Annotated in this window: 47 protein-coding genes and 2 tRNA genes (2 of these 49 cut by a window edge); 27 read left to right on the top strand and 22 right to left on the bottom strand. The window is 50.6% G+C overall.

The genetic code is table 11. The annotated features are described in order from the left end of the window. Positions 1-1028, bottom strand: partial view of an oligosaccharide flippase family protein gene (locus tag ACYVC2_RS27765; RefSeq protein WP_461108095.1) — the 5' portion only. Its footprint begins 532 nt before the window's first position; 1028 of the gene's 1560 nt are visible here — the first part of the coding sequence; its start codon is at positions 1026-1028; the stop codon falls past the left edge of the window. A 209-nt stretch (positions 1029-1237) separates the two neighbouring features. On the opposite strand from ACYVC2_RS27765, the gene purH reads away from it, so the two are divergent. From purH to gatC, 3 genes are all read left to right on the top strand, one after another. After that, positions 1238-2791 (top strand): bifunctional phosphoribosylaminoimidazolecarboxamide formyltransferase/IMP cyclohydrolase, encoded by a 1554-nt coding sequence (gene purH, locus ACYVC2_RS27760; protein WP_461108093.1) that lies wholly within the window; start codon positions 1238-1240, stop codon positions 2789-2791. A 117-nt stretch (positions 2792-2908) separates the two neighbouring features. Next, complete coding sequence (locus ACYVC2_RS27755; protein ID WP_461108091.1) at positions 2909-3634, top strand: lysophospholipid acyltransferase family protein; 726 nt, start codon at positions 2909-2911, stop codon at positions 3632-3634. Positions 3635-3655: 21 nt separating this feature from the next. Further along, positions 3656-3943: an Asp-tRNA(Asn)/Glu-tRNA(Gln) amidotransferase subunit GatC gene (gene gatC / locus ACYVC2_RS27750; RefSeq protein WP_461108089.1), complete on the top strand. Its 288-nt coding sequence runs from the start codon at positions 3656-3658 to the stop codon at positions 3941-3943. A 19-nt stretch (positions 3944-3962) separates the two neighbouring features. Here the strand turns inward: gatC and ACYVC2_RS27745 are convergent, their stop codons facing one another. The 7 genes from ACYVC2_RS27745 to uvrA all read right to left on the bottom strand — a co-directional run bounded on the left by ACYVC2_RS27745 (position 3963) and on the right by uvrA (position 15002). Then, a complete protein-coding gene (locus tag ACYVC2_RS27745; protein ID WP_461108086.1) occupies positions 3963-4355 on the bottom strand; it encodes a DMT family transporter in 393 nt (130 codons plus the stop codon). A gap of 113 nt (positions 4356-4468) precedes the next feature. Next, positions 4469-5965 carry a DUF1501 domain-containing protein gene (locus ACYVC2_RS27740; RefSeq protein ID WP_461108084.1) on the bottom strand — a complete coding sequence of 499 codons (1497 nt, stop codon included), beginning with the start codon at positions 5963-5965 and terminating at the stop codon, positions 4469-4471. 58 nt (positions 5966-6023) lie between these two features. Next, the gene (locus ACYVC2_RS27735; protein WP_461108082.1) at positions 6024-8798 is read right to left on the bottom strand and encodes a DUF1553 domain-containing protein; all 2775 of its coding nucleotides are present in this window, start codon (positions 8796-8798) and stop codon (positions 6024-6026) included. A gap of 137 nt (positions 8799-8935) precedes the next feature. Further along, a complete protein-coding gene (locus tag ACYVC2_RS27730) occupies positions 8936-11323 on the bottom strand; it encodes a sialate O-acetylesterase (RefSeq protein ID WP_461108080.1) in 2388 nt (795 codons plus the stop codon). A gap of 57 nt (positions 11324-11380) precedes the next feature. Further along, positions 11381-11578 (bottom strand): type II toxin-antitoxin system PemK/MazF family toxin, encoded by a 198-nt coding sequence (locus tag ACYVC2_RS27725; protein WP_461108078.1) that lies wholly within the window; start codon positions 11576-11578, stop codon positions 11381-11383. 209 nt (positions 11579-11787) lie between these two features. After that, positions 11788-11934 carry an AbrB/MazE/SpoVT family DNA-binding domain-containing protein gene (locus ACYVC2_RS27720; protein ID WP_461108126.1) on the bottom strand — a complete coding sequence of 49 codons (147 nt, stop codon included), beginning with the start codon at positions 11932-11934 and terminating at the stop codon, positions 11788-11790. A 113-nt stretch (positions 11935-12047) separates the two neighbouring features. Beyond that, entirely contained in the window at positions 12048-15002 is a 2955-nt protein-coding gene (gene uvrA, locus ACYVC2_RS27715) for an excinuclease ABC subunit UvrA (protein ID WP_461108076.1), read from the bottom strand. Positions 15003-15132: 130 nt separating this feature from the next. On the opposite strand from uvrA, the gene ACYVC2_RS27710 reads away from it, so the two are divergent. From ACYVC2_RS27710 to ACYVC2_RS27690, 5 genes are all read left to right on the top strand, one after another. Then, positions 15133-15762: an MgtC/SapB family protein gene (locus ACYVC2_RS27710; protein WP_461108074.1), complete on the top strand. Its 630-nt coding sequence runs from the start codon at positions 15133-15135 to the stop codon at positions 15760-15762. A gap of 38 nt (positions 15763-15800) precedes the next feature. Beyond that, positions 15801-16433, top strand: a complete 633-nt coding sequence (locus ACYVC2_RS27705; protein WP_461108072.1) for a hypothetical protein — start codon at positions 15801-15803, stop codon at positions 16431-16433. 160 nt (positions 16434-16593) lie between these two features. Beyond that, the gene (locus tag ACYVC2_RS27700) at positions 16594-18282 is read left to right on the top strand and encodes an OmpA family protein (RefSeq protein WP_461108070.1); all 1689 of its coding nucleotides are present in this window, start codon (positions 16594-16596) and stop codon (positions 18280-18282) included. Between the two features lie 105 nt (positions 18283-18387). Beyond that, the gene (locus tag ACYVC2_RS27695; protein ID WP_461108069.1) at positions 18388-19260 is read left to right on the top strand and encodes a transglutaminase domain-containing protein; all 873 of its coding nucleotides are present in this window, start codon (positions 18388-18390) and stop codon (positions 19258-19260) included. Then, on the top strand, positions 19257-19694 hold the full coding sequence (locus ACYVC2_RS27690) for a hypothetical protein (RefSeq protein ID WP_461108067.1): 438 nt from the start codon (positions 19257-19259) through the stop codon (positions 19692-19694). Before ACYVC2_RS27695 ends, ACYVC2_RS27690 begins: the two co-directional genes overlap by 4 nt. An 82-nt stretch (positions 19695-19776) precedes the next feature. Here ACYVC2_RS27690 and ACYVC2_RS27685 read toward each other — a convergent pair whose 3' ends face one another. Beyond that, positions 19777-20724 (bottom strand): hypothetical protein, encoded by a 948-nt coding sequence (locus tag ACYVC2_RS27685; protein ID WP_461108065.1) that lies wholly within the window; start codon positions 20722-20724, stop codon positions 19777-19779. A gap of 510 nt (positions 20725-21234) precedes the next feature. Here ACYVC2_RS27685 and ACYVC2_RS27680 point away from each other — a divergent pair. Together ACYVC2_RS27680 and ACYVC2_RS27675 are read left to right on the top strand one after the other, a co-directional pair. Beyond that, entirely contained in the window at positions 21235-21681 is a 447-nt protein-coding gene (locus ACYVC2_RS27680; protein ID WP_461108063.1) for a DinB family protein, read from the top strand. 82 nt (positions 21682-21763) lie between these two features. Beyond that, a complete protein-coding gene (locus ACYVC2_RS27675) occupies positions 21764-22216 on the top strand; it encodes an NUDIX hydrolase (protein WP_461108061.1) in 453 nt (150 codons plus the stop codon). A 10-nt stretch (positions 22217-22226) separates the two neighbouring features. On the opposite strand, the gene ACYVC2_RS27670 is transcribed toward ACYVC2_RS27675, so the two are convergent. Then, positions 22227-23258 (bottom strand): PorP/SprF family type IX secretion system membrane protein, encoded by a 1032-nt coding sequence (locus ACYVC2_RS27670; RefSeq protein WP_461108059.1) that lies wholly within the window; start codon positions 23256-23258, stop codon positions 22227-22229. 230 nt (positions 23259-23488) lie between these two features. On the opposite strand from ACYVC2_RS27670, the gene ACYVC2_RS27665 reads away from it, so the two are divergent. Next, a complete protein-coding gene (locus ACYVC2_RS27665; protein WP_461108057.1) occupies positions 23489-27148 on the top strand; it encodes a PKD domain-containing protein in 3660 nt (1219 codons plus the stop codon). Between the two features lie 99 nt (positions 27149-27247). After that, the gene (gene ruvB / locus ACYVC2_RS27660; protein ID WP_461108056.1) at positions 27248-28276 is read left to right on the top strand and encodes a Holliday junction branch migration DNA helicase RuvB; all 1029 of its coding nucleotides are present in this window, start codon (positions 27248-27250) and stop codon (positions 28274-28276) included. 66 nt (positions 28277-28342) lie between these two features. Here ruvB and ACYVC2_RS27655 read toward each other — a convergent pair whose 3' ends face one another. The 4 genes from ACYVC2_RS27655 to era all read right to left on the bottom strand — a co-directional run bounded on the left by ACYVC2_RS27655 (position 28343) and on the right by era (position 32357). Then, positions 28343-28633 (bottom strand): ArsR/SmtB family transcription factor, encoded by a 291-nt coding sequence (locus ACYVC2_RS27655; protein ID WP_461108054.1) that lies wholly within the window; start codon positions 28631-28633, stop codon positions 28343-28345. A 416-nt stretch (positions 28634-29049) separates the two neighbouring features. Next, entirely contained in the window at positions 29050-29979 is a 930-nt protein-coding gene (locus tag ACYVC2_RS27650) for a DMT family transporter (RefSeq protein ID WP_461108052.1), read from the bottom strand. Between the two features lie 58 nt (positions 29980-30037). Further along, entirely contained in the window at positions 30038-31345 is a 1308-nt protein-coding gene (der, locus tag ACYVC2_RS27645) for a ribosome biogenesis GTPase Der (protein ID WP_461108050.1), read from the bottom strand. Between the two features lie 91 nt (positions 31346-31436). Next, positions 31437-32357, bottom strand: a complete 921-nt coding sequence (era, locus tag ACYVC2_RS27640; RefSeq protein WP_461108048.1) for a GTPase Era — start codon at positions 32355-32357, stop codon at positions 31437-31439. A gap of 143 nt (positions 32358-32500) precedes the next feature. Here era and ACYVC2_RS27635 point away from each other — a divergent pair. Both ACYVC2_RS27635 and ACYVC2_RS27630 read left to right on the top strand, forming a co-directional pair. Next, positions 32501-32573, top strand: a tRNA-Met gene (locus tag ACYVC2_RS27635). Between the two features lie 257 nt (positions 32574-32830). Next, complete coding sequence (locus ACYVC2_RS27630) at positions 32831-33148, top strand: hypothetical protein (RefSeq protein ID WP_461108046.1); 318 nt, start codon at positions 32831-32833, stop codon at positions 33146-33148. A gap of 744 nt (positions 33149-33892) precedes the next feature. On the opposite strand, the gene ACYVC2_RS27625 is transcribed toward ACYVC2_RS27630, so the two are convergent. Both ACYVC2_RS27625 and ACYVC2_RS27620 read right to left on the bottom strand, forming a co-directional pair. Continuing rightward, a tRNA-Arg gene (locus ACYVC2_RS27625) sits at positions 33893-33964 on the bottom strand. A gap of 194 nt (positions 33965-34158) precedes the next feature. Beyond that, positions 34159-34599, bottom strand: coding sequence for a hypothetical protein (locus ACYVC2_RS27620; RefSeq protein WP_461108044.1), 441 nt, complete (start codon positions 34597-34599; stop codon positions 34159-34161). Between the two features lie 414 nt (positions 34600-35013). On the opposite strand from ACYVC2_RS27620, the gene ACYVC2_RS27615 reads away from it, so the two are divergent. From ACYVC2_RS27615 to ACYVC2_RS27595, 5 genes are all read left to right on the top strand, one after another. Continuing rightward, positions 35014-35445 carry an RNA polymerase sigma factor gene (locus ACYVC2_RS27615; protein ID WP_461108042.1) on the top strand — a complete coding sequence of 144 codons (432 nt, stop codon included), beginning with the start codon at positions 35014-35016 and terminating at the stop codon, positions 35443-35445. A 281-nt stretch (positions 35446-35726) separates the two neighbouring features. Then, on the top strand, positions 35727-36524 hold the full coding sequence (locus ACYVC2_RS27610; protein ID WP_461108040.1) for a hypothetical protein: 798 nt from the start codon (positions 35727-35729) through the stop codon (positions 36522-36524). Next, positions 36521-37786 carry a glycerophosphodiester phosphodiesterase gene (locus ACYVC2_RS27605; RefSeq protein ID WP_461108038.1) on the top strand — a complete coding sequence of 422 codons (1266 nt, stop codon included), beginning with the start codon at positions 36521-36523 and terminating at the stop codon, positions 37784-37786. The genes ACYVC2_RS27610 and ACYVC2_RS27605 overlap by 4 nt, the downstream gene beginning before the upstream one ends. Positions 37787-37790: 4 nt before the next feature. Continuing rightward, on the top strand, positions 37791-38444 hold the full coding sequence (locus ACYVC2_RS27600; protein ID WP_461108036.1) for a hypothetical protein: 654 nt from the start codon (positions 37791-37793) through the stop codon (positions 38442-38444). 48 nt (positions 38445-38492) lie between these two features. Next, complete coding sequence (locus tag ACYVC2_RS27595) at positions 38493-39374, top strand: metallophosphoesterase family protein (protein WP_461108034.1); 882 nt, start codon at positions 38493-38495, stop codon at positions 39372-39374. A 5-nt stretch (positions 39375-39379) separates the two neighbouring features. Here ACYVC2_RS27595 and ACYVC2_RS27590 read toward each other — a convergent pair whose 3' ends face one another. Next, positions 39380-40144 carry a hypothetical protein gene (locus tag ACYVC2_RS27590; RefSeq protein ID WP_461108032.1) on the bottom strand — a complete coding sequence of 255 codons (765 nt, stop codon included), beginning with the start codon at positions 40142-40144 and terminating at the stop codon, positions 39380-39382. 111 nt (positions 40145-40255) lie between these two features. Here ACYVC2_RS27590 and ACYVC2_RS27585 point away from each other — a divergent pair, with 111 nt between their 5' ends. Continuing rightward, entirely contained in the window at positions 40256-41884 is a 1629-nt protein-coding gene (locus tag ACYVC2_RS27585) for an amidohydrolase family protein (RefSeq protein WP_461108030.1), read from the top strand. Between the two features lie 183 nt (positions 41885-42067). On the opposite strand, the gene ACYVC2_RS27580 is transcribed toward ACYVC2_RS27585, so the two are convergent. Both ACYVC2_RS27580 and ACYVC2_RS27575 read right to left on the bottom strand, forming a co-directional pair. After that, a complete protein-coding gene (locus ACYVC2_RS27580) occupies positions 42068-43660 on the bottom strand; it encodes a M28 family peptidase (protein ID WP_461108028.1) in 1593 nt (530 codons plus the stop codon). Between the two features lie 94 nt (positions 43661-43754). Continuing rightward, positions 43755-44780: a lysylphosphatidylglycerol synthase transmembrane domain-containing protein gene (locus ACYVC2_RS27575; protein WP_461108026.1), complete on the bottom strand. Its 1026-nt coding sequence runs from the start codon at positions 44778-44780 to the stop codon at positions 43755-43757. 121 nt (positions 44781-44901) lie between these two features. Between ACYVC2_RS27575 and ACYVC2_RS27570 the strand changes: the two genes are divergently transcribed. From ACYVC2_RS27570 to ACYVC2_RS27555, 4 genes are read left to right on the top strand one after another with little or no spacing between them, the layout of a single operon-like run. Next, positions 44902-46989: a DUF7657 domain-containing protein gene (locus tag ACYVC2_RS27570; protein WP_461108024.1), complete on the top strand. Its 2088-nt coding sequence runs from the start codon at positions 44902-44904 to the stop codon at positions 46987-46989. Then, a complete protein-coding gene (locus tag ACYVC2_RS27565) occupies positions 46982-47665 on the top strand; it encodes a glycosyltransferase family 2 protein (RefSeq protein WP_461108023.1) in 684 nt (227 codons plus the stop codon). Before ACYVC2_RS27570 ends, ACYVC2_RS27565 begins: the two co-directional genes overlap by 8 nt. Then, a complete protein-coding gene (locus ACYVC2_RS27560; protein WP_461108020.1) occupies positions 47662-48006 on the top strand; it encodes a DUF2304 family protein in 345 nt (114 codons plus the stop codon). Before ACYVC2_RS27565 ends, ACYVC2_RS27560 begins: the two co-directional genes overlap by 4 nt. Before the next feature lie 3 nt (positions 48007-48009). Further along, complete coding sequence (locus ACYVC2_RS27555) at positions 48010-49176, top strand: glycosyltransferase family 4 protein (protein WP_461108018.1); 1167 nt, start codon at positions 48010-48012, stop codon at positions 49174-49176. Here ACYVC2_RS27555 and ACYVC2_RS27550 read toward each other — a convergent pair. From ACYVC2_RS27550 to ACYVC2_RS27540, 3 genes are all read right to left on the bottom strand, one after another. Beyond that, a complete protein-coding gene (locus ACYVC2_RS27550) occupies positions 49173-50006 on the bottom strand; it encodes an FkbM family methyltransferase (RefSeq protein WP_461108016.1) in 834 nt (277 codons plus the stop codon). The genes ACYVC2_RS27555 and ACYVC2_RS27550 overlap by 4 nt on opposite strands. A gap of 113 nt (positions 50007-50119) precedes the next feature. Beyond that, positions 50120-50950, bottom strand: coding sequence for a glycosyltransferase family 2 protein (locus ACYVC2_RS27545; RefSeq protein WP_461108014.1), 831 nt, complete (start codon positions 50948-50950; stop codon positions 50120-50122). Positions 50951-50989: 39 nt separating this feature from the next. Next, a complete protein-coding gene (locus ACYVC2_RS27540) occupies positions 50990-51886 on the bottom strand; it encodes an alpha-1,2-fucosyltransferase (protein WP_461108012.1) in 897 nt (298 codons plus the stop codon). Between the two features lie 249 nt (positions 51887-52135). On the opposite strand from ACYVC2_RS27540, the gene gcvP reads away from it, so the two are divergent. The 3 genes from gcvP to ACYVC2_RS27525 form a co-directional block, all read left to right on the top strand. Then, positions 52136-55036: an aminomethyl-transferring glycine dehydrogenase gene (gcvP, locus tag ACYVC2_RS27535; protein WP_461108010.1), complete on the top strand. Its 2901-nt coding sequence runs from the start codon at positions 52136-52138 to the stop codon at positions 55034-55036. 178 nt (positions 55037-55214) lie between these two features. Beyond that, complete coding sequence (locus tag ACYVC2_RS27530) at positions 55215-57215, top strand: OmpA family protein (RefSeq protein WP_461108007.1); 2001 nt, start codon at positions 55215-55217, stop codon at positions 57213-57215. Positions 57216-57281: 66 nt separating this feature from the next. Beyond that, on the top strand, positions 57282-57671 hold the start of the coding sequence (locus ACYVC2_RS27525; protein ID WP_461108005.1) for a tryptophan-rich sensory protein. The gene runs 420 nt beyond the window's last position; the window shows 390 of its 810 coding nt (coding positions 1-390); it begins with the start codon at positions 57282-57284; the stop codon falls past the right edge of the window.

Raw genomic sequence — 57671 nt, 5'->3', positions numbered from 1 at the left:
TTCAGGCTCACGCCCACCCAGATCAGCACACAAACGATGATAAACCATTTCGTTACGGTAGCCAGCAGGGTAGGGGCATTTTTGTCTTCGGCCTGGGAGAAAAAAAACGGGTCGGCCGCAAATTTGAACGACTGAATGGCCAATGCCATGAAAACCGATAGCTTCAGGCAACTGCCATAAATGCCTAGTACGGCTTCGGGTGATAGGCCCGGATAAAAACCAGGCGGCAGAAAATGGCGCAGAAACAGCCGGTCTGTCAACGCATTCAGCACGGCTGCCAGATTCGTCAGCATGATAGGAAAGGCGTAGGCAATCAGCGCCCGGCTTTGGGTGTTGTTTAACTCAAACCGAAATCCGGCGAAAGCTTTCCGGATGATGACAAAATACAGCGCATTCCCGATCAGGTTGGCCAGAAAAATATATCCCGGACCGATCGCTGGCTTATAAATCAGACCAGCTACCGGTTGCAGGGCCGTCAGGTATTTTCCCTCATAAATGTCTTTTGCCAGCACGATGAACAGCACATTCAGAGCAACGACAATCAGAATGTTGGTGATCTTAGCCCATACGAATTCGCGTGCGCGGTTCTCGACCCGCAAGCGCGCAAACGGAATAGCAACGATGGCATCGATGGCTACCAGCAGGGCCGACCATTGCACAAACCGCTCCTGTCCGGGGTAATTCAGCCATTGGGTTATGGGCGTGGCCAGACTGAATAATAAGATCGTCGAGAGAACACTGATCACAACGACAATACTGAGCGACTGACTGAAAATACGGCTCTTTTCCTCGGCAGATTCGCCTTTTGACCGGGCCATAAAACGAAAGAAAGCGGTTTCCAGCCCCAGCGTGTAAACAACCAGCAACACCCCAATCCAACTGTAGAACTCCACGTTGGAAGCCATCGCAGCTGGCCGGACAAAGGCGTAGGTCTGGATCGGCAGCAGCGCATAATTCAGCAGCCGCCCCAGAATCGTGCTGATGCCGTATAAAGCCGTGTCGCTGGCTAATTTTTTGAATGTACTCATCGATAATAAGTAAGCCTGACTTTATCCGGACTTAAGCACCGAAGGGCCAAGTCGAATGCCGCGCTTCGGGCTGACAAAGTTAAGACCTTTGCGTATCTTTGTCCCTCGTCTGATAGAAACAGTAACTCGTCTATTTAACGTAACTTGTCATTCATTTTTTAGAGTCGGTCGGAAAATTAGTACTAAACGACCCGACGCGTTTCCAACTCATGTCTCTGAAAATCTCCTCCGCGCTGATTTCCGTTTTTTACAAAGACGGTCTCGAACCTTTAGTCCGGCTACTGCATGAACAGCAGGTCAAGCTCTACTCAACCGGCGGTACGCAGGCTTTTATCGAACAGCTGGGTATTCCAGTCACTGCCGTTGAAGACCTGACGGGCTATCCGTCTATTTTTGGTGGAAGGGTCAAAACCCTGCATCCGGCGGTGATGGGTGGAATTTTGTACCGGCGCGAACTGCCCGAAGATCTGGCACAGGCAGAACGCCACCGTATTCCGCCGATCGATCTGGTAGTGGTCGATCTGTATCCGTTCGAAGAAACGGTTGCCTCCGGAGCGTCGGATGAGGATATTATTGAAAAAATCGATATCGGTGGAATTTCGCTGATCCGGGCGGCTGCCAAAAATTACAACGATGTGCTGATCGTTTCGTCGCGGAGCCAGTACGCGGGCGTGGTCGATTTGCTGGCCGAAAAAGCCGGTGCGACCGATCTGGCCGACCGACGGCGGTATGCAGGCGAAGCCTTTGCGGTTACGTCGCATTACGACACAGCGATCCAGGCGTATTTTTCCGGAGAAGGGGCGCAGGGGACCGATTATGAAGGACCCATCTACGATTTTAAATCCCTGCCTGCCAACCATCTTCGGTATGGCGAGAATCCGCACCAGCAGGCTAGTTTCTACGGTGATCTGAACGCGATGTTCGAGAAGCTGCACGGGAAAGAGCTGTCATATAATAACTTAGTCGATGTGGACGCCTGTGTAAGCCTGATCGACGAGTTTCCGGCAACGGAAGGTTCTCCAGCAGCTTTTGCCATTATCAAGCATACGAATGCCTGCGGAATTGCCACCGCGCCAACGGCTAAAGAAGCGTATTTACAGGCGCTGGCCTGCGACCCGGTGTCGGCCTTCGGGGGCGTTGTGATCACGAATAGACCCGTCGATCTGGAAACGGCCCAGGAACTGAACAAACTGTTCATGGAAATTCTGATTGCCCCGGCTTTCGCTCCTGAAGCGTTGACGTTGCTGCAATCGAAGAAAAACCGGATCTTATTGCAACGGAAACCGGTCGAACTGCCAACCGTCATGTTTAAAACCATTCTGAATGGCGTGCTGGAGCAGGACAAAGACAATCAGACCGAGACCGCCGACCAGTTTAAGATAGTAACCGAAAAAGCACCAACGGAAAGCGAACGGCGGGCGCTGGAATTTGCGCTGAAGGTATGTAAGCACACTAAGTCCAATACGATCGTGCTGGCCAAAGAGGGGCAACTACTAGCCAGTGGTGTCGGGCAAACCTCTCGTGTGGATGCCCTGCGGCAGGCGATTGAAAAAGCCCACACCTTCGGCTTCGATCTAACAGGATCGGTCATGGCCTCGGATGCGTTCTTCCCCTTCCCCGACTGCGTTGAGATTGCGGGCAAAGCGGGCATTACGGCTGTGGTACAACCCGGCGGCTCGATCCGTGATCAGGATTCCATCGACTATTGCAACGAGCACGGGTTAGCGATGGTGACAACAGGCGTGCGGCATTTTAAACACTAATCAGAACCGGGATTTTTATGATTTGATTGACTGACTTTGATTTTTGCTTTCAAGGAAAGCTTGATCAAGTAATCAAAGTCAGTCAATCAAATCATAAAAATCCTGGTTCAGACAGTCATGCTCTACACGATCTGGTGCGCTTTTTGGTTCGTATCGCTCTATCTGGTCTTATTCCCGATCCAGTTCGTGTTTTTGCAGCGAGACGACTGGAAGCCGCTGGCACATAAAGTCAATGCTATCTGGGGACGCCTATTTTTTGCCGGAATCGGTATTCCTATCCGGGTCGAATACCGGTTCGGGCCTGATCCCAAAGGCGTTTATGTGTTTTGCGCGAACCACTTTTCTTACCTGGACATTGCGGCCATGGGCGTGATTCTGGATAACTACTATGCTTTTGTTGGGAAAAGCGAAGTAAAACACATTCCTCTGCTGGGGTATATGTTTGCTAAGTTACACGTTCAGGTAGATCGGGAAGCAGCCAACAGCCGGGCTTATTCGCTGGCCAAATCCATCCGAACGCTGGCCGCTGGGCGTAGTATCATGATCTTTCCGGAGGGCGGCATTCGGGCGCCCGAACCACCGCAGATGGTATCGTTTAAGGATGGAGCTTTCCTGATGGCCATTCAGCAGCAGGTGCCGATTGTCCCGATTAGTCTGCTGAATAATTATCAGATTTTACCCGATAAGAGTCCGGTTCGATTTCATCGGCATACCTTGCGAGCGGTCGTTCACCCGCCCATCGAAACAGCAGGCATGACGCAAAGTGATCTCGACCAATTGAAAAAAGAAACCTATCGAATTATTGATTCTGAATTGATGAGCGAGAAGAAAGCAATGGCTTAACCGTTCGTTCTGGCACCCTGTATGAAAGTCGATCACGAAACCTTACAAAAAATTGCGCACCTGGCGCGGCTGGAAGTCCGGCCCGAAGAAGAAGCCGATCTGCTCAACAGCCTGAATGGGGTGCTGACCTGGATGGAGCAGCTTAATGAGGTCGACACCACCGGTGTCGAACCGCTGACGCACATCTCGGCCGAAACGAACGTGTTACGCGAAGATGTAGTCGGAAACCATCTGCCCCGTGAGCAGGCGCTGGCCAACGCCCCTCAACACGATGACCGTTTCTTTGAAGTGCCTAAAGTGCTGGAATAGAGTAGCGTACTTTTCAGAATCAATTAGTTGGACCGGCTGCTTTCAAGCCGACGATACCGACGGCTATCAACAGAATAAAAAAAAGTTCGGGCCAGGACCAGCTCATTTTCAGCCAGAAAACGTCCGTTGCTTTTAAGAACGCCAGGGTCAGGGCCATCCAGACGGCAAAAGCCGTGGTAGTCGGAATCGTTCGCATGGCGGCTGCCAGCAAAATGGTGTTGACGATGCCAAAAACCACATAAGCCACTAAAGCGATCAAGGTGAAACGGTCGGTATTGGCCTGATAGAAAGTAGACCAGCGCATTGTTTTGAGCGTATTCCAACGGATGTACTTGAGTGAGTACATCCAGGCCATTTCACAAAAGCCGGCACCGACTAAGTAAACCCATCCGAAAGCTCCTGACGACAGCATATAATTCAGGATTGGTTTCAAATACAAAGAAAATCCTGAAGCTGACGGTTTTGCCCGGAGTCTGATTAAGAAATTGTTGCTATTTTAATTTAGACAATAAAGCCCACGGCGGATCAGGCCAGCACCGGTCTGACAATCTTACCGGCCACGTCCGTCAGGCGGAACGGGCGGCCCTGAAACTGATAGGTCAGTTTCGTATGGTCGAAGCCTAGCAGATGCAGAATCGTGGCCTGAAGATCATGCACGTGTACCTTGTCTTTGACGCCGTAGTACCCGATATCGTCGGTTTCGCCGTAAGAAAAACCTTTCTTTACCCCACCACCGGCCATCCAGACCGTAAACGCTTCCAGATGGTGATCGCGGCCCATAAACGGCAGGGTTTGCCCGTCGCGATTTTCCTGCATAGGCGTGCGACCGAACTCTCCACCCCAGACAACCAGCGTATCGTCCAGTAAGCCCCGTTGCTTCAGATCGTTCAGCAGGGCCGTAACGGCCTGATCCGACTCCCGGCATTTTTCGCGCAGGCCATACTCCAGCGACCCATCCTTACCCGTGCCGTGCGAATCCCATCCCCAGTCGAACAGTTGCACGAATCGTACACCCCGCTCAACCAGCCGACGGGCCAGCAGGCAGTTTCGGGCAAAGGAGCCTTTGTTGGGATCGGCTCCATAGCTGTCCAGAATATACTGGGGTTCACTCTTGATGTCCATCGCGTCCGGCACCGACATTTGCATCCGGAAGGCTAGTTCATACTGCGCAATGCGGGTCAGAATTTCAGGGTCTTTAACGTCTTCGTACTCCTGCTGATTAATTTGGGTAATCGCATCGATGGTCTGCTTCCGAATGTCGCGGCTGATGCCTGAGGGGTCCGATGCGTAGAGAACCGGGTCACCATCCGTGCGGCACTGGACACCCTGATAAACCGTCGGCAAAAATCCACTCCCCCAAACCGATTTTCCGGCATCGGGTTGCTTGCCGCCCGATGCCAGTACGATGTACCCTGGCAGGTTATCGTTTTCCGTACCTAGTCCATACGTCACCCACGAACCCATACTTGGGCGGCCCAGCCGGGCGCTGCCAGTATGCATGAGTAGCTGCGCCGGGGCATGATTGAACTGGTCGGTATGCATGGCTTTGATGAACGAAATGTCATCTACCATAGTCTGTAAATGAGGCAGATAATCCGATACCCAGGCTCCCGATTGGCCGTGCTGTTTAAATTTACCCTGTGGGCCGAGCATCTTGGGCACCCCCCGGATAAACGCAAATTTCTTACCCGTCAGTAATTCCTGCGGACAATCTTTTCCATGGTATTTGGCCAGTTCCGGCTTGTAGTCGAACAGTTCGAGCTGGCTGGGTGCGCCGGCCATGTGGATGTAAATTACCCGTTGTGCTTTAGGCAGGTACTGCGATGCATGGGGAGCTGTTGGCTCACCCGACACCGTCCCAGCGAGATTCGTAGCCTTTTCGTCTTTGGTCGAGAAACCACAACTTCCCAGAACGGAGCTGAGGGCCATGGCTCCTAAGCCTGTTGTGCAGGTATGCAGGAAGTGCCGTCGGGTTTCCTGAGCGGCAGTCGCCTGCTGGAGTTCCTGAAGGAGTTTGTTCATGGTACCATGGGCTTTAGCCCGTGTTTTATCATTAGAAACGGGCTAAAGCCCAGGATACCTATTCTTTCGTAATCACTTCGTCCAGATTGAGCATGGTATTCGCTGTTACCGTTAGGGCCGCAAACTGGGGCGTAACGGTAGCACAGTCGAGACCCGGCTGGGCCAACAGATTTCCCACCTCGTTGGGTTTCTGCCGGTAATGAGCTTCGGTTGATCGATAAAGACGAGCCAGGATAGCCAGCTTTCCGGGCGATAACTCCCGTAGCATTACCCGTCGGAAGCCCGCCCGAATTTGTGCTTCGGGTGTACGACCGTGTACCCGCATATAATCGGCTAACTGCTGGGCCGCTTCTACATACACCGGATCATTGAGCGTCACCAGCGCCTGTAAAGGCGTGTTCGTTCGGATGCGTCGCGACTGGCAGAACTCCCGACTCGGGCTGTCGAAGGTAACCATCGATGGATAGGGAGCCGTACGTTTCCAGTATGTATATAAAGCCCGCCGATGAAGGTCCTCGCCTGTGCTCTGTTTCCAGGTTTCGCCGTCGTAGGGCGACTGCCAGATCCCATCGGGTTGTAGCGGCATCACACTAGGACCGTACATTTTATGGCTCAATAAACCACTAACCGCCAGCGCCTGATCATGTACGGCTTCGGCCGACAAACGAACCCGTGGGCCGCGTGCCAGCCATTTGTTGAACGGATCTTTGGCCAGTAGTTCGGGAGATGTCTTGGCCTGTTGCCGATATGTGGCCGACATGACCATCCGCTTCAGTAGTTTTTTCACGCTCCAATGGTCGGTTTCCATGAACTCGACCGCCAGGTAATCCAGTAACTCACGGTGCGTAGGAGAAATCCCCTGCGTACCCATGTCTTCAACCGTCTCCACAATGCCTGCCCCGAATAATTGCTCCCAAAAGCGGTTAACCGCAACCCGGGCTGTCAGGGGATGTTCCCGGCTGACCATCCAGCGCGCCAGTCCCAGCCGGTTTTTGGGTAGCTTCGGGTCCATAGCGGGGAAAGATTTTGGCACGTCGGGGGTTACCCGCTTCCCCCTGACGGTCCAGTTACCGCGTTCGAAAACGTGGGTCTCGCGTGCCAGATCGCCCGAGCCATCCAGCAAAACCGGTGTTTGTTCCGCGTCGGCCAGCAGCAAATGGGTCAATATCTTATCTTGTTCGCCAATGGCGTCGGTCGGCTGACCCGGTAAAATCGGTTGGAACGATACCCACTTGATTTGTACCCATTCTTTCGGCTTTTTCGGGCTGGTTAGTGACAGATACAAATCATGCCGGCCCTGCACCGCTGGAAGCGGAATCATCTGCACGGTATCTTTTCCCGGTTTAGGAGTCGGAAACTGGGCTAGAATCGGCCCATTCAGAGCATCCTGCCGCAATGTAACGGTTGCATCGACGGCCTTTGTACCCCAGCGGATCAGCAAACGCGGGCGACCGGTCAGAGTGACATTTCTGATGCGGGCCGACCCTTTATCCTGAAAGCCAAAATATTTCGCGTCCAGCAACGAGGCATTTACGTACTGGTCGAAATCATGCGAGTTGATTTTGGGTTCGATGGTACGAACAAAATCGGTGATCGACTTTATGCTGGACTGAGCCTGCTTTGGATTGACAACGGTCGACTGAATATACTGTTGCAAACCAACAACTTTGAGCGAATCCTCCGGCTTGAGGAACCGCAGGGTAGGGGTGTCGCTCGTGACGTCTTCATCACGGGTATTGTTGAAGAAGGCAAGGTATTTGTAGTATTCGTCGTGGACAAACGGATCGTAGGGATGACTATGGCATTGCACGCAGGCGAACGTCGTTCCCTGCCAGACATCCCAGGTTGTATTGACCCGATCGAGAACGGCGGCCGTCCGGAACTCCTCATCCTGGGTGCCCCCTTCGTCGTTGGTCATGGTGTTCCGGTGAAAACCCGTTGCCACGAGTTGATCCTCCGTCCGGTTCGGCAATAAATCGCCCGCCAACTGCTCAACGGTGAACTGGTCGAAGGGTTTGTCAGTGTTGAACGCGTTGATGAGCCAGTCGCGGTAGCGCCAGATCTTGCGGCCCGGATCGCGCTCATAGCCTTTTGTATCGGCATAACGAGCCAGATCGAGCCACATACCCGTCCAGCGTTCGCCGTAAGCCGGAGATTTCAGGAACTGGTCTACAACCCGCTCATAGGCATTTGGGGACTTATCGGCCAGAAACGTCGCGACTTCCCGTTCGGTAGGTGGTAATCCCGTCAAGTCGAGCGAAACCCGGCGGATCAGCGTCGCCCGATCGGCCTCGGGCGATGGGTGGAGTTGCTCTTGCCTGAGCTTATCCAGCACGAAGTGGTCGATATCGTTTTTAGCCCACTTCAGTTCATCATTGTCGGCTATACCAAGTCGGCTCCAGAAGGTGCCAATTTTAGGAACCTCAGGCTTCTGCACAGATTGATAGGCCCAGTGGTCGCCCCATTGGGCACCCTGATCGATCCAGTTGCGAAGTAATTCAATTTCATCGGGTTTCAGCGGAGGATGATCGAGCGGCATCCGTTCATCGGCATCGGGCAAGGTTAGCCGCCGAATCATTTCGCTCGCGTCGGCATCTCCCGGAACAATAGCTGGCTTGCCCGATTTAGCGGGAGCCAGGGCTTCCTGTTTGAAAAGCAGGGAGAAACCCGATGCTTTTTTGACGCCCCCGTGGCAGACAATGCAGTTTTTGTTCAGTAAAGGCTTGATCTGGGTGTTATAATCTACCCGGCTTTCAAAGAAGCCGAGAAACGAGGAGAGCATCAGCACTACCGCGATCGATACAGCACCCAATAGAATCCATCCAGTTTTCATACAGCGAACCCCGAAAATCAACACATACTTCTGAAAGCAGAGAAACTGATTTTTGTACTATGTTAATCACCGATTGATTCAATTTTAACGGATAAATTCTCTAAACGGTTCAGTTTGAGTTCATAACCGAAGTGAGGTTATTGTACGCGGACATCGACCCTTGCGGTATCGTCTTCGCCGTTGGTCATACCATTCCCCGGCGTGGAATCCGGATCAGCTACCCCAGACGACGCCACTTCAGCCGTGCAACTAGCATTGCCCGAAGCGGTAACACTAACCTGGAACTGCAGAGTGACACTGGCACCCGCAGCCAGACTACCTACTGTGCCTGCCACGGTGCCACCAGACGGAGTCAAACCGTTTCCTGACACAAAAGACTGGCCAGCCGGTAAATAAGCAGCCACACCAATGTTCGTAGCGGTCAGGCCGCCCTGGTTGCTGATTGTCAGCGAGTAGGTAACAACGTCGCCTACTTTAAGAACGCGGCTACTGACCGACAGACTCAGGCTAACGTCCGCCTTGTTGGGGTCAGGCGCAGGCTGATTGCTGGCAACCGCCGGTAGCGGAACCTGGTTCGGATTAGGAGAAACATACAGAGAGCTGTTTCCCTGCAGCGTTTGAAACTCGACCTGCGTAGCGTCGTCCTGACCATCGCCCGTACCCGAGTTAGGCTGACTATCGGGATCATTTACCGATGATTGCGCAATTTCAGCCGCATTGCGGTAAGCGCCCACGGCTGTCGGTTTCGCTGTAAAGCTGAGGGCTGTCGATGCACCGACGTTCAGGCTGGCAATGGTACCGGTCAGTACGTTTCCGCTGGCGGTTATGCCCGAGCCCGAAACATACGCCAGGTTATCGGGCAGACGGTTTCGCACGACAACATTGGTGGCCGGGCCAGGACCGTCGTTTTTGACGGCCAGGGTAATCGTGACCGGATCATTCACATTGAGTGTCCGCTGGCTGCTGCTCATGCTCAAGCTCAGGTCGGCCAGTGGCGGCTGGGTCGTAATCCGGAATAAATTAGAGGGAACGGCAGGCATGGCGGGGGAGGTCGACACGACCCGTACCTGATAACGCCCGCTCTGGTAATCGTTCGGCAGGGTTACCTGGATGGGGCTGGTCGAACCGCTTCCCAGAATCGCCTTATACTGGCCCAGCGAATCGAGCAACTGGACCTGCCACTGGTTGCCAGCATTGAAGGAACCGAGCGTACTAAAAGATACACTCAAGCTGGAGCCAGGCACTGCGTAATCGGCAAGATTGCCGGTGACCGCAAATTGCGCAGGTGTGATCGGTACCGCGTTCTGAAAGAAGGTATTGTTCAGACTGTTGTTCCAGTTGCGGGCAAAACGCGACAGCCCCATATTTTGCGGAATCGCCGTCTGATTCAGATAATAATTGGGTAGGGGAGAGGGGCGCGAGATATTACGGAAATGCACATCGGTGGATCCTGCATTCCGAAGCGTGATGGTGTCGTTGTAAGGCCCCTGAAATACGTTCAGACCGGGCGTGTCGATGACCCGCTGTTGCTCCGTGATGAGTTCGGGACGAGTTACCTGCCCGTCGAACGAAGCACGGGCCACCATCCAGGGTACGTTTCGCCCGCCGAAATCCTGCCTCGATTTCTGAATAACGGCCGTCAACCGATTATAGTAATACGGAATGCTGGTGTTGTTGCTATCGTAGTTGTATTCGGCTTCACCCTGATGCCACAGTACCGCCCGCACGCCCGACATCGATCCATAATACGTCAGTACGTTTCTGAGGTTGGTATACGGCTGAAGGTTAGGCCAGTTCTCGACGCAGTAATAGCGGTTGCAGGTCGGAATGCCATTGGCGGTATTATACCAGTTTTCAACCGTAGAGCCATCCCAGCCCGTCACGTAGAAAGCGACAGGTACGTTATACCGGTTAACGACATAGTCGCCCAGTTCGCCCCAGCCCCACGAACTTTCGGCCATCGGGAAAACCCGCCGGCCCGCCGTCAGGGCTTTATAAACCGGTACCGGCGACGGGTCGCCGGACGATACAAGCGCCTGCGCACCTGGTGGATACGAGTGATTGATAGAGTCGATGGCATTAACCCGGTCGGTGGCCGTACCCAGGTCGTTATCACCAACGCCGAGACCACGGGCGTTCGACTGCCCGGCGGTAATAAAAACCTCGCCAATGCCTATTGGCTGAACTGCCGCCTGGGCGGTCACCGTCGTACCGACGATCGTGCGTACGGTCAGCACATACCAGCCACCTGCCCCTGTGATGTATCCGAGAAAAAGGTTATTGGTGGGCGTCGTCTGAACGATTTGCCAGTCAGTGGCCGTACCCTGGCCCCCCGCAACGGGCGTTAACTGCGCTTCTACGCGATCGACGCTGCCTGTAAGTCGGCCAGATAGGTATACCCGGCCGTTGCCATCGGCCGCACGCTGAACGACCAGCCGAGGCATAGGGTGCGAAATCTGGAGCTGTGCGGTGGCAAAAAAAGGCCAGAGGATGAGCCAAAAAGCCCACTTTACCGATGAAGACATACGTAGGTGGATAGAAGAAATCCACCACGAAAATAAGAAAAAGTTTTGAAGCGCTTGTTAATACGTAAATAAGGCTACCAGCCTAGCACAAACCTGATGACAAACCGCGTCATCCAGTTGCTCAATTTGCTTCATCAACCGTACTTTGTCGACGCTTCGAGCCTGATCAGGCGTAATCTGGCTTTCACTTCCTTCAAACTGACAATTGACTCGAGTCGGGTATGATTTACGAGTACTGATTAAAAGGGCAGCCATACCTGTATTAAGAGAGCGATTGACCGGATCAGGAGAAATAATAACGCAGGGGGCATTTGGGCAATTTCACTGCCTCGGGTCGGATCTAATGAAACCTGCCAGACGTCGAAGCGAGTTATTACCATTCTGTCTCGTCAAACGAATTAGAAGCGTTTTCAAACAAATCATCGTCTGGAATATAGCCTGTCTCGGACGCCTTTTCGAAGGCTTCATCCCAACCCGCTCGTGGATGCTGGATGCGTGTTTGTGGGCCGAAGGATGATGGCCCCGTCTTTTATCACCAACTCAATGTCAGTTTCGATACCGACTTGCTTAAGCACTGGGCGAGGAATAATAATCCTCTGTGAGTTGCTGATTCATCTAAGCTGCAAATGCATGGATGCCATTGAAATGCCATAACGAAGATGTAACAAATGTCCTACACTTCACCAGAATGTAGGACATTTTATGTCAGTGCTTTAGCCAATTTCTACACTTTACCGCGCAAATAATCGGCGGTATAGTTTTCGCCTTCGGGAAGTTTCACCATCTCCTCAGGGGTACCTGTAAATGTAACATAGCCGCCAGTTTCGCCACCTTCCGGGCCGAGGTCGATGACATGGTCAGCGCTTTTGATCACTTCCATGTTATGTTCGATGATGATGACCGAATCGCCCTGATCGACCAGCGCATTGATTGCCGAAAGCAGTTTGCGGATATCGTGGAAATGAAGTCCCGTTGTTGGTTCGTCGAAAATAAACAGCGTACTGCCTTTGTTCGGATTTCCTTTTCCCAGAAACGAAGCCAGCTTAACCCGCTGAGCCTCACCACCTGAAAGCGTGTTGGCTGATTGGCCAAGGCCGATATAACCCAGGCCTACGTCCTGCAGGGGCTGTAGTTTGTCGGCCATTTTATTGTCGAACTTACGGAAAAACTCAATGGCTTCATCGACGGTCAACTCCAGAATGTCCGACACGTTTTTATCGTGCAGGGTTACCTCCAGCACCTCCTGTTTGAAGCGTTTGCCTCCGCAGCCTTCGCACTTGAGGTAGATATCGGCCATGAACTGCATTTCGATCTTAACCTCGCCCTCTCCCTGACATACTTCACACCGACCACCGTCGACATTAAACGAAAAATGACTGGGTTTATATCCCCGCGATTTAGCCACGGGCTGATCGGCCATTACCTGCCGCAGATAATCATAGGCTTTAATGTACGTGACTGGATTCGACCTGCTGGACTTACCGATCGGGTTCTGGTCAATCATTTCGATGGCTGAAACGCGATCCAGTGAGCCGCTGAGCGAATCGTATCTACCCGCTTCTTCGGCTGCATCGCCTTTCTGCCGCATCAGAGCCGGAAACAATACCTTCCGGATCAGCGTGCTCTTTCCCGAGCCCGATACACCCGTTACTACTGTCAGCGTATTGAGCGGAAAGCGTACGTCTACCCCTTTCAGATTGTTTTCCCGGGCGCCTTTCAGCTCAATGAAGTTCGTTGCCTTACGTCGGAACGTCGGCACCGGTACCGTCTCACGGCCCGTCAGAAAGTCGAGGGTGTGGGAGGGCAGTGGGGTAAGGGCATGGGGCGTAGAGGTTTCCTGGCCATTTGCATCCTCTGCCCTCTGCCCTTTGCCCTCTGCAATGTCCGCCCAGGTGCCCTGGAAGACCAACTGACCGCCCAATGAACCCGCATCAGGACCAATGTCGATGAGTTGATCAGCCGATCGCATGACTTCTTCTTCGTGTTCGACTACGATGACCGTATTACCCATGTCGCGCAGGGATTCCAGCACGCTAACGAGCCGTTGCGTATCCCGCGGATGCAGACCGATACTCGGTTCGTCCAGAATATACATCGACCCTACCAGTGCTGAGCCCAGCGAGGTAGCTAGTTTAATTCGTTGATATTCACCGCCAGACAGTGTGTTTGTAAGCCGGTTGAGTGTCAGATATCCTAGGCCGACTCGCTCCATATAATCCAGTCGATTTCGAATTTCGACCAGAATTCGGTTAGCTACCTGTTGCTGATGTTCCGGCAATTCGAGTTGCTGGAAGAAGACGGTCACCTGCATAATGGGCATCAGCACCAGATCCGTAATGGACTTTCCCGCGACTTTCACGTAGCTGGCATCCTTACGCAGTCGCGAACCCCGGCATTCCGGGCAGGTGGTTTTACCCCGGTAGCGCGACAGCATCACCCGGTACTGTACCTTGAAGGTCTGGCTTTCGACGAAGTTGAAAAATGCGTTCAGTCCGTCGAAATATTTATTACCCGTCCAGAGCAGTTCCTGCTCGGCCGGTGTCAGGTCTTTATAAGGCCGATGGATCGGGAAATCGAAACGAATACCATTTTTGAGCAGAGGCCGTAGAAACTCCTCGCTCATTTTCTCGCTTCGCCAGGGAGCAATGGCTCCTTCGAAAACCGACAGATTTTTGTCCGGAATCACCAGATCGGGGTCGATACCCAGCACTTTCCCAAATCCATCGCACCGACGGCAGGCGCCGTAGGGATTATTGAAAGTGAACAGGTTTACGCTTGGCTCTTCAAATACTATACCGTCCAGCTCGAACTTATCCGAGAAAATGCGCGACTCCTTACCGACGATATCAACCCGGCAGGTGCCTTCGCCTTCGTTGAATGCGGTCTGGACCGAGTCGGAGAACCGGTATTGATTGTCTTCGTCCGGTTTACCATCCACATCGTACAGCACCGTTCCCCGGTCGACCAGAATTTCCAGTTCGTTGGCCGCTAATTCCTGATCGACGGCCTCGGAAACAATCTGCCCGTCGGTTGTAGCCCCCAGCACATCTTCAATCTGGATGACTTTCCCATCGGCCACGATCCGGGTGTATCCTTTCTGAAGCAGGATATTCAGCTCATACGCCAGGGTTCGGCCTTCGCGCACCCGCAACGGGGCCATCACCATAACCCGCTGCCCGGCTTCGAATTCGTACATAAAATTGACGACATCCGTAACCGTATCTTTGCGAACTTCATGGCCTGATACGGGCGAATACGTAATTCCTGCCCGGGCGAAGAGTAGCTTCAGATAATCATAAATTTCCGTAGACGTTCCAACCGTTGAGCGCGGATTTCGGGTCGATACTTTCTGTTCGATGGCGATGGCGGGCGAAACTCCTTTGATGTATTCGACCTCCGGCTTTTCCATGCGTCCCAGAAACTGGCGGGCGTAGCTGCTAAGGCTTTCGACATACATGCGCTGGCCTTCGGCAAACAAGGTATCAAAGGCGAGCGAGGACTTGCCCGACCCCGACAGGCCGGTCAGAACAACGAGCTTGTTGCGCGGTATGGCAACATCAATTCCTTTTAAATTATGTACTTTCGCCCCTTTAATAATAATGAACTGTTTGGGGTCGAGATGGTCAACGGAACGCAGCGGGCTGGCCGTGGAGCGTTCGGTTTCCGTAGTCTGAGTCATTCGGCGTCAATGAGGGTAAACTCTATCTGAATTTTAACGGTTTATTTCGGAATATGGTTTCTCGAAATTGCTTTTCTTGAGGGGTATGTGCAACGAGATTCGATAAGTCGCCGTACTGGTGAATGAAACAATGGATTTTGAAACAGAAGACATTGTCCGGTTGATTGCAGCACTGATCATAGGTGGATTGATCGGAGCCGAACGCGAATTTCATGGCAAATCGGCGGGGCTGCGTACCATGATCATGATTTGTGTCGGCTCGGCTCTGTTTACGATGATATCGGGTCGGTTTGGCACTTCCGGCGATCGTATTGCGGCCAATGTCGTCAATGGGATTGGTTTTCTAGGCGCGGGCATCATCTTCCGGGAAGATAACCGGATTCGGGGGTTGACTACGGCGGCTACGGTTTGGGCCGTATCGGCGCTGGGTATGTGTGTGGGAGCCGGTCATTACGATATCGCAATCATCGGCTTTGTGTTTATTTTGGGATCGTTGTGGTTATTAGTGAATTTAGCGCACCGAATTCAGCGGATGAATCAGACCCGCGATTATAAAATCGTGACGACGTTTCACAACAAGACCCTCAACCAGTACGAAAAATTGTTCGAAGAATTCAATCTGTCGCCAACCCGAAGCCAGCAGCAGCGAATCGGTACGGACATTATCGGCCACTGGCGCGTCGACGGTTCAGAAATCAATCATGAAAAATGCATTAATCGTTTGCTCAATGACCCTGCGGTAAAAGAATTTACCTTCTGATTTCGTTATCTAATAAAAAATTTTAGGAATAAAACACCATGCATTGTATTCATAAATTCCTGTTTATCATCGCTTTGTTAAGCAGCTCTCTTGCTTTTGGACAACTTACGGAAGATCCGGAGGACCGCCGGGATCAGGGCCGGGAACCCTTACGAACACAAACGGTCGACGGCAAGCCACTTCCACTGGGCCAGCGACTTCGGTTTGGTGGCGGTATCAGCGGGTTCCGCTTTGGTAACCCGTTCAGCATTGGGCTATCGCCAGTAGTGGCTTACCAGGCTACCGAACGAATGCTGATCGGCGTGGGCGGAAACTACGTGTATACGCGCTATAAGCCGGGTTCTTATTACGCCAATCAGGGCATTACCATCAACCAGTATGGTGGACGCGCCTTTCTTATGTATGAGTTTATTCCCAGCATCATCTCCAACCTGTATTTACACGGCGAACTGCAGACAAACTATTATCAGCAGAAAATAGACCAGGTGGCGGGTGCTTATACCGGTACCGTTACAGCACCGCTGGTTGGCTTAACGTATATGCAGCCCATAACCCGCCGGTTTGGCGTCAACCTGACGGCGTTATACAACCTGAACTATAACCAGAACGATCCAATTGCGTCGCAGGTGTATAACGGAAGTCCCTTTGTGCTTCGGTTAGCCTTCTTCTGATCGCTGTTGGAAGCGTGTATACCCCAAATCCAGGCAGTAATATTCAGATTTATCGGTAAGTAGATAAAGCGACGTAGTTCATCTATGTCGCTTTATGCATACAAAAGCTGTATGTCTTCTCGTTTACAAAGTAAGCTTATCCCCACTATCTCGTCGCCTTATGAATGCCCATAGCGCTGTTGCCACCGGCCTGCTCTGTCTGTTTGTGACGCTGTCGACAAGCGGTCAGTCTACAAAAGATTCTTCGGCAGCGGCTCGTCAGATGAATAGCCCAGCGGCACCCGCGCCAGCGCAGGCCGCCCCGTCAGAGCAGAACCAGTCCTTTGAAAACCTTGGGAATCAGATCAATTCGGAATATAATGAAATTAATCCGATGATCTCACCGGATGGTAAAACGCTTTATTTCGCCCGGATCAGCCACCCCAACAATACGCATGGTGCCAAAGGAAGCCAGGATATCTGGTACGCCAGGCTCGATACGACAAGTAAAAAATGGGGACCGGCTCAGCACATGACCTTTCCGCTCAACAAAGACGAGTACAACTGTGCCTACAGCATTACCCCTGACGGAAATACTATGCTCATCAAAGGACAGTATACTAACGGAAACTACGAAACGCGGGGATTCTCACTCAGCAAGCGCACGGCGTCTGGCTGGTCGGTTCCGCAGAAGATAGATATTCCGGGCTATGTCAATATGAGCAAGGGCCAGTTCGACTGCGGGTTTATGTCGGCAGACGGCAAAGTGCTGATTATGGCGTTCAGCGAGAAGAAGAACAGTAAAGAAGATGATATTTACGTGAGTTTCCGGCAAAAAGACGGCTCCTGGACAAAACCCATGGACATTGGTCCGGAGGTGAACACGAAATTTACGGAAACAACGCCTTTTCTGGCCCCTGATGGCGCAACGCTCTATTTCTCAAGTAATCGCGACGGTGGGCTGGGCAGTAATGACATCTACGTTTGTAAGCGGGTCGATAAAACCTGGAAACACTGGTCGAGACCCGTCAATCTGGGCGCTAAAGTCAACACCGACGGGTACGATGCTTATTATTCGGTTTCAGCTTCCGGCGACTATGCTTATCTGACAACTTTCAAGAATACCCTAGGCAAAGGCGATATCGTTCGGATTAAACTAAATGACAACTCGGGGAATCAGCCAGCCAAACTAGGCGGGGGCGATGACGTAGCGACAAAGACCGATATCACTACGCCAGACCCGGTTGCGCTGATCAGCGGGAAAGTGGTGGACCAGAAAACCGGTAAGCCCATCGAAGCCCGGATCGTCTATCAAACCCTGCCCGATGGAGCTGAAGCCGGTGAAGCGACGTCTGACCCGGTCACGGGCGAATATAAAATTGTGCTGCCCTTTGGCCAGAAATACTCCATGCGCGCTATTGCCAAGGATTTTATTTCGGAAGGAGACAACGTCGATCTGACAAGTAAATCGACTGGTTATACTGAAATCAAAGGGAAAGAGCTGAAAATGGTACCGATTGAGACCGGTAATATTGTCCGGCTTAATAACATCTTTTTCGATACCGGAAAATCGGAACTTCGACCGGAATCGGGGCCTGAACTGGATCGGCTCGTAACGACCCTGAACGACGCTCCAACCATGACGATCGAAGTACGCGGGCATACAGATAACACGGGTTCTAATGAACTCAACGCCAAGCTTTCGCAGGACCGGGCCGACGCGGTTCGCGAATACTTCATCAGCAAAGGCATTGAACCGGATCGGGTAGCCAGCAAAGGGTTTGGCGAAACAAAACCCGTCGCTACGAACGATACCGACGAAGGCCGCCAGCGGAACCGGCGGGTGGAGTTTGTTATTCTGAAAAAATAAGCCGGAAGCGTCAACTATCGCCGGGCGTTTGTGTTACTCAAATAAGGCCTATAAACCTTATCGATCAATAGCACAACCACCTTCTGAACAACCGATTAGTTAGATATGCAACTCAACGCAGGCTGCGAACTTACGTTTGACGTAGAAACTCCAACTCCATTAGTACTGATGCTGCGTCCTCGCTCAGGCGCAGGCCAGTGGATCATCCGTGAGGAATATCAAATCACCCCTACGGTTAATGTCACTGAGTTTACGGATATGTACGGCAACCTTTGTCAGCGGGTAGTGGCTCCCGCGGGCCCGTTCTCCATTCATTTTTCGGCTACCGTTCAAACGGCCGATCTAATTGACATAGCGCCGGGCGCACCCTATACCCCCGTCGAGGAACTTCCGGATAGTGTGCTGCACTACACCCTGCCCAGTCGGTACTGCCAGTCGGATCAACTGGGCGATTTAGCTACGCAGATTACCGAAAACGTAAACCCCGGTTATGATCAGGCCGAAGCCATTCGTAAGTGGATACACGAGCATGTCAGATACGAATACGGGACTAGCAATGCCAGTACGTCGGCCGTCGATACGGCCACTAACCGAGTCGGCGTTTGCCGCGATTTTACCCACCTTGGCATTTCCTTATGCCGGGCCTTAAATATTCCGGCCCGGATGGTCGTTGGTTACTTATATCAACTGGACCCGATGGATTTGCACGCCTGGTTTGAAGCCTATGTCGATGGGCGATGGTTTACGTTCGATGCTACTCAGGAGCTTCCGCGTGGTAATCGGATTACGGTGGCTTACGGGCGCGATGCGGCCGATGTCGCCTTTACGACCCAATTCGGGCCGATGAACCTCAATGATATGAAAGTATGGGTCGACATGGCGCAAAACCAGGAAGACGAAAGTGAAAAAAAATCCGACGAGGCTCCAACTCTTTCCTCAACGGTTGGGTCAAATGAACAAACGGGAATGAACCAATGAAAAATCACCTACTTTTCTGGGCACTGGCTGGTGTAATCACAGCTTGCCAGCAGGAGGCTGAAATTCAGCCAGGGACATCGTCGCTGGCCGGAGAAGTAGTCGGTACTTATCGGACAAACGTTTACCTGGACCCGGCCAACGTCGCTATATCGATCAGTCAGATGCCTTATGCCGAATTGAAGGCTGAGACCGACAGCAGCGTCACTATGGTGTATACCAAACTGTACCCAGCCAAAACCAGTCAGCTCATTGAGCACGTATCACTGGTCCGTCGCGCAAATGGTATTCAACTGCGGCTGGCTGACTCGAGCATCGGTATGTTACAGACAGACCGGATTTTCACAAACAACGGTATGGAGAAACAGGGTAAGTTATTACGCATTGGTGGACAGACCGGCTCCTCGAACGGGGTATCGTTTACCGGATTTCGATAGATTCGTTACGTGTTTCAGCAAAAAGCGCGACACCGTTGGGTATCGCGCTTTTTTGTTACCTGTATGTTGTAATATCTTTTGCCTAACGAACGGCAAATTCGCCGGAACCAATGCGGAATCCTTCCGAGTAAAGTTCAACGGTATATTTGCCTGGTTTGTAAGGAATACCACGGCTGTAGAGCAGCTCAACACTCTGACCATTGCTGGTGTAGTTAACTGTCTGTTTGGTGGTGTAAACGGTTTCATTACCATCTACCGTAAACGTGCCCGATCCATTGGCCATATCGGATACAACGGCACCCGTTGGGTCAAGAACCCGTACGTATACATCCTTAGGCTCTTCTTTGGTCAGCGGGTTATCCAGCAGGGTATAAACCAGCTTGATTTTGTCCAGACGTTTCGCTTTGTAGGCGTCATCTTCTTTAACTTTACCTTTCGCATTGACGGCGAACACTTTCACGTTTTGCGCTTTCAAGGCAGCTGCCCGAGTAACTTTCGTCGACAACTCCTGGTTTTGCGTTTGAACCTGAGATACTACCGTCGTAACTGAATCGCGGAACTGCTGTCCTTTTGTTTTCAGCGTGGTGTTCTCTTCGTCCAGCGTTTTGACGTTTGTCGCCAGCGTTACGTTTTCGCGCTGCAGATTGGCGATAAGGGTATCTTTTTCAACCAGAAACGCTTCGTACTCTTTAATTTTTGTTTCGTATTTAGCGATCGATACCCGATTTCCTCTACGCAACGATGCTTTATCCTGTTCCAATTGCGCTTTTACTTTTTGTAACTCGGAGACGTCGCCACCCAATTTCTGTACTTCGGCAATTTTAGCATCCAGCGCTGTCGAAATCGAATCCAGCTTAACGCGGGTCGTTGAGAGTTCTTCAACGCGTTCGGAAATGGTTACTTCCTGATTCTCGGATACTTTCTTTTGGTCAAAATACAGATAACTCGATACTCCCGCCAGACCTGTCATGATGATCAGGGCTGCCAGCAAAGCACCGCTTGTTTTGGATTTTTGCGAATTACCTTCCATAAATAATTGTCAGTTTAACGATTGAACATGCACGTACTCAAAAAAGCCGCTCGCGCGGTTGTGTAGAGGTTGTTACATCTGAGTCAGGTTAAGAATGAACTACCACAATAACTGGTTGTGCATAGCAAGCAATATTCTCGAAACGTCTGTTCAGGTCAATCTATTGTCATCCATAACCGATACAGGTCGAAAAAGGTTTACTCGATACCTACCAGACCCCCAGTAGAGGACCTCTGTTTATCAGCTATTTACGCCGAATAATAATAATGATGTTTTATAGGTTAGTTAAACTATAAAATTAAAAGACTTAGTTCCCGTAAGTTTGATGATTCCGATTTCCCATCTGCGAAAAGAACCAGTATCCTTCTGGTTCCGATCATCTGCTGGCGTTTTCAATACTCACTTTATTAAATAGAAATTTGCCCAGTTCATCACCAGATCTAACCGAATGTATTAGGAGAACTATTATTGGTTTTATAAGTTGCCGACCTAAATGAATGATTCAATCTCATGCTTAGTCAAACCCTGAAAACCTTGCTTCAGCGCGATCTTGGGCGCTTAAGGAAGGAAATCGATTCGTACCGGGATGAAAGGAAAATCTGGTACGTCGAAAAGAATATTCCGAACTCAGCGGGTAATCTGTGTCTTCATCTGATCGGTAATCTAAACACGTACATCGGGGCCGAACTGGGCAAAACAGGCTACGTCCGTCACCGGGAGCTGGAATTTTCGCTTAAAGACGTACCTCGGGCTGAACTGCTGGCGAAAATTGACGAAACGATTGTGATCGTCGGGCAGGCCCTCGATCAGCTAACCGATGAACAACTCAACGCCGAGTACCCTACGCTGGTATTCGATCAGATGACATCGACTGGTTATCTGCTGGTTCACCTGAGTACGCACTTAACCTATCACCTCGGTCAGATCAATTACCATCGAAGACTACTCGACAATTAGCCTAATGGGCCGTTTAACGGTTTTTTTACATACTAAGCAGATTTTATTGGGAAAGCTAACATTGCTTGTATAAGTTGCTTGCATGAAAGTTCGCCCCTCTGCTCTTATCTGGCGTCGACAGGTTGCCCAACCGGAAGTGTTATTGATGCGATATTCATACGGCGGGCAGGATGTATATGCACTACCCGGCGGAAATCCTGACCGCGGAGAAATCCTGACACAGACCGTTGTGCGCGAAATCCAGGAAGAGCTCGGCATCTCGGTCGAGATTGGTGGAATGGTGCTGGCCGGCGAAATGCTGCTCTCCCAACGGAACGACGACGTACTGCACGTGGTATTTGCCGCTCAGCACTTACAGGGTGAGCCAGTCCTCAATCCCACCGAAACTACCGCTCTGGAAGTTGTCTGGCTACCGGCTGACATGCTGGACAAACTGAATATGTATCCGAACATCGGTGTTGCCGTTCAGGCGTGGTTCCGTTCGGCAATTCCCTTAGGGTATATCGGTCGAATCGAGCAGCAGTATTTCGGCTAAAAGCCGACTGTTAGAATTTCGGACAGGGTAACTTTTTGTCGCGCCGACGAACTCCCGCCCGGCGCCCTTCGGGTTTCTCGAAAATATAGGACAACGAGAGTTCATGCGAGCCGCCACTGTTGCCCAGTGTAGAAATGGTAACGTCGTAACTATACCCAATGGAAAACTTCTCCATACGCCAGCCGATCAGTGCAGCGAGAGCGTCGTGGTTATTGATGGTCTGGTTGTATTTCTTGAAGGGAATACCGCGGTAATACGCCCCAATAGTCAGCGGAGAGTAGGTTAGGTAAGCCCCCAAATCCAGCTGATCGTATTTACCCTGATGCTTGTAGAGCACAACCGGCGATATACTAATCTCGCGATCCTGCTCATCGGCTAAGCCCGTAAAACCACCGAGTGGAATCCTCAGCCCCGCCTGAATGCTGGTTTTCATGGGCAGCCGATCGGTTCCGCTGACGAAAAAGCCCTGATCGGGGCGGTTGAGGTGATTCACGGTAGCGCCCAGCCAGAACCAGTCCGAATAAAACAAGCCGCCGGTCGAGAAGTCGAGGTATTTGTTTTTGGGCGAACCGGCAAGTAGCGTGGGATCCTGCGAAACGCTGCCTGTGATGAAGCCCCGGTCTGTAAACTGGTCGCCTGTCGTGAGACCGAAGTAGTTGATGTTGCGGTTTACGTACGAAGCCTGGAGACCCAAGCGCACAAAGGACGATTCGCTCACCTGAAATTGATAGGCATATTGCAACCCTATATCCGTCGATTGAATCCTACCCTGGCCCTGGTTATCGCTTTGGATCAGTAAGCCAACTCCACTGTTGTATTTTTCGATAAAATGATCGACTCCGACCATCGTGGTCACGTAGTTAGTAATCGCTGGCCACTGGTTTCGGTAATTAGCAGTAATACGCGGGGCAAGTGCCGAACCAGCGAAGGCAGGGCTTAAGTAGAGTGGAGCCGCATAAAACTGGGTAAACTGAGGGTCTTGTGCGAACGCTAGTCGGCTCACCACCAGCGTTAAAACCGTCAGTACGTATTTCTTAATCATACGGATAAAATCGAGGCAAAAGCAAGATCAATTTCTTAGTTGCAACGTTGCCGAAGCAAACGAAGTATTTAATAAGTGAACAGCCTATAAAAATAGCTGTATTTTAGGTGCTTTCGAGCCTGCCAGACAATAAAATTTTAACGGGCCACCTTCGTTTATACTAACGTAATGCCCCCGGTGTTGTTATGCCGAGAAACGAATTTGCGACGGAGGCTTTATCAACGTTCTTCATGGTCATTTTTAAAATGCATATTCGGGTAGTTGGACTCTGGGCGCTGCTTTTTTTGCTGGCAGGCTTGACTACAACCTTTGCGCAGACAGGTTCAGGGTTTAAAATCAGCGGTAAAGCCTGCGTTCCGGATCAGGAATGTAAGGCCGACTCCATCACCTTCACCGACAGCTCCGTTACTGGTTCTGTGTCCCGTGCCTGGGATTTCGGCGATGGAACGACCGTCACCGAACAAAACGACTCCATCGCTCGCCACGTGTACCAGACGGCTGGTACGTATACGGTTACGTTAAAACGGACAGTTGCTGGAATAACCAAAACCTTTACCAACAGAATTACCATCAACAACCGGCCGCAACCGTTTTCGAGCTGGCGGACCGATACCACGATCTGTAAAGGCGAAACCATTACGCTCGATCCCTATCCGGGGGGAGCTCAGTCTGGCTATCGATTTCTGTGGTACCCGAAGGGAGACACTACCCAAAGCATACAGGTCGATAGTTCGGGCTGTTACTCTGTCGAAGCCATTAGCCCGAACGGATGCTCCTACCAGGACCGGATCAACGTGGATGTTTGTGGTGAGCAGAAAGAATCGCAGGGGGTAAAATGGTATTTTGGGCAAAATGCAGGCTTGGATTTTAGCGGGGGAGGTACGCCCAAACCCATTACAGATGGTAAGCTGAGCACAATCGAGGGCTCTTCGTCGATCGCGAACACCAAAGGAATTCTGCTGTTTTACACCGACGGTATCTCGATCTTCGACAAAGATGGGAAGATTATGAAATCGCTTGTTCCGGGCGATACCAACAAGGTTCAGATACCCCTTGACGGAAACACTCACTCGACGCAATCGGCACTGATCGTTCCGAAACCAACCTGCCGTGGTTGTGAATACCTGTACTACGTTTATACGACTTCGGAAATCCGTGGCCAGAAAACCCTGACCTACAGCGTCGTCGACATGCGTCAGAATGGTGGCAAAGGCGCCGTTGTCGAGAAGAACCTTCCCTTGACGGGCAACAGCACCGAACAGTCGACGGCGGTTGAAAACAAACGGGATTCGACCTACTGGGTAATCACGCGCATTTACGGAACAAACAAGTTTGAAGTTCGGCATTTAACCCGCGGAGAGAGTGCCGATCCGGTAACGTATACAGGTGGACAGGTCATCGATTCACTGACCAATGCAGAAGGGTATATCAAAATCGGTCCTGCCGATACCACCAGTGGCAATGAGGGCAATCGGCCTATGGCGGTGGTGATACCTGGGCCACCTAAAAACTCTGTCGACCTCTACACATTCAATGACTCGACAGGGGTTCTAACCTTCAACCGATCGCTTGACTTAGGACCTGCTCCCCCTAAAGCGTATGGGGTGGAATTTTCGCCGGATGGGAAGAGTCTGTACGCAACCATGCTGGCCGATACTAACTCCGACGGTAGTCAGAAAGGAGCGTCGTATATTGTCAAATATGATCTAACCCAGAAAGACTCACTGCTAACTCAGTCCCGAACGGTGGTCGACAGTAGTACAACCCGACAATATGGGTCCGTTCAGATCGGGCCCGACGGGCGATTATACGTTGCCGTGAAGGGAAGTAACTCGCTGGCGACCATCGAAAATCCGAATGGGGGATTGCTGGACAGTCTGATTTTCAATCCGTCGGGTCAAACCCTGGGAGGAAAAATCAGCCAGTTGGGTTTGCCGAACCTGGTGGCCAATTTTAATGATCAGTCCAGCGGGCCGGGGGTGACTTATTCAGATACCTGTACCAACGGGCCGACGGTGTTCCAGATCAGTCCGAACTGTCCAAAGCTGAAAGAAGCGTATACGCTGGACTTTGGCGACGGCAGCCGTCCTACATCGACTACGTCGACTCAGCCAATTACCCACCCCTATTCGAAGCCAGGGCAGTATTTTATTAGTTTACGAATCGTGACCCGAACCAGCGCCGGGGGTATTTGTAAAGACACCCTTATTCGTGATACGCTGAATATTCTGGAAACGCCCCCTGACATACGACTCGGAGCTGATACAGCCATATGTAATAAACGAGGAATAACGCTCGATCTGAAAGTACAGGCGAAGCTTTACGTCTGGCTGGTCAATGGGTCGGTTGCCAGTAGGCAAAAGACCATAAAGCTCGATCGGCCAGGTTATTACCGCGTTGTCGGCATAGCCGCCAATGGTGAATGCTTTAAGAGCGATACCATCGAAGTGCAAATTAAACCAGTGCCCTCGCTCGATCTTGGACCTGACACGGTATTCTGTTACCGAAGCTCGGTCAAATTGACCGTGCCGCAGCAAACCTGGTCAGAATTCCAGTGGAGCGACGGGAGTACCGACCGATCGACGACGGTATCTAAAGCCGGTACCTACTTCGTTTCAGCGAAAAATTTTGCCGGTTGCGAAAATTCGGATACCATTAAAGTAAGTGAATTACCAAAGCTGCGTGTGGCGGCTGCGCTGACCGGGCCGACAGCCTGTACCTCGGCCGATGGTACTATAAGCCTGACCCCGACGCCAGTGGGTATCTATCAATACGACTGGACCCGCTCCGATAGAACCGTTTCTCTGAACGGGGGAAGCAAGCTAAGCGGTCTGACCGAAGGCAACTATAAAGTGAGCGTAACCGATACACTTCATACCTGTAAGGCCGACACGGGATTCATTCTGCGGTCGCCCGAAAATCAGTTGAAGTTGTCCTCGCTTGTGAAAGATGCGCTGTGCGGCACGCCTAACAGCGGAACCGTAAGCGTAAGTTTATCAGGTGGAACACCTGTCAGCTATGCCTGGCTGGATCGCGATAATAAATTGATTACTACTACACCTATATTTGACAAAGCAGCCCCTGGCATCTACAATGTACAGGTGATCGATGCCCGTGGCTGTAAAGCGATTCTGGACAGCATCAAAGTGGGGCTGGATAGTACAGGACTGGCGCGTCTGGTGCCCGACACGCTCAAATGTGCGGGCCTGGCTGTAGTGCTGGCTCCGCAGTCGGGCGATGTCCCCGGCAATACGTACCAGTGGAGTACGGGCGCGTCTACGCCAAGCATTTCAGTGATCCAGCCTGGCTCGTATAGCCTGGTAGTTAGAAACCTGAATACAGGTTGTGTAGGGCGGAGCCGAACTCAGGTGGGCGATCGACCGGCCCCGGTATTCTCCCTGACGAATGGAGCTTTCGTTTGCGAAGGAGACCAGGGAACCACACAACTGACGGCGAGTGGGGCCTCAGGCCTAAAATACCTGTGGTTGACCCGAAATGATACGACCCGAACCATAACCGTTCAGCGAGCGGGTGATTACCAGGTTCAGGTGACGAATCCGCAGGGCTGTACGGCTGTTGGTACGTCGAGAGTATTGAACCTGTGTGAGCCACGTGTCAACATACCGGATGCTTTTACACCTAATAACGACGGCGTAAACGATGTGCTCCAGGTCTTCACCGCTTACATCACCGATTACGAATTCAGGATATACAACCGGTGGGGAGAAGTCATTTTTGTCAGTAATAATCCTGAGCAGAAATGGGATGGAACCTACAAAGGTGTTGCCTATCCATCCATGCTTTATCCTTATATTCTGACGTTCAAAAGTGAGTCTTTTCCTGAGCGTTCGCGCGTTGTAAAACGGGGTACAGTTATGGTCGTTCGATAGCGGTTTTCTGCGGTTTTTTTCGTAAATTTGAGGTAAACGATCGAGTCCAACAGGCCTGAAATTCAGGCCTGTTGGCCAGATTCTGCACTAATCAAACTTATGCGAAACGACTTTTTGAAAGGCTCGACTGAGGGCATGAGTGCTACCGATAAAGAAATTGAACGGGCGCTTCGGCCGCTTTCGTTCGAAGACTTTACCGGACAGGCAAAAGTACTCGCTAACCTCGAAGTGTTCGTTCGGGCAGCCATGCAGCGGGGCGATGCGCTCGACCACGTACTGCTCCATGGACCTCCGGGTCTGGGTAAAACGACCCTCTCCCACATCATTGCGAACGAGCTGAACGCGAATATTAAAATGACCTCGGGGCCAGTACTGGACAAACCCAGTGACCTGGCTGGTCTGCTGACCAATCTTCAGCCCAACGATGTGCTGTTCATCGATGAAATTCACCGGCTTAATCCCATTGTAGAAGAATATCTGTATTCGGCCATGGAGGATTATAAAATCGATATCATGCTCGATTCGGGGCCAAACGCCCGGACGGTCCAGATCAAGCTGAATCCATTTACGCTCATTGGTGCGACAACGCGCGCCGGTATGCTGACTTCGCCTTTACGGGCTCGCTTTGGTATCAGTTGCCGACTGGAGTACTACGATGCTAAACTGCTGACCAGTATCGTCCAGCGGTCATCGGCTATCCTGGGAACGCCCATCGATGAAACAGGAGCCTACGAAATTGCCCGTCGGAGCCGGGGTACGCCACGTATCGCGAATAATTTACTCCGCCGAACCCGCGACTTTGCCCAGGTGAAAGGGAATGGGTACATCAATGTCGAAATTGCGGAAATAGCCCTGAGTGCGTTGGATGTCGATCAGAACGGGCTGGACGATATGGACAACCGCATCCTGAGTGCCATTATCGAGAAATTCAAAGGCGGACCTGTTGGCCTTAAAACCATCGCTACGGCCTGTGGTGAAGAAGATGAAACGATTGAGGAAGTGTATGAGCCATTTCTGATTCAGGAAGGTTTTCTGAAGCGGACTTCACGAGGACGTGAGGCTACTGAGAAAGCTTACATCCATCTTGGCGTTATGCCGACCTATCGCAACGGGGAATTATTTAGTTGAATCAGGTAGAACAAGGGGCAAGATTGATAGTTTTTAATGCTATCATCTTGCCCCTTTGTGTACCTATCAGATTAGAGCTTTGCTCTTGTAGATACATTCGATGACATCAGCGACAGCGCCATCGACCAGGAAATAATAAATGTTTTTTCCGCTGCGTCGAATGTCAAGAATTCCTTTGTCGCGCATGTTAATCAGATGGTGCGAAATTAGAGACTGCTCAGCATTTAAATTTTTATAAATAGCCGATACATTTAGCTCTTTATTTTCGTTCAACATTTGAATTATTTTAATTCGGAGCGGGTGTGCTACTGCCTTGAGTATGTAGGCAGCTTTGTCAATCTTCTTTTCGTCATCCATCGTTTTATTAATTATCATAGCAAATAAGTTATTCGTTTTTAACTGTGGACATTAGCAAAGAAACATACACGTATAGTTATAACAAACTGATTTTTAAAGTGAAAACTATGGCGTTGTTTGGTTATTAATTGTCTCTGAACAACTAGTCAACTGCTAATTGCGAATACTGTTTTATTGGCTAAATTTACTGAGTAGGCAAATATTCATATAGGATTAAACCTACAATCCGATGTTAACACGTTGTGAAAGCCAGATGTTTAATTTTTAGTATAATTACTTAATTTTTAATATCAATATTAGGTAAAATTACTCGTCTTGCATGTTTTTGTAAAGCTGATTACTACAAATAACTTAAAAAAATATGTTATTTTTATAATATGTTAACAATAATCTTTGCTGAAAAACAGCGTATAAGCTTATAGTCTAGCCGTGGTCGTGCGATGTTGCCGACCACGCCAGCCAATGAGAAAAACGCCCATCAATACCAGCACCGTTCCCCAGATCTGCTCACTGCTGATTGTTTCATGCAGAATAGCCGTTGACAGTACAATGGTAAATACTGGACCAATACTGGCAATAATCGATGCATTGCCAGATCCGATACGCTTTATTCCGGCAGCAATCATAAACGTGGGTATGACGGTTACAAAAACAGCCATGCCTAACCCGAATACATAAACGGGGGTAGGATAACCTGCCAGATGAAGCCCATTTTGTAAACCGCAATGAAGTAAAGTTGGGACAGTGGCAGCAATCATTGCATAACAGGTATAGCGCTGAGAGCCGACGAGGGCGATCATACGATCGCTCCCCACCAGATAAATCGCATAGACAAACCCGCTCAGGATAACCCAGAAAGCACCTAGAGTTACATTTTTCTGCACGGAGGTTTCAAGATTCCCCCAAAAAGCCAGCAAAATACCGGCGTAGGTCAGGGTTAGTGCTGCGAGCTGAAGCTTGCTGACGGGCCTGCCAAAACCAACCGCGTTCATCAATAAAACAAACGTCGGATACACGAAGAGCAATATGCGCTCCAAACTGGCTGTAATATAAACCAACCCCAGAAAGTTGAAGAAGCTGGCGAAATAATACCCGGTTATTCCAAGGACGAAAAGTGTTAGCCACTGACGTACGTTTAAACGTGCAGGAGGAGCTGTCCGAGTCGAGTATACCAGAACAGCCACATAAAACGGCAAGGCGAATAGCATTCGTAGCGTCAGCAGCGAGATAGAATCGATCGGGTACTGATAAGCCAGCTTAATCAGAATTCCTTTTGTCGCGAAACAAAAAGCCGCCAGAAATACCAGAAAGGCGCCTGTCAGGAAGTTGATGCGTGAAGCATTCATCAGCGATGATGACGCTGGAGCGAATAGCTACGTCGGACCCCTTAAGCGCCAGTGTTAGTTATTTCTGTCTGAAGAACAGCGTGATCGGCACACCTGTAAAATCGAAATGTTCGCGCAGACGGTTCTCTAAAAACCGCTGATAAGACTCCTGAACATATTGCGGTAAATTGCAAAAGAAGACAAACGTAGGTGAAGGAGTGGGTATCTGAAGCATGTACTTAATTTTGATCTGCTTCCCTTTAAGGGCCGGTGGCGGATATTTCTCAATTTCGGGTTGCATGGCCTCGTTTAGTTTCGAAGTGGCCACCTTTTTGGTCTTGTTTTCATAGACCTCCATAGCCTTTTCCATGACCTGAAAAATGCGCTGCTTTTCATGAACCGATGCAAAAATGATGGGCACGTAATCAATGGGCATCATGCGCTGAATCATTTCTTTCCGAAGTGTATCGGCGGTTCGATGGTCCTTCTCAATGGCATCCCACTTGTTGACCATGATGACAACTCCTTTTTTGGCCTTCACCGCTTGCCCAATGATGGTCAGATCCTGGGCTTCGAGGCCGCGGGTAGCATCGAGCAGGATAATGCACACGTCCGAATCTTCCATGGCCTTGATAGACCGCAGCGTCGAGTAGAATTCGATATTGTCACTGATGCGTGCTTTCCGGCGGATACCGGCCGTATCGGTCAGAATGAAATCCTTGCCGTAGGCCTTATAGCGTGTATCAATGGCATCGCGGGTTGTACCGGCAATGTCCGTCACAATACTGCGCTCCTGACCCGTCAGCACATTCAGGAAGGATGATTTACCGACGTTCGGACGACCCAGAATGGCAATTCGGGGAATGCCTGCATTAGGATCTTCTACCCCCGGGATCTGAAAATGTTTGATCACTTCATCCAGCAAATCACCGGTGCCGCTACCGGTCATCGACGAGATAGGGTAGGGGTCTCCTAAACCCAGAGCGTAGAATTCGGCCGCCGACTGCGAGCGCTCGGCAGTTTCGGCCTTATTGGCTACAACATATACGGGTTTTTTGGACCGACGCAGTACCTTGGCGAAATCTTCGTCCAAGCCTGTAATACCGGTTTGGGTATCGACGACAAACAGCAGTACGGTCGATTCCTGAATGGCAATTTCGACCTGTTCACGGATCGACTCTTCAAACACGTCTTCGGACCCGACCACGTACCCACCTGTATCGATAACTGTATAAAATTTATCGTTCCACTGGGCGGTGCCATAATGCCGGTCCCGGGTGACGCCACTTTGGTTATCCATAATCGCCTGCCGCTGTTCCGTCAGACGGTTAAACAGTGTAGACTTACCCACGTTCGGGCGACCAACGATTGCAACAATATTTGCCATGATTTAAAATCGATAATTATCAGTTGACAGCTTATCAGCCAATCGCGCCAATAATTAAAATTACCAGCGACGCAAAACGAAGCTCTGTCGACTACTCGTCGTAGCCCAACCGCTTGAGCATGCGCTCTTTTTGACGCCAGTCGGGTTCTACTTTGACGAATTGTTCTAAAAATACTTTTTTACCGAAGAAGCGTTCCAGCTCTTCGCGAGCCATAATTCCCGTTTTCTTTATCATTTTCCCTCCCTCACCCAGCAGGATAGCCCGCTGGGTTGCGCGCTCGACTAAAATCTCAGCCTGGATAACGATAATGTCTTCTTTCTCCTTGAAGCCAATGATAACGACCTCGCTGCTATACGGGACTTCTTTCTTGTAGTTGAGGAAAATCTTCTCCCGGATAATTTCCGAAGCGAAGAACCGCTCGGGCTTATCAGTTAACTCATCCTTCGGGAAATAAGGGGGATGATTCGGCAGACGGCTGATAATGGCCTCGAACACCTGGTCGACGTTAAACCCATTCAGCGCTGAGATCGGTATAATAGCCTGAGCGTTGAAGTGCTCTTGCCAGTAAGCAATTTTTTCAATAACCTGATCCTGCGTGGCCTGATCGATTTTATTGATCAGTAGCAGAATAGGAACCTCGGATTTTTGTAGCCGATTGACAACGTCATTTTCGTCATGCTGCTCGAATATGTCTGTCACGAACAGTACAACATCCGCATCTTCGATCGAGCCTCGCACAAAGCTCATCATCGACTCATGAAGCTTGTACTGGGGCTTGATGATACCCGGCGTATCGGAGTATACGAGTTGAAATTCCTGATCATTATGGGTACCATTCAGGATGCCCATTATGCGGTGGCGGGTGGTTTGGGCCTTGGCGGTGATAATCGAGAGCCGTTCACCGACGAGTTGATTCATCAGGGTTGATTTGCCCACATTGGGCTTACCGACGATACTGACGAAACCGGCCTTGTGATCAGCCGGAAAATTCTGGATAATTTCCGTATTCATACAGAGGTGATCCCGCTGGTTGATATTCAGCGGCTTTAGCAGACAACTGTCAATCCAGAAAAATCGTTTCCGTGTAGAAATAAACTTTTTTTAGTCAGGGATTGCAGTTTCAAAAATTTGTCTTACCTTTGCAGTCCAAACATCGCGGGATGGAGCAGTTGGTAGCTCGTTGGGCTCATAACCCAAAGGTCGCTGGTTCGAGTCCAGCTCCCGCTACTAGACCAAGAGCCTGATAGTCTGAATATACAGATTGTCAGGCTCTTTTCTTTTTTGCTTCGGCTATTATTTCTATAGTTCCTGCTCTTATTGTTGAGGCTGCTCCTAAAAAGATATAGTCGACTAGCTTTGTTACTGCTTCTATTTAGCTACCACTATAGACGATTCACATTTTTGTGTTAGCTAGGCGATATAATATAAAAATTATATATATTGCAACTGAAACATATACTGCTCTGATTCAGTAAGCAACTACTATGCAATTTTATCTTCGGTTTCAGCTTTATAATGACCCATCCCGGCAAACTTATACCCAGTTAAATCCCGATACGCCCATCGATCAGCCAGTTGAGGCCAGGTACGGTCAAGGAGTACGGGTCGGCGATGAGGCCAATGATGCCAATACCTGGCCAAGGTATCGAGTGGCACATATTCTGCGGGTACAGCAGATAGTCGATCCGGTTGATCCGCTTAAAGAAGCATTATTGTTCGAGGTTTTTTTGGCAAAACAAGCGGAATGGCATCTGTATGATACGCCATACGAAGTAGAAATGGCATTAGCATTTGAAAATTAAACAGGCTAAATAAAAGCCCCGCCAAGTATAGCGGGGCTTCTTTATAACCAATTGACAAATAAACTAAGTTAATCTGAAAACCGAATCGACCACTGAATGTGCAGATTGACGGCCAGAATCCTTTAGAAAGAATCCAGACCTTTGGGAATCGTAATGTCAATTTTGCATCGTTCGAAATGGTCTTTCGCCCGTTTCAGGCTTAGAAAGAGTTCGCCTTCCGACTTATTCAGTCCGTTAAAAAGGGTGTAGACGTGCTTTACTCGACCTTTCTCTTTTTTACTGGCGATTGATTTAATCCTATCCTTTGCTAACGTCTGGTCAGGCGTAGTATAATAGACCACATCACCGACAAACAATTCAAACATATAGGGCAGAAAATCAGGGGTTAAACAGAGCTGACTTTCTATAACAAAAACAATACGAAGTAGGCATTAATTCGGCAATGGATGTTTTATTATGAAGTTTTTAGGAATTTGAATTACCACTTTAGTAGTGATAAATGAATAGACTCCAGGCCATGAATGCGATGGGTTTAGCCACGGACATCCTGCTAAGGCTGAGAATACTTGCAGCTACAGTGGCTGGCATGTAGCAGCGGGTAACCCGAAAGCGTACTTCGGCGGGATTAGAGATCTACTGAGCCGTTCCTATGCGGAATCTATTAGGAAATGAGAGCCGTGGAATTGGACTAGGAAACGAAAAAAGCCCTTTGTAATGCGTATGAGGTCTTTTTATTAAGTTTCGTGGCTTTATAGGGACTCGAACCCCAACCAACAGTTCCGAAGACTGTGATGCTATCCATTACACCATAAAGCCATTATAACAGGACCGAAGGATACTCTTCTAGTAGCTTTCCGATAACTTCGGCGCTAACTGCTTCGTTCGCGCTGCCAGTGTCCTTCCAGAAAGCACCTATCAATCGGGCTGTTTGTGCGGGCAAAAGTAAAAAATTGGATTGATACTGTCGATACTCTCCGGCGTATTTCCGGTTAATTCTTATACGTCAGAATTTACTCGCTTACCATTGTATAGTCTACCGACGAGCCAGAAATCATCTCTTTTAAGCGTAGAGCAAATTGGTTCATCACCTCAAAGTTCGTCTTGCCTACCGGATCACTCTGGCTACTGTAAACGACCGGTAACGGATAAAGGCCGGCTGTAGCGCCTAAAGCCGCACTTTCACCCCGAAACAGAACAGTACCCTGCCTAACTGTAGCAACTAACCGAAGAGCCCGGTCATTTCCAGCAGGTTTATAATGCGTAACGAAAGCTGTAACCCTGTGATCCTGTTGATCGAGATTCCAGGCCTGTTGCCGCAGCAGATCGACTAACTTCTGGCAAACTACTGAGTTAGCAAGTGGCGTTCTGACAGTAATAGCGTTGGTTTGATTTGGAATAGACTGAGCAAGACAAATGTTGCCGAAACAAAGAAGAAATAAAGTTAATTTCATAGACTATTTATTTCATCAAAGTTAACTATAAATAATTTATTAACTAATTGTACAAAAATAACCATATTGTGCCACTAATTTGATTTTAGTTAAATAGTAGATTACAAAAGCCCACTAATAAGCTGTGTTTTAGGTTGATATAGACTAGTGATCATCAGTTGATAAACGATAGAAATGATCTACCGTTTAGTAGATTTAGTATATAATTGCTAACCGATGGAATCTTTGTTGCTACAATAGACGTAGATACATTTAATTGCTACCATCCCACTAACTTGTTATTTAGTCTTTTTTATGAATCGTACACTGACTGATGAAGAGGTAATACGTCAATACTTACATCAGGAGCCTAACGGCTGCTTTGAAACGCTGTACAATCGATACGTCGACAAAGTATACCGGCAATGTCTTTCTATGACTCAGGACTCCGAGAAAGCCCAGGATTTTACCCACGATATTTTTATCAAGGTTTTCAATAAACTAGATGCTTTTCAACAGCGATCCAGCTTTTCAACCTGGATTTATTCGATTGCTTATAACTACTGCTCCGATCAACTTCGAATTTCGAAACGTATGAATACCACCTTGCTCGATGATGATCTGGAAGAGCATCTGCCAGACTCAAGGGAAGGAATCATTCATGAAGAAGCGATGCAGATGGTTCGCCAGGCCCTGGAAAGTTTGTCGACGCAGGAGCGCATGCTACTCAAGCTCAAGTATGAAGAGGGGGCAACCATTGAAGAAATCTCCCGTCAGTATAATCTGAGCGCCAGTGCGGTTAAGATGCGGCTTAAACGCAGTCGCACTAAAATTGAGCAGTTTTATGCTCGGGTGCAGTTGAACTAAGGCGATCAGGGTAGACAGGCAGAATAACCAGTTCTTCCGACTCAACGGCATTGTACCGGCCTTTTTACACTTTAATGACGGTTAAACGGCGGGCTCGACCAGCAAGATGAGCTTACGCGATTCGTTGAGTAGGCTGGTTTGTTAAAGGCATAGGGTTGCCCTTCGAAATGGAGTGACGTATACGGGCTGCGAATCCATAGCCGACGCTAGTGACGAATCAGAACATAACCTATCCCAAGTCGGTTTATGTCATTTCAGGTGTGTTCCCTGATTCGCATGTAATGTATCTCCGATCTTTATGTAATCAATTGTACGTGTGGTTGATCTGTCTGTTGCTGGTAAGCTTCTCGGTCCAGGCACAGCAACAGCGACCGCGTACCAGACAACGGCGTGTGTTTGCGCCTGAGCACCCGCGCTACGTGCCGCCCCCCGATGTACATCAGCCGGAAATCTATTTCCCCCAGGCACCGCGGCCCGGGCAAGTGCGCAGATCGCTTGGATTGGTCTTTACTACCACCCCCCCCGAGTTGACCGAGGAAATTCGTGTGAGCGTTCCGGCCATTGATTTTCATATTCAGCGTGGGCTGACCAAAAAGCTGTATGCAGTCGGTCGGATACAGACGCAGATCGTGCAGAGCAATGTGATGCTGGGATTGCACTGGGCCACCGGCCTTACCGATCGGTTGTTTATATCGCCGGGGTTCGAAGCAACGGGCTGGTTTGGTGCTTTGCAAATCAAAGACGTATTCAATAGCCAGGCCTATGGTATACAAACCTATCCTAACCTATCGGTAGGATACCGGCTGACGAGAGACGTACAGCTCACCGTCCGGGGCGAAGCGATCATGGATTTATATTACAAATCTAAAGTGGGTAATCTGGCGGTCGAGTACAACCGAAGGCAGATAAATGGTTTTGCCATTGGGTTTGTCCTCGAGCAACCTTTTTACAACAAACAGCATGTTCTGATCGGTTTCCGGGCGGCTTATTCCAATTTCAACTGGCAGCTCTGGTCCCTGTACGACACCTTCGATCGGAATCTTTTGTACCCTCAACTTATCTTTGGTTTTATCCTGTGAAATCGGTTAATTATTTGATATTCGGCTTGTTACTAATCCTGACGGGCAGTTGCCGGAAAGATTATGAAGCCCCTGTGCCGTACTCCTTTACCAACACCCCCGGCTCCGGACGCTTCGTTCCTTCGGTTCGGCAGGCCATGGAAGGCGTATATACCGTTACAGACGGAGCCAATCAATTTGGAAGTCAGGTGGCTCTCAAGTGGACATACCTGCTCAATGGCGCCGATACGACGCACTACCTGTCCATCTTTACCGGAGCCGATGCCGGCTATTTTAACCTGGAAGGCGACGCTAAAGCCGACAGCCTGGTATTGAATGGCTATTGGCGAAAATTAGTCAATACCGCAACGGGTCTGGTTCGACTGACGGTTCGGGTAAAACATGCTGGCAGACTACAGGCCCTGGACAGTGCCGTGGTTTCGACCGATACCGTAGTCATTGATGGTTTATACGGAGAAGAAAAAGCAGCCCCAGCCCAAAAGCTGACGCTTACCTATAACCGACCCCTGAACAAAAAACCCTTCGCGATCATGGCCCACAGAAGCGGAGGACGAACATCGGATTTGCTGCCCGCTTCTGAAAACTCGGTAGAGATTATCAAGCTGGCTTCACGACTGGGGGCGACGGGTATTGAGATCGACGTTCGCTACACAAAAGACGGGGTTCCGATTCTGTACCATGACAATACCCTGAACCTACGGCTTATTCAGAAAAGTGGCCTGACAGGCCCTATAGAAGCTTACACATACCAGCAACTGAACACGCTGGTCCGGCTGGTGAATGGCGAAAAAATCCCCACGCTGGAGGAGGCACTGGAGACCGTGGTCAATAATACGTCCCTTAGTTTTGTCTGGCTCGATACAAAATATATCGGGCCAATGGACAAAGTACAGGCCATTCAGCAGAAATTCCGACAGAAAGCCATTCTGGCCCGGCGCGATCTGCGCATTTTCATCGGGTTGCCCAGCACCGATGCCGTTGCTTCGTACGAAGCGTTGCCGAACAAGGAAAATACCCCCATTTTATGCGAACTGGATACCGCCCTTACCCGGAGTTTAGGGGCTCGTATCTGGGCCCCCCGCTGGACGCTCGGTCCGCAAACGCAGGAAGTGCTGGCGATGAAAGCACAGGGGCTTACGGTATTCGTCTGGACGCTCGATGAACCCAAGTTCATTCAGGAATTTATAAGTCAGAACAATTTCGATGGGATTCTGTCTAATTATTCGCCAGTTGTTGCCTATTACCACTACACGGAACAGTAATCGTATGGCTATTCGTTTACCTAAACTCGCCTGGGTCATGTACCTGTTTGGCATGAGCGGGCTTGCCAGCGCACAGTCGAGATTGGATCAGCCGACCGATTCGACCTACAAGCGTGGGCCTTATAATCTGGTATTGACGGTTGGCGGGGGACTGTCGTATTACTCGACCCATCTGGGAGTGCCAGACGCACTGGAACAGACTCACGTCAACCGATTTGGCGCTCCTGCGATGCTTCGGGCCATGTGGTACCCAGACCATCGGTTACGAATCGGGCTGGAAACGGGCTGGACAACCATGTATAGCTACAAGGGTCAGGTAGCGGGCGAACCAGCACACATGTATGTATCACTAGTGCCGGTATTGCTGCTGTTTTCAATGCCGTTAGCCTGGCTGAGTGGTACCGAGCGAAGTATTGCCCGACGGCTATCGGCGACTGCCGGGACAGGAATTTATTTTAACCGCTCGCGACTGAACTACGCAGGCCTTGTCAGGGCAACTACCAACAGTTTAGGCTGGATGGCGGCTCTGTCGTACACCCATCCCGTCAGTCGTCGGTTGCGCATAGCGGGTGAATTGAAGTGGTATGATGCCGTCGCTGCAGAAAATGCGGCTTTTACGGCAGAAGCTCAAGTAATTTGGCGTCCTTTTTCCTGGTAGGGTATGTTATTGGATAAAGACTCAGCGTTAATTTGATAGGATTACGGTATGGAACAAGAGAATGATAAGCGGGCGATCCTGTTTTTGAGTGATACGCAGGCGCCGATGTGGGTAGAAAAACTGGTGTTGCGGACGCATCAGAATACCAAGGCCACGCAAGCCATATTCGACGAGATTATACGACTTCGGCCGGCCGTGCTGTATTGGCTGGGCGACATCGTTTCGCTAGGGTATCGAACCCGAAAATGGCGAATTATCGACCAGTTTCTCCTGAAATGCACCGAGGTCCGGACGGCGGTGTATGCCATCATGGGTAACCACGACGTAATGGGTCGGCCGCGGAAAGGTGCCCGCAATTTTCAGCAACGGTTTCCGGAGCACAGTCCTACGGGCTACGTCAAAACGACCGACGCTATAGCCGTTGTAATGCTCAATTCCAACTTTAGTACGCTTTCGATCGAGAACCTGGTCAAGCAGCAAACCTGGTACGAACAGACCCTGGCCGATCTGGATGCCGACCCTGAAATAAAGGTGGTAATCGTTACCTGTCACCACGCGCCCTACTCAAACAGCAAACTGGTCGGTTCGTCTAAACTAGTGCAGCAGCGGTTTGTGCCGCCTTACATTAAATCACAAAAAGCGCGTCTGTTCATTACGGGCCATTCGCATGCCTTCGAACGGTTCGAATTTGAAGGCAAGACGTTTCTGGTCATCGGGGGTGGGGGCGGACTGCGCCAACCCCTGAACACAACCCCCAGTCGGCTTCCTGATAGGGCTACCGAATATAAACCCATGTTTCATTACCTGGCTGTGCGTCGTGAGGGCGAAGGACTGTCGTTAACCTCGTATTGCCTCAAGAAGGATTTCTCGGGTTTCTCAGAGGGCTATCATTTCGACATTCCGGCGGCTGCGGATGTACCCGTGTCCTGATGATGTCAGTTTTCGTCCACGTTGCCTGCGCCCAGCTCGGAGAATAGCTTTTGCCAGTATTCCGTTACGCTTGGATTATTCTCCTTAACCGAAGCGTTCGGTTCGAAAGGCAGAATCATCGTGATCTCCGGGCTTCCGATGGTATACCGTTTAAGTTGGCTGGCGTCGGCTTTAGCCCACTCGTCAGCCTGTGCGTTGTCTTTAGGAGCGTGAGTCTGGAAATCCCGCCGGGTTGCGCCTTTCACACTTTCGATCATGTCGCTCAGGTAATACACTTTTACTGTAGCGCCGGTCTCATTCGCTTTTTCGATTACGGGCAAACTAGCCCATATGTCGGTTTCCTGGTTTGATTTACCTTCATTTTGCGCCATCAACTGCTGCAGAACCCGTTGCCGAATCTGCGCTTTCTCGCGGGTCAGCGTCAGATTGAACTCTGTTTCGGCGGCTTCCTGGTCGGTTGGACTAGCCGCCGAGACGTCTTCCATTTCTGTACGGGCCGTTACGTTCAGAGCACGGGCTTTTGAGGTATTCTCATGAATAAAATACACATCGAGCCGATCGCCTTTCTGCCGGATGTTCTGCTCGATAATATCGGTGATCGCCTGTTGGTACTTCTGGGCAACAAACGCTTTATTGATGTTGACACTACGGGTTTTATCCAGGAAAATCAGGGTGTAAATCGGCTCGTCGGTGTTGGATTTGGGTTTATCACTGCTGCCTGTGCAGGCAAAGAGTAGAAAGAAAGGCAGGAGCAAACTGTATTTTATCATGATTATGAGCTGCTAACGCTATAATACCCAAACTAATAGGGCGGTGGCATGTTGCAAAAATCCGGCAGTTTCGCTTATCTTACAACTGTTTACTCTGCCAACTTCATCCTCATGAGACGATTTTATACCCGATTTTCCCTCTTTTTTCAGGCTACATTTTTTCTTTCTTTCTCTTTACTGGCTCAGGTTGAAAAATCGCCACCGCGCCACGAAGGCGAGGGGCCATTTGGCAAACTGATCATCCGGGGCGTTACACTAATCAACAGCACGGGAGCGCCACCGGTTGGCCCGATAGATATTGTGGTCGAAAAAAACCGGATCGTACAAATTCGGCAGGTAGGCTACCCGGGAGTTCCGATTGATGCGAAAAGTCGCCCAAAAGCCAGTCCCGGCGATAAAGAGCTGAATTGCGAAGGAATGTACCTGCTGCCGGGTTTCGTAGATATGCACGGCCACATCGGCGGGCAGGCACAGGGTGCTAATGCTGAGTACGTGTTCAAACTCTGGCTGGGTCATGGTATCACCACCATTCGCGATCCATCCTGCGGAAATGGCCTCGACTGGGTGTTGGAACACCGTGCCAAAAGCGAACGTAACGAAATTACGGCTCCCCGTATCAAAGCGTATACCGTATTTGGCCAGGGCGCAAAAGAGCCGATCAGTACGCCAGAAATGGCGCGGGCCTGGGTGCAGCAGAACGCCAAACGCGGTGCCGATGGTATCAAGTTCTTTGGCGCTGAGCCAAATATTTTTCGGGCGGCACTGGAAGAAAACAAGAAACTGGGGCTGCGGTCGGCCTGCCATCATGCGCAGTTGGAAGTGGCCCGGATGAACGCGCTGGCGACGGCCAAGGCGGGACTAACCTCACTGGAACACTGGTATGGTCTGCCCGAAGCGTTGTTCGATGACAAAACCGTGCAGAACTATCCGGCAACCTATAATTATAGCAACGAGCAAAATCGCTTTGAAGAAGCCGGCAATCTCTGGCAACAGGCAGCTAAGCCCGGCTCAGAACGCTGGAACAAAGTCATGGACGAGCTGATTTCACTCGATTTCACCCTCGATCCGACGTTCAATATCTACGAAGCCAACCGCGAACTGATGCTGGCCCGTCGTGCTGAATGGCACGACGATTACACCATGCCGAGTCTGTGGCGCTTCTACGGCCCGAGCCGGATTTCGCACGGGTCGTACTGGCATTCGTGGGGAACAGAGCAGGAAGTAGCCTGGAAGAAAAATTATCAGCTCTGGATGGAGTTTATCAATGAATACAAAAACCGGGGTGGGCGCGTTACGGCGGGTTCCGACTCCGGGTTTATTTATCAACTTTACGGCTTCGCCTACATCCGCGAACTCGAACTGCTGCGCGAAGCGGGTTTTCATCCGCTCGAAGTCATTCGGGCGGCTACCTTAAAAGGGGCCGAAGCTCTCGGCATGAGCGATCAGATCGGTTCGGTCGAAGTTGGAAAACTGGCCGACTTTGTCATTGTCGATCAGAACCCGCTGGCCAATCTGAAAGTCTTGTACGGTACGGGAGCGATTCATCTGAACGAGAAGAACGAGGTAGAGCGTGTCGGCGGGGTTACCTACACGGTGAAAGATGGCGTGGTGTATGACGCTAAAAAACTTCTGGCCGATGTTCGGAAAATGGTAGAGGACGCCAAGCAGAAAGAAAACTTCGAACTGACTCAGCCGGGCGTAGCCCCAAAGCCAGGAAAGGTTTCGGGCGGAAAGAATTGATTGTTCCGGTGAATTTAAACAGGAAATAAGCTTAGTACGACCACGCCGGATCGAATGGTTACGATAAGCAGAGTTCTCCACCCATGTTTGACCTCAGCGGAGTCATACCAGGATGGTGGAAACGATAACCGTAACGAGTAAGGAGCATTGACGAATGCTCCTTACTCGTTACGGTTATCGATATTATTGCTTATGGCTGTCTACCACTAAGCGCTGGTCGCGGTTGGCAATATCCCAGGCAGTATAGAATACCAGCCGGGCCGATTTCTCGGCTAGCTTGAAATCGATTTTTTCGATATCATCCGTGGGCTGGTGATAATCCGGATGTAATCCGTTGAAATAGAAGATGATGGGGATGTTGTGTTTGGCGAAATTGTAGTGGTCCGAACGGTAATAAATGCGCTCAGGATCCTGCGGATCATTGTATTTATAATCCAGCTCCATCTTCGTGTATTTCTGATTGGCGCCTTCGCTGATTTTGTGCAATTCCGACGAAAGTTTGTCGGAGCCAATCACGTAGATGTAATTGTCGGATTTGTCTTTGTGCAGGTTGTCGACCCGGCCAACCATATCGATATTGAGGTCGCCAACGGTTTTGTCCAGCGGAATAACCGGGCTCATGTCTGCGTAATATTGCGAACCTAACAGACCCTTTTCTTCACCCGATACGGTTAGGAACAAAATCGACCGACGAGGTCCTTTTCCTGCCGCTTTGGCCTGCGAGAAAGCCTGGGCAATTTCGAGGACGGATACCGTACCGGACCCATCGTCATTTGCGCCATTGTTGATCTGGCCGTCGGGTTTGATACCAATATGGTCGTAATGCGCCGAGACAACCAGCACTTCGTCTTTTTTGTCGGTTCCTTCCAGAAAACCCAGAACATTGGACGACTCTGTCTTTTGATCGACCCGGTCGGCTTTCACGCTCACTTTTCCGGTTAGCGCCGACGATGTGGGTTTTTCTGCCTGGGCAAGGGCCGTTGTCGTCTGGTTGAGGGTTTCCGGCGAGGTGTTGAGCATGGCAGCCGCCGTTTCCGCAGTAATCAGGAACGTACCCATCGGACCAACGTTTTCGGAACCTGGCTTCAGACTTAGCCGGTTGAAGCGTGCCTGCATAGCCCCCCGTTGCGAAAGCACCTGTTTGAACGCTTCAGCCGAACTGGCCGAAATGATAAATAACTGGGCCGCTCCTTTCTCCTTCGCCAGCAAACTTTTGGCCCGCCAGCCATTGGGTCCACCCCATTTAGACGCTTCGTCGGTGCCGCTGATGCGCTTTTTGCCGTCTGCCGTCTGCGGTTCTCCTTCCAGAATTACAACGGCTTTACCCGTTACGTCGTGACCTGCATAATCATCGTAACTGGGTTCACCAATACCATACCCCAGAAACATAGTTTCGTAGCTGGTTTCGGTTGGCAGGTAAAGCAGACCGTTGGTTACGAAATCTTTTAGATATTCCAGTCGTTTGCCCCCTACAGTTACGTAAAAATCGCCCCAGTTTTTCTGGTACAACGTAAAGCGTTGCTGATAGTCGAGCTTACCGTCTTCATTTTTGACAATCGGTTTCAGACCGAAGCTGGCGAACTGATTGGCAATATACTCGGCGGCTTTGCGCTGACCGCGGGTTCCGGTTTCGCGGCCCTCCATATCGTCGGCAGCTATGACCCGGAGCTGTTTTTCAAGATCCGTTGCGGTAATGGTATTCGCGAATTTTTCCTGTGCGAAACCCAGTAAAGGCAGACCGAGCAATCCGGCCAGCAGAAATGGCTTACAAGTCATTAAGTTTGGTTGATTAAGTACCTTCGGTTAAAAACCGGTTGAAAATAGCACATTAGTGCTAAATAAAACGCTGAACCCCGGCGGTTTAGCATGTCTATTTCACCGCACTCGTATCTGGTTCTGGTCGTCTGGCCGAAACCAACAGGGGGAGTACTAAAAAGCTGGCACTACTCAGCAACAGATTCATGGCAAAGGTAACCGCGTGCAGAAAAGTCGCGATAATGACGCTTTCGGTTTCGGTCAAACCATACAGTATCAGTACCCGGCTTACCAGGAAATGATAGGTGCCTAATCCGCCTTGGGTCGGAACGGCCAGGCCGCCTAAGGAACTGACCGTCAGGATCGTCAGGGCTGCCGTTGGTGGCAAATCGACGGTTTGCACCGACGCGAAGAACAAAACGTAGGTCGTTAGAAAAGCCAGCACATTGCTGAGCAGGGTTAGGGCTATGAATAGCCCCGGCCGCTTCAGTTGCCGGATGCCCATAAAGCCTCGCCCGATATTCTGACCGATAGCCAAAATGCGCAGCACAAACGGGTGGCTTCCTAAAGAACTACGCCGAAAAAGCCAGTAAAGCATACCGAGAAACAGCACCCCAGTAAGAAGTACAGCGAGACCAAGAAGGCCTGTATTTCCAGCGGTTGTGAAAGGCTCCAATATGGGGGCCAATAACTGAAGAAAGTAATTACCTACGCGGTTGAATTCAAGCAGGAACGTCAGGCCAACCAACGCACCCAGCATGAGCAGATCGATGACGCGCTCGGCCACTACGGATCCGATCCCCTGCGCTATCGGCACCCCGTCGGTGCGCTGAAGGGTGCCGCAACGGGTCAGCTCGCCCGCACCAGGAATAATCATGCTTGCCAGCGTACCCGCCAGCAACGCAACCGTTGTATGAAACAGCGACGGATTGTAGCCCAGGGCCTGGAGCGTAAGCTGCCAGCGGGCCGACCGACTTACGTGATATAGCCCCAGAACTACTCCCATGACGGCCAGCCAACCATAATTCGCCTGACTGAACTGGGTTGCCAGTGCCGAAAATGGAACATCTTTGAGGACGTACCACAGCAAGCCAATGGCCAGCAAGATCGGCAGCGCCTGCCGCATCCTCGTCTTATTCATGCGGGCAAATTAGCTATTTTTAGAAACACAATAATCGGATTTTGGCGGACTGCTACGGTATTAGTAAGTTTGACTACATATTACTTAGGAGCTGATACGAAAGCTTTCCGTAGCCTAACCGATGTCGAAGAAAAAGAAAAGTGTACCTGCTGTTACCTCCTCCCGTCCGGTCGTAAAGTCTGATACACTGCAACCTACGCCAACAGCGCCCGTAAACCGGGTCGATATTACGAAAGCTGTTGATATCACCGAAGCCGATCGACCTTTTGAGCTGATTCGCTTCGACAAACGGGTGAAATGGTTTTTGGGAATCAGCCTGGGGCTGTTTTTAATCCTGACACTGGCCAAAATCAATTATTCGTCCGTTGCGATCTGGAACCAGATATTACCCGATGGCTCCGACCTAAAACGAGGGCTACTGGCCGGAAAGCCCCGGCAGATTCGTATGGATGACTGGGCGGGGGCTACACCCATGCAGTTGTCGCAGGTCAACAACGGATTTCCGCTGCAGAACCAGGCGCTGGGTGGTGAAAAGCCCCCACTGGTGACCAGCGTGCCGACCCATCACTTCATCACGATAATCAGGCCCGAAAACTGGGGATATCATCTGTTCGATGTCGAGCGGGGATTTGCCTGGCGCTGGAATTTTTTCATTTTCGCGGGGCTGATTACCTGGTTTCTCACTTTTCTGGTACTGACGCGAAATCAGTTCTGGTTGTCGGTAGCGGGCGCTATCTGGCTCGTGCTGTCGCCGGGCGTGGTCTGGTGGTCGTTTGTCAATTTAGGCTGGATGTACAGCGGCTTGCTGCTGCTGGTTAGTTCGCTGTACATTTTTTATGCCCGTTCCATAAAAACGATGGCCATCAACGGAGCGCTTTTCGCCTGGTCTTTGCTGTCGTTCGCCTTGTTTTTGTACCCGCCCTACCAAATCCCGTTCGGTTACCTGCTGATTATTTTGCTCATTGGATTCGTCTGGCGGTATTATCAGCCGGGGCTGATTCTGGAAAATCGCTGGCTAAAATTGATAACGTTCGGGGCAGCACTGGCGGCTGCCGGGTTGTTCCTGTACGTTTATTACAATGAGGCTAAACCCACGATCGACATCCTGGCGAACACGGCGTACCCCGGTCGACGCAGCGAAACGGGCGGTACGGGTTTTGTAGCCAACTGGTTTTCAGAATACTTCTCGGGCTGGCTGCTCGATGATAGTCACTTTCCGGCTATCTGGATGAATATCTGTGAGTTATCGCATTTTATCACGTTTACACCCATTATTGCCGTCTGCGCCCTCGTTTATTTTTATCAGGAAAAGAAAATAGATCCGATGATGATTTTGCTGCTCGGGTATATCCTGGTGCTGTATATCTGGATTGAAATTGGTTTTCCTGAACCCATTGCTAAAGCGACGCTGCTTAGTATGAGCCCCACCCGACGGACGCAGGTGCCGTTTGGAATTACGAATGTCGTGCTGGCTGTCGTTTACCTAGCGTATATCCGGCAACGGGACATTAAAGTACCCGGCACCGTCAATATCGCGTTGATCATTGCCGCCATTACCTTCATGGTGTATGCCGCCTGGCTGAACGTAGTGGATTCCGGTGGTTATTTTAAATCGCATCAGCTTTTTCTGCCGACGCTGTTTTTTATAGTCCTTAACATACTGCTGTTGCCGGGTATTCGTCTGAAAGGAAAAGAGATCATTGTTGCGCTGGCAGTTGTTTTTTTCAGCCTGCCCAGCCTGAAAGTAAATCCGTTTGCCATTGGACTTTCTCCGATTACGGAGCATGTGCTCTATCAGAAAGTAAACGAGATCCGGAAGCAGGACCCGACGGCCCGCTGGGTAGTTTTCGGTAGTCAGTACATTACGTACATGGTGACGGCTACGGGCGCGAATCAGCTTAGCGGTATGAAGTACATGCCCGATTTTAAAACCATGCGTGTGCTCGATCCGCAGGCCAGGCGAGACAGCGTTTATAACCGATTTGCCCACGTTGTGTATGCGCCTTACATCAATGGGCGTGATACGGTTGTTATGTTCAACCCATATCAGGATGCCTATACGGTTGCTATGGACCCCTGCTCACCCAAACTGAAACAGTTGAATGCGAAATACTTCGTGTTCGATCATGTACCCCAGCCGGGTGAGATTCGCTGCATGACGCAAATCACCAAGCTGGGGTCTCTTGAGATTTACAAACGCAATGACTAAGCGGGTATTCATCCTGATTCCCTCTTATAACGAAGCAGCCGTTATTCGGACCACGATCGAGTCGGTAAAAGGACCTTACGAGATCGTGCTGATCGACGATGCCTCCACGGATAATACCCACCAGGTTGTTGCCAACTTACCTATTTACTATCTCCGGCATTCGGTCAACCTGGGGCAAGGAGCGGCTTTGCAGACCGGAATGACCTTTGCCTGCCAGCAGGGGGCGGAGGTCGTCGTACATTTCGATGCCGACGGGCAGCATAACCCCGATGACATTCCCCGGTTTATTGCCGAACTGGAGCGTCGGAATCTGGATGTGCTGCTCGGATCGCGGTTCTTAAAAAAAGAAGACCGACAGTCGGTGCCTTTCTTCAAGCAGATTGTTCTTAAAATCGCGACGTTCGTCAACGGTATTGTTACGGGATTATGGCTGACGGATGCCCACAACGGGTTTCGGGTGATGAACCGGCGCAGTATAGAACTTATTCAGCTCAAAGAGAATCGCATGGCCCACGCTACGGAAATACTGTCTCAGATTCACCGGCATGGCCTGAAGGTCGGTGAATTGAGCACCCATATTACGTATTCCAGCTACAGTAAGGCCAAGGGGCAGTCCTGGATGAATTCGTTCAATATTCTATTCGATCTGTTTGTTAACCGCTACTTACGCTCATGAAGGTCATAGCTGTACTCACGCCCATACAGCTACTGCTGATTGCGCTGCTGGGCTTGCTGTTTATTGTCGCCCTGCGTGTATTCAGAAACCGCCTTTACCTACGGGTTCTGTTTATGCTTGGGCTTGTAGCGGCCATTGTCTTCATTGTTTATCCTACCCTGACGGTTTATCTGGCTTTGCTGGTCGGCGTTGGCCGCGGTGTCGATCTGATTTTTTACCTGTTATTTCTGGTTATCGTTTTTGCTCTCGTATCGATGTATCGCCGAATACTTCGTCTGGACGAAACGATTACGAACATGATCCGGAAGGAAGCCTTGCGCGACGGGCAGAAGCTGAACTAGCTCATGAAAATCCTGATTGCCACCTTTACGTTTCCGCCCGAAGAAAATGGGGTCTCCTTCGTCGCTTATCAGCATGCGCTAGGACTGCATCAGGCTGGTAATACGGTCGAGATTGCAACGGGTAAACTGGCGAATCGGGCGCCCGACCAGTGGCCCATGTTTACGATTCACGAATTTGCCATTTCCGGTAACGGAGTTTGGGTTCGGCCTTTTCGTGGGGAGATTGAAGCATATCAGCGCTTTCTGAGCGCTTTCGACGGGGATGTGATTTTTTTTCATGCCTGGGAGTCCTGGCCGCTCGAACTAGCCGTAGCCGTACTGTCTCAGATACGGGCCAGGACTGTAGTGGTCAGTCATGGCACCTCGTTCTCGTGGCGAATGTCTACGCTGGAAGGCTATTTGCGCTGGCTGATTTTTCGGCCCTACGCCTTTACTTTCAAAGCCAAACTCGCTCAGTTCGATCATCTGGTTTTTCTAACCCGAAAAGCCGATAAAATTCGCTTCTACGATACTTACCTGGCCCAGCAACTGGGCATTCAAACCTGCTCTGTCATTCCGAACGGACCGAGCCTGAACCCGGCTCAGACATTACCTCCGATAGGCTTTCGAGCTAAGTATGGTATTCATCAGCGTCGGATGATTCTGTGCGTCTCGAACTATTATTCTACAAAAGGGCAGCACGAACTGCTGGCGGCTTTTCAGGATACCCAGCCCACAGATACCGCTTTGGTTTTTATTGGCAGTTACCGTAGCGCCTATAGCCGGCAACTTGAAAAGCAGGCAGGCACTTTGCTGGCAAAAAGCGTATATCTCTTAACTGCTATCACCCGGGAAGACGTGGCAGCCGCCTACCGCGAAGCAACCCTATTCGCTACCGCTTCGCAGGTCGATGTTCAGCCGCTGATGTTAATCGATGCCATGGCGTTCGGTTTGCCGTTTCTGGCGCTGGATATAGCCGGTATCAGCGAATTCCCAGGTGGACTGACGTATCGTACCACAGCCGAACTTCGACAAAAATTAGTCGATTTGATAATGGACGACTCCAGGCGGAGTCAGTTGAGCCAGCAAGGTCTGGAAGCCGTAAAAATGACTTATAACTGGCCGACAATTATCGGCCAATATCAGCGCCTGATTCAGGCGCTGACCAGCCAGGCGGATGTAGCAACCTAGGCGATGGCTTTGTTGCGGCAGTAAAGCAGACCAATATCCTGTGTGGCCGATTTAACGACGGGCGTCGACGAGATCGCATAAATGCCAGACAACTTATTCATCAGCCGGCTGTATTTGGCTTTTTCTTCCGGGGTTTGGGCCGTCAGGTGATACTCGATGATCAGGCAGCGAATTTTGCCCAATGTTGCCACACTCATTTCATCAATAATACTAAATTCCGCTCCCTCGCAATCCAGCTTTACAAAGGTGGGAAACACAAACTCCGCATCATTTAGAATTTCATTGATACCCAGACAGTCGATCGTCTGTATTTGATACGACATATCCCGGCCTTTCAGCAGCGATGGATCGATGGTGTTGGAGTGTTCGGCCAAGTCAGGAACGAGCAGATCGACTGTAATGGGCGTACCGTTCACGCCTTTGTCGACTGGGGTAACATTCTTTCGATCATTAAGCTCGATGTTTTTTTTCAACAAATCGAAATTAGACTGACTAGGTTCGAAGGAATAAACATGACCCTTACTGGCGCGGCTGGATGCGTAAATTGCAAAGTCGCCAATAAAAGCGCCGACATCGTACACGATATCGTCGGGTCGAATTTCGATTCTGTCGGACGCTTTTTCGTAGACGTTGAAGCCCAGTACTTCGGTGAGCATGGCAATGTCGAACTTGCCCGCTCTGGCCAGAAACTTTTCGCCTGATCTGAATTCGTAAACGACCAGCTTATTCTTCACCAAACGGAAATAGTCGGCATAAGCAGCCCAGAAATTCCGATACACGAACGGTACTTTGAAAAACACAATTACCCGGTCCAGAAATGCTTTCAACATATTAATTGCCAGTGAGGGATTGATTGGCCATTGATATCGCAGATTGCAATCTGCGATACCTGACTACAAAGTTCATCATTCTATGCCAATTCTTTTACCGCGTCGCCCGCATCTCAAAGATTATAGCGCGAACGAAGTCTAACTAGTTTATTTAACCAGGTTTCTGGAAGGTTCTCGATCAGCAGGGTAATAATTGACAGGGACGACCGATGTAGCCAGGGCGGGTGGTAATCGAAATCGTGCACGAAACTTTGTTTGATCTCCATATTGATCCTCCACTGCCGCTTGATTACGGAAAAAGTCGTGTTATCGTCATGAATGCGATACCTAACCAGGTACTCTGGCAAGTTCGCCATCTTCAACCCTTGCTGAAGGTGAACAAAATGGCTGTAATAATCATTTAAGGCCTTAAATCGGAGCTGATAAAATTCATCGGTCAGAACACCGTTGCGGAACATGATCGACGGGTGACCGATGCAGTTTCGGTAATAAAATTCGCGTAGAATCGCATCCGGCTCGATTGGGTACTGGCGCTTGCCCACGACCTTTCCCGTATCGTCGATGATGGTCAGCCAACTGCCCACCAGGAAAATGTCAGGATTCGTTTCCAGAAAATGAAACTGCTTTTCCAGCCGCTGTGGATGAGCCACATCATCGGCATCCAGTTTGGCAATGTACCGGCCACGCGCCAACCGATAAGCCGCATTAGACGCTTTCTCGCCCCCAAATCCCTGCGCCACGGGGTTCGTTGCCACCTGAACTCGCCGATCCTGATCCGCGTACTGCGCGATAATGGCAGCTGAAGAGTCGGTTGAGCCATCGTTGACCAGAATCAATTCGAAGTCAGTAAAGGTCTGAGTCAGGATACTTTCGATTGCTTCGGCCAGAAACCGTTCCCCGTTATATACTGGCATTACGACCGAAATAGTGGGCGAGACAGACATCAGTTTAAGCAGAACAGATGGGAAATATGCTTTTCATACTTATAAGCGAATCCAGGAGTCCGGGATCAGATCATCGATGGAACGCCCGTCGCTAAACCATTGGTCAGGCGTAATCACGAGTTTGTCGGAGCTTTGCTGCGAGAGCCAGGCCGCCCACCAGCTAAACGTGCTATTGGCCGTAATAAAATGCTTACAATGTGCCATCAATCGAAAATGAAGCGTCCCGTGGTGGCCTGCCAACTCATCGGGTACAAACACCACCGGATACGGAAGCGACAAGTTAGCCTGGCACCAGGCGAGATCATCGGAAAAGACAAAAAAAATTGGGTGATCGATCCGTTGGGCTATAACCCGTACAGCCCGGTCGATGTACTCTTCGCTGGCAACCTGATGCAGCGGGATGTGCAAAAAGTCGGACCGGCGAATGTGCAGGCAAACCGATTCGGAGTTGCTGATTTGTTGAGCAACGATTGACGCCGATTCGGGTAGTGGCAGCCTAAAGGTAAGCTCGGTCCGGAGGGTAGGAGCGATGGTCTCAAAATAACGATACGATTGCCAATAACCGTTCAGATAGATCCGATTCGCCTGTTTCTGCAGTACGGATGGATTGTAGGCAAATTTTCGCTCGTACACGTAGCTATAGCCTCGCATGAGCAACCGGGTTATCTGCACGATATGCGACCAGGGCGAACGAATAGAGGCTGATGAATCAAACAAAGGAAGATCAGTGGCGCTGGCTATACGACCGGCGATCGGAAAATAAGCCAAATCGAACGAGCGGAACGTAAAATCAGCTACCGGAACGCGATTCTCCAGAACGGAGCTGTCGAACAGTAGGTCAGCTTCCAGCCGCATCGCTAAGTGTCTGCCCAGCGCATACTGGAACAACTGATTTCCAAGCCCACCTTTTAACTGAACCACAACCTGTTTATTCATAAGCGTTTCCAGGAAAGACACCCGGTTTGGTTCGATGGCTGGAGCCTGTTTTTTGCTTTGTTCTGAGCCTCGCCAAAGTAGTTATACAACTGATTTTTTCTTGAATACCCCAGGAAATTGATTTAATCAACGAAACCGTGTAACAAAAACCGAAAATTGCACAGGACCACTTACTTCCGGTCATTGAGCAACGCTCATTTTAATGTAAATTTGAATCCTCATTGACATGACAACATGGGCGAATCCAGAATGAAACTAAATCTTCAGCAGACTGATATATTCGAAGACCGGCATCAGGGCCAGACCAAAGCGGCTGAGGCCGACATGCTCAAAACCGTTGGCGTAAAATCAATCGATGAACTTATAAAACAGACCATTCCGGATGCAATCCGGCTGGCCAAACCGCTGAATCTGCCGGAGCCAAAGTCTGAAATGCAGTTTCTGGCCGATTTCAAAAAATTAGCCGCACAAAATAAAGTATTTAAATCCTATATCGGTACCGGTTATTACGATACGCTCACGCCGAACGTAATCCTTCGAAATATTCTCGAAAACCCGGGTTGGTATACAGCTTATACACCGTATCAGGCCGAGATTGCTCAGGGTCGGCTCGAAGCGCTGCTCAACTTCCAGACCGTTGTGTCGGACCTGACGGGTATGGACCTGGCGAACGCATCGCTGCTGGACGAAGGTACGGCGGCCGCCGAAGCCATGGCCATGCTGCACGCTACCCGACCGGCCGCTAAGAAAAATGCGCATACGTTTTTCGTATCGGAGCGTTGCCATCCGCAAACCATCGACGTTGTACTGACGCGGGCCACGCCACTGAACATATCCGTACAGATTGGCGATCACCGCTCGGTCGACCTGACCAATGGCGAAATCTTCGGGCTGCTGTTACAGTATCCCGCTTCCGACGGCGAGGTCTTCGATTATACGGACATCATCGCTGCGGCTCATGAACTGAATATTACCACGGCCGTAGCCGCCGACCTACTGGCCCTGACCATGCTCACCCCTCCGGGCGAAATGGGGGCCGACGTCGTGGTGGGTTCATCGCAGCGGTTTGGCGTCCCGATGGGATACGGTGGCCCGCATGCGGCTTTCTTTGCCACCCGCGATGCCTTTAAGCGGCAGATTCCGGGGCGGATTATCGGCGTATCCGTAGATGCTGAAGGTAAGCCGGCTTTGCGGATGGCGCTGCAAACGCGCGAACAACACATTCGTCGGGAAAAAGCAACATCGAATATTTGTACCGCTCAGGTTTTGCTGGCCGTTATGGCCGGAAGTTACGCGGTTTACCACGGACCAAAGCGGCTCCGGGCCATTGCCGATCAGGTACATACCCTGACCAAAGCGTTCGCGACGGCCCTGCGCTGGAGTGCGCACGAGGTTAGTACCCAACAGTATTTCGATACCGTAACCGTTCGGGTCGACGATGTCGAATCATTGCGGAAATCGGCGCGGGCGGCTCAGATCAACCTACGGTATCTGCCCGATGGCGAACATGTGAGTGTTTCCTTCGACGAAGCCAAAACCTACCATGATCTGACCGAACTGCTGACAGTCTTCGGCGTAAAAACGGATATGGAAGCGATTCTGGAAAGTCTCGAACTGACCTGGCCCGAACAACTGGTTCGCCAGTCGGATTATCTGACACATCCCGTGTTCAATACGCACCATACCGAGCACGAGATGCTGCGTTATCTGAAGTCGCTGGAGGAAAAAGACCTGTCGCTGGTGCATTCGATGATCTCGCTGGGGAGCTGCACCATGAAACTGAACGCGACGGCCGAAATGATTCCGGTAACCTGGCCCGAATTTGGCAAGCTACATCCCTTTGCTCCAAAAGATCAGACCTTAGGCTACCAACAATTATTTTCGGATCTGAACAACTGGCTTTGTGAAATCACCGGCTTTGCGGCCATGTCTCTGCAACCGAACTCGGGGGCACAGGGTGAGTACGCGGGTCTGATGGTGATTCGGGCCTATCACGAAAGCCGCGACGACCATCACCGGAACATCGCTCTGATTCCACAATCGGCGCACGGCACGAACCCAGCCAGCGCGGTTATGGCCGGCATGAAGGTAGTCATCGTAAAATGCGATGAGCGGGGCAATATCGATGTGGCTGATCTTAAGGCAAAAGCTGAACAGTACAGCAATGACCTGTCTTGCCTGATGGTAACCTACCCGTCGACACACGGAGTTTTTGAAGAAAGCATTACGGAAATCTGTACCCTCATTCATCAGCACGGTGGCCAGGTGTACATGGATGGGGCTAACATGAATGCGCAGGTCGGCCTGACCTCACCGGCAACGATAGGGGCAGACGTGTGTCACCTGAATCTGCATAAAACCTTCTGTATTCCTCACGGCGGTGGCGGGCCGGGCATGGGGCCGATCGGCGTTGCCAAGCAGCTGGTACCGTTCTTGCCGGGTCATTCTCTGGTTCAGCTCGGCGGAGGGCAGGCCATTCACGCGGTTTCGGCAGCTCCCTATGGATCGGCCAGCATTCTGACCATTTCCTACGCTTATATCGCCATGATGGGTGGTGCGGGTTTGACCAACGCTACCAAACGCGCTATCCTAAACGCGAATTACATCAAAGCGCGGCTGGAAGGTCATTATGAAACCCTGTACGCGGGCGCTAACGGCCGGTGTGCGCACGAGATGATCATCGAATGCCGTCCGTTCAAAGCGGCTGGTGTTGAGGTCGAAGATATTGCCAAGCGCCTGATGGATTACGGCTTCCATGCACCGACGGTTTCGTTTCCAGTGGCTGGCACGCTGATGATCGAACCAACCGAGTCGGAATCCAAAGCCGAACTGGATCGCTTCTGCGAGGCCATGATTGCCATTCGTAATGAGATTCGTGAAATTGAAGCAGGGGAAGCCGACCGGGCCGACAACGTGCTGAAGCACGCACCCCATACGGCTACCGTAGTACTGAGTGATACCTGGACCCGGTCGTACAGCCGCGAAAAAGCGGTTTACCCACTGCCCCAGGTACGCGCGCGTAAATTCTGGCCCAGCGTCAGCCGGATCGATTCGGCCTATGGCGATCGAAATCTGGTATGCGCCTGCGTACCGACGGAAGCGTACGGGGAAGAGGTAGCCGAAGAAGCGGGTATGGCTCAGCAAGCGTAAGATCGACAACTATAATGCGGGTGGAAACCCGCGATTGGTAGTATCTTATTAGGAGAGCTACCAATCGCGGGTTTCCACCCGCGTTTTGTTAAATAAATCGTAATTGTATTCGTTAAAAAATAGACCCGCCTGAATTTACATTATCTTGGGCGCGAAAAAGGCTTCTGCTCAAAATTCTATGAAAAATATTACGTCGTCTGCGCTGCTGGTGGCGCTGGGATTAGCCCTTATGCTAACGGGCTGTAACTCAGCCATGCAGGCGTATAAGAAAGGCGTTCGCCATTACGATGCCGGAGAATACAATTTGGCCATTGCGCAGTTCGGAAAAGCCACTAAAGGCAACATCGATCCGGCCCGTTTGAATTATTACACTGCCGAGTCCTATCGGCTGTCGAACCGTTTCGGCGAAGCCGTACCCTTTTACCAGAAAGCCATCGAAGCCAATACAACCGAGCCCAATGCCCGCTTCAATTATGCCTATGCGCTTAAATCGCAGGGAAATTATGCCGGAGCGCTCGAACAGTTGCAGCAATTCGTGGCGAATGCGCCTAAAACCACCGCAAAAGCAACGCTCGATAAAGCGAAACGGGAAGTGGAAACCCTCAAAGCCATCGACGTCATTGCCCGAAATAAGTCGCAGATTACGCTTAAAAACCTGGGAAACCTGAACTCCACCGGAGCCGAATTTGCACCGGTAGTTCGTGGGGAGGAGCTGGTGTTTACGGCTTCGCGGAAAGACCAGGTGTATAAGAACAATGGCTTACCAATGTTGGGGCTGTATAAAACCAAGCTCCCTCAAAACCCCGATGAAACCGGCAATTCCGCTCCAACAGGTGCACCGGAGCAATTTAGCAGCAACGTCTTTCAGGGCGATGTGAACGAAGGGACCCCGGCGTTTACCAAAGATGGGAAGACAATGGTGTTTGCACGGGGCAATAATGGCAAGCGTAAAGGCGGATTAGACGTCGATCTGTACATCAGCCGCCTAGGTGATGGGGGTGTCTGGAGTCAGCCACTGCGGTTGCCTATCAGTGACTCGACGGCTTGGGATGGTTCACCTGCTTTCTCCGGTGACGGCAAAACCCTGTATTTCGCGTCGAACCGGGCGGGTGGCGCGGGTGGCATCGACTTGTACCGGACCAGCATCGATGCATCGGGACGGTTCAGCCGACCGGTGAATATGGGTCGGGATATCAATACACCCGGCGATGAAATGTTCCCCTACGTAGGGCCAAATGCCAAGCTATATTTTGCGTCGGATGGTCATCCGGGCCTGGGTAAACTGGACGTGTTTGTGGCAACCCGCTCAGGGGGTGTTACCCGGGTAGAAAACATGGGTCAGCCGATCAACTCGCCCGCCGATGATTTTGGCCTGATATATACCGACCCTGCCAAGGGCTTTTTAGCGTCGAACCGGTCGGGCGGCAAAGGCGACGATGATATTTATTTCTTCCAGGAAGGCCCTGCTCGCGATACGACCACCATTGCGCAGAACCCGCCAGGAGCCCCCAAAACAGTTCGTTACTTTATTGCCGGAACGGTATCGGCTAATGAAACGCCGATCGTGCCTCTTGATTCTGCCCGTGTCCGGATTCTGGACGACGCTACCGGTCAGCCAATCGCTGAAGTAACGACGGGTCAACCCGGCACCTTTGGGAAATACCCGATTCAGGAAGGTAAAGATTACACGATTCTGGCCGAACGAAAAGGCTATCTGACCCGGCGGGAGCAGTTCACCATGCAGGGAAAAAGTATTCCGGCAATTTTCCTGACCAAACCGCAAACGGATACGACCTTCAGCGTCGCCGTGCTGCTCGACCGGGCTACGCTGAACAGAACGTTTGTGCTGGAGAATATTTATTACGACCTGGACAAGTACAACATTCGGCCGGACGCAGCTGAAGAGCTGGATAAACTCGTAACCATTCTGAAAGACAACCCAACGCTGAAAATTGAGCTGGGGTCGCATACGGATGCGCGCGCCAGTGACGCTTACAACCAGAAACTATCGCAGAACCGGGCTAAATCGGCTGTAGAATACATCGTCTCGAAGGGCATAGCGGCAGATCGGCTAACGTATAAAGGGTATGGCGAGACGCAACTGATCGTGAAAAATGCTAAAACCGAAGAAGAGCACCAGCGCAACCGGCGAACAGAGTTCAAAATTCTGGAGCTATAACAAGCTGTAAAACAAAAATTTACCCCGTTGGTTGATACGGCTATCAACCAACGGGGTAAATTTTTTATGGCTACCGATCGGGTTCGTCAGGTGCTTGTTGTTATCAGCGTCAGTTTGCTGATCGTAATGAATTATCTCTCCAATACGGGCGTATTTGGTGGGCATACCAATCGGGATGTATCGGAGAAATACCACACCCTGATTACGCCGGCCGGTTACGCTTTTTCCATTTGGGGGCTTATTTTCCTAGGGCTACTGGGGTTTGCTATTTATCAGGCACTACCAGCGCAGCGAACAAATACAAGATTCAGGGCAGTGGGGTGGTGGGTAATCGTCAATGCGATCTGCAATGCAATCTGGAGCCCCTTGTTCAACAATGAATTAATCGGCCTGGCCCTGGTCGTAATTCTAGTGATGCTGTTTTCGCTGGTTGTTATCGAGCAGCGATTGCTGGCG

It is taken from the genome of Spirosoma koreense (assembly GCF_054777875.1).
This window is presented reverse-complemented; position numbering and strand designations above follow the sequence as displayed.

Coding starts and splice junctions, on each gene's coding strand:
- ACYVC2_RS27615 (WP_461108042.1), top strand. CDS start 35,014: ATGACTCAGGACTCCGAGAAAGCCCAGGATTTTACCCACGATATTTTT.
- ACYVC2_RS27755 (WP_461108091.1), top strand. CDS start 2,909: ATGCTCTACACGATCTGGTGCGCTTTTTGGTTCGTATCGCTCTATCTG.
- ACYVC2_RS27585 (WP_461108030.1), top strand. CDS start 40,256: ATGAGACGATTTTATACCCGATTTTCCCTCTTTTTTCAGGCTACATTT.
- ACYVC2_RS27600 (WP_461108036.1), top strand. CDS start 37,791: ATGGCTATTCGTTTACCTAAACTCGCCTGGGTCATGTACCTGTTTGGC.
- ACYVC2_RS27630 (WP_461108046.1), top strand. CDS start 32,831: ATGCAATTTTATCTTCGGTTTCAGCTTTATAATGACCCATCCCGGCAA.
- ACYVC2_RS27695 (WP_461108069.1), top strand. CDS start 18,388: ATGCAACTCAACGCAGGCTGCGAACTTACGTTTGACGTAGAAACTCCA.
- ACYVC2_RS27590 (WP_461108032.1), bottom strand. CDS start 40,144: ATGATAAAATACAGTTTGCTCCTGCCTTTCTTTCTACTCTTTGCCTGC.
- uvrA (WP_461108076.1), bottom strand. CDS start 15,002: ATGACTCAGACTACGGAAACCGAACGCTCCACGGCCAGCCCGCTGCGT.
- ACYVC2_RS27580 (WP_461108028.1), bottom strand. CDS start 43,660: ATGACTTGTAAGCCATTTCTGCTGGCCGGATTGCTCGGTCTGCCTTTA.
- ACYVC2_RS27545 (WP_461108014.1), bottom strand. CDS start 50,950: ATGTCTGTCTCGCCCACTATTTCGGTCGTAATGCCAGTATATAACGGG.
- ACYVC2_RS27700 (WP_461108070.1), top strand. CDS start 16,594: ATGAATGCCCATAGCGCTGTTGCCACCGGCCTGCTCTGTCTGTTTGTG.
- ACYVC2_RS27680 (WP_461108063.1), top strand. CDS start 21,235: ATGCTTAGTCAAACCCTGAAAACCTTGCTTCAGCGCGATCTTGGGCGC.
- ACYVC2_RS27705 (WP_461108072.1), top strand. CDS start 15,801: ATGCATTGTATTCATAAATTCCTGTTTATCATCGCTTTGTTAAGCAGC.
- ACYVC2_RS27735 (WP_461108082.1), bottom strand. CDS start 8,798: ATGAAAACTGGATGGATTCTATTGGGTGCTGTATCGATCGCGGTAGTG.
- ACYVC2_RS27570 (WP_461108024.1), top strand. CDS start 44,902: ATGTCGAAGAAAAAGAAAAGTGTACCTGCTGTTACCTCCTCCCGTCCG.
- ACYVC2_RS27675 (WP_461108061.1), top strand. CDS start 21,764: ATGAAAGTTCGCCCCTCTGCTCTTATCTGGCGTCGACAGGTTGCCCAA.
- ACYVC2_RS27650 (WP_461108052.1), bottom strand. CDS start 29,979: ATGAATGCTTCACGCATCAACTTCCTGACAGGCGCCTTTCTGGTATTT.
- ACYVC2_RS27730 (WP_461108080.1), bottom strand. CDS start 11,323: ATGTCTTCATCGGTAAAGTGGGCTTTTTGGCTCATCCTCTGGCCTTTT.
- ACYVC2_RS27565 (WP_461108023.1), top strand. CDS start 46,982: ATGACTAAGCGGGTATTCATCCTGATTCCCTCTTATAACGAAGCAGCC.
- ACYVC2_RS27575 (WP_461108026.1), bottom strand. CDS start 44,780: ATGAATAAGACGAGGATGCGGCAGGCGCTGCCGATCTTGCTGGCCATT.
- purH (WP_461108093.1), top strand. CDS start 1,238: ATGTCTCTGAAAATCTCCTCCGCGCTGATTTCCGTTTTTTACAAAGAC.
- gatC (WP_461108089.1), top strand. CDS start 3,656: ATGAAAGTCGATCACGAAACCTTACAAAAAATTGCGCACCTGGCGCGG.
- ACYVC2_RS27745 (WP_461108086.1), bottom strand. CDS start 4,355: ATGCTGTCGTCAGGAGCTTTCGGATGGGTTTACTTAGTCGGTGCCGGC.
- ACYVC2_RS27685 (WP_461108065.1), bottom strand. CDS start 20,724: ATGGAAGGTAATTCGCAAAAATCCAAAACAAGCGGTGCTTTGCTGGCA.
- ACYVC2_RS27560 (WP_461108020.1), top strand. CDS start 47,662: ATGAAGGTCATAGCTGTACTCACGCCCATACAGCTACTGCTGATTGCG.
- ACYVC2_RS27665 (WP_461108057.1), top strand. CDS start 23,489: ATGGTCATTTTTAAAATGCATATTCGGGTAGTTGGACTCTGGGCGCTG.
- ACYVC2_RS27620 (WP_461108044.1), bottom strand. CDS start 34,599: ATGAAATTAACTTTATTTCTTCTTTGTTTCGGCAACATTTGTCTTGCT.
- ACYVC2_RS27540 (WP_461108012.1), bottom strand. CDS start 51,886: ATGAATAAACAGGTTGTGGTTCAGTTAAAAGGTGGGCTTGGAAATCAG.
- ACYVC2_RS27595 (WP_461108034.1), top strand. CDS start 38,493: ATGGAACAAGAGAATGATAAGCGGGCGATCCTGTTTTTGAGTGATACG.
- ACYVC2_RS27550 (WP_461108016.1), bottom strand. CDS start 50,006: ATGTTGAAAGCATTTCTGGACCGGGTAATTGTGTTTTTCAAAGTACCG.
- ACYVC2_RS27610 (WP_461108040.1), top strand. CDS start 35,727: ATGTATCTCCGATCTTTATGTAATCAATTGTACGTGTGGTTGATCTGT.
- ACYVC2_RS27740 (WP_461108084.1), bottom strand. CDS start 5,965: ATGAACAAACTCCTTCAGGAACTCCAGCAGGCGACTGCCGCTCAGGAA.
- ACYVC2_RS27710 (WP_461108074.1), top strand. CDS start 15,133: ATGGATTTTGAAACAGAAGACATTGTCCGGTTGATTGCAGCACTGATC.
- ACYVC2_RS27725 (WP_461108078.1), bottom strand. CDS start 11,578: ATGGCTGCCCTTTTAATCAGTACTCGTAAATCATACCCGACTCGAGTC.
- ACYVC2_RS27690 (WP_461108067.1), top strand. CDS start 19,257: ATGAAAAATCACCTACTTTTCTGGGCACTGGCTGGTGTAATCACAGCT.
- ACYVC2_RS27555 (WP_461108018.1), top strand. CDS start 48,010: ATGAAAATCCTGATTGCCACCTTTACGTTTCCGCCCGAAGAAAATGGG.
- ACYVC2_RS27655 (WP_461108054.1), bottom strand. CDS start 28,633: ATGGATGACGAAAAGAAGATTGACAAAGCTGCCTACATACTCAAGGCA.
- der (WP_461108050.1), bottom strand. CDS start 31,345: ATGGCAAATATTGTTGCAATCGTTGGTCGCCCGAACGTGGGTAAGTCT.
- era (WP_461108048.1), bottom strand. CDS start 32,357: ATGAATACGGAAATTATCCAGAATTTTCCGGCTGATCACAAGGCCGGT.
- ACYVC2_RS27670 (WP_461108059.1), bottom strand. CDS start 23,258: ATGATTAAGAAATACGTACTGACGGTTTTAACGCTGGTGGTGAGCCGA.
- ACYVC2_RS27530 (WP_461108007.1), top strand. CDS start 55,215: ATGAAAAATATTACGTCGTCTGCGCTGCTGGTGGCGCTGGGATTAGCC.
- gcvP (WP_461108010.1), top strand. CDS start 52,136: ATGAAACTAAATCTTCAGCAGACTGATATATTCGAAGACCGGCATCAG.
- ruvB (WP_461108056.1), top strand. CDS start 27,248: ATGCGAAACGACTTTTTGAAAGGCTCGACTGAGGGCATGAGTGCTACC.